Origin of the sequence: Agromyces italicus DSM 16388 (assembly GCF_000421545.1) — a bacterium.
Taxonomy (GTDB): domain Bacteria; phylum Actinomycetota; class Actinomycetes; order Actinomycetales; family Microbacteriaceae; genus Agromyces; species Agromyces italicus.
Genome location: NZ_ATXF01000004.1, coordinates 570716 through 628386, shown reverse-complemented (window position 1 = coordinate 628386; position 57671 = coordinate 570716). Strand labels below are relative to the sequence as shown.

Below are 57671 nucleotides of genomic sequence, written 5' to 3'. Positions count from 1 at the left end.
CTTGTCCTGCGCGACGGCGAGCGCGTCGGGGCCGGGATGCACCGCGATCCCGGCGTCGACCATCGCGCGCAACACGTCTTGCGGGACGTGCTCGTGGTCGAAGGTGACGACGTCGACCGTCTTCGCGAACGCGAGCACGGTCTCCGTGTCGGTGTAGTCGCCGACACGCTCCGCGGCGATCTCGGCCGCCATTCCGCTCTGCTCGGCGAGCACCCGGAGGTCGACCCCGAGTTCGATCGCCGCGGGCACCATCATCCGGGCCAGCTGTCCGCCGCCGATCACTCCGACCCGCACCCCGTGCACTCCATTCGCCGTCGTCATGCGCCTGAGCGACGCCCAGTCCAGTCTAGGCGGCGCGCAATAGGATGTGTCGGTGTCCACCGATGCACCCGTTCGCCTCACCGAGCTCGCCGCCCGCCTGTGGCACGGGCTCCTCGCGTATGCGGTGAAGTTCGGCGTCGTCGGCCTCATCGGCCTCGTCATCGACGTGGCGCTCTTCAACGCCCTCCGGCTCGGACTCGCGGGCGACGACACGTGGGCCCAGTCGGCGATCGGCGCGAAGACGATCTCGACGAGCGTCGCGATCGTGTTCAACTGGCTCGGCAACCGGTACTGGACCTTCCGGAAGCACCGGCGCCGGAACTACCTGCGCGAATTCGCCGAGTACGTGATCGTCTCGCTCGGCGGCATGGCGATCTCGCTCTTCTGTTTGTGGGTCAGCCATCACCTGCTCGGGTACACGAGCCTGCTCGCCGACAACATCGCGACGAACGTCGTCGGGCTGGCGCTCGGCACGGCGTTCCGCTTCCTGCTGTACCGGTACTGGGTGTTCGGGCATCACCGCTCCGACGGCCTCTCGACGCTCGCGCGCGTCGAAGAGGCCCAGCGCACGCTCTTCGAGGAGCCGGATGCCCCGGCGCCGGTCGGTGCCGTCGGCATCGGCCCCGAGACATCCGCTTCGCCGCCCGATGCGGTCACGCGCTCGCCCGAACCCGCCCAGTCGACGAAGCCGGGCCGCCGGTAGCGGTCAGACCGCGTCGAGCTCGAGCTCGCACCACGCAGACTGGAACCACGGCCCGCCGGTAGCGGTCAGACCGCGTCGAGCTCGAGCTCGCACCACGCAGACTGGAACCACGGCCCGCCGGTAGCGGTCAGACCGCGTCGAGCTCGAGCTCGCACCACGCAGACTGGAACCACGGCCCGCCGGCAGCGGTCAGACCGCGTCGAGCTCGAGCTCTGCCGGCTGGAACCACGGCGGATAGACCGCGACCTTCGCACGGACTCCGACCGCGCCGAGCGCGGCCCGCACCCGGTCGCGCACCTTGTCGTTGCCGACGGCGATGAGCGCGATGCGCTCGAGCGGCACCTCGCCGCGGGCGAGGAATTCGGCCGTACGCAGGCGCGCGGTCTCGTCGACGTGCACCAGGCGGCGCAGCAGCCGCTCGACGTCGGCCCATTCGATCGCGAGCTCGGCGCCGGGGAGCGCCGCGTCGGTGTCGCTGACGATGACGGCGCCGGGGTCGGTGAGCGCCCCGCGGGCGGCGGCGACCGATCCGACGAGGATGACGTGGTCGGCGGCAGGCCGGAGCACGGCGTCGTCGCGGAGGCGCGGGTCGGGGCTGGCGGTGCGCACGGCGTCCCACACGAGCGCGTCTGGCGTGAGGAGGAAGGGCACGTAGTCGGCGAGGGTCGCATCGACGCCGGGGACGGCCTGCTGCCTGCGGAAGGCGCGGACGGCGGGCGCCGCGACGTCGACGACGGGGTTCGCGCCGCCCGCGTCGGAGATGATCGCCCCGGCGCCGAGGATCCGCCCGAGGTTGTCGAGGTGCGTGACGTGATAGATGCGGAGGGCGCCGACTTCGATGGGGGGCGCCGTGAGCGGCCGTCCGGTGAGCGCGGGTGCGGCGCGGCCCGCACCCGACGAGGCCGTGCGGGCCGAGGCGGTCGCGGTGCGCGCGCTGCCGCGGGTCGAACCGCGAACCGGTGCCGTCGCCGTCGGCTTCTGCTCGGGCTCCTTCTGGGGGAAGCACGTGGCGCAGAAGCCGTCATCGAAACCGTGGATGCATTCGTCGCCCAAAGGGGAACCTCTCGTCGCGCGGCTCGCACTCGGGGGCGTACGAGAACCGACGGACAACTTTACGCGCTCCTGCGGTCTGCCGGTGCCGGATCGGGTTCGGCGCCGGTTCGGTCAGCGCCCGCCCCACGCGACCGTGTCGCCGTCGAGCATGGTCGCGGCGACGGGCCCGCGCATCGCAGCCCCCTGCACCGACTCCATGAGTTCGTGCAGGGCGCCCTGCACGAGTTGCGGCTTCGGCAGGTCGCGGAGCACGACGGGGCGCTCCTGTCCGACGTCGATGCGCACGTCCCCCGATCCGAACATGCTCTGCCCCGGCGTCTTGCGGACGCTCACCTCGCGGATCCGGGCGTGCGCGACCTCGTTGCGCACCCGGACGAAGACCCCACTGCGCATGATGATGCGCCTCGTCGTGATCGTCGTGCGGCCCGTGAGCCACGCCAGGTACGGCAGCAGGCACCCGACGACGACGATGAGGAGTGCGACCCCGAGCAGGGCGAGCAGCTGCCAGAGTTCACCGACGAAGCCCACCGCGTACCCGGCGCCCGCGGCGACCGCGACGAGCACGATCACGGGCAGGATGAGCACCCGCGCGTGGCGTCGCAGGCGCGCGACCACGCGCTCGGCCGGCGGGGCGGTCGGCGCGGCGGCAGACGCGTCGGCTCTCGTCATACGCCCATTAATACCGCAGGTGGGTCACGTCGCCCGCGGCGACAGACCAGGGTTCGCCGTTCTCCCGGTCGATGACCACGAGCCGGCCGTCGGCGTCGAGCCGTTCGGCGCGCCCGAGGAGTTCGCGGTCGCCGGGCAGCTCGACGCGCACCTCGCTGCCGAGGGTGCCGCAGAGCGCGGCGACCCGGCGGGCGACCCCGGATGCCACGGGGTCGGCGCCGGCGGCGCAGAACTCGTCGAACATCGCGAGGAAGCGGGCGAGGTAGTCGGCGAGCACCCGGTCGCCGTCGGGGCGCACTCCCGTGGCGAGCAGCAGCGAGGTCGAGGTGAGGGTCGGCAGGTCGTGCTCGTCGAGGGTGAGGTTGAGGCCGGCGCCCACGACGACCGCGCCCGGGCGATCGTCGCCCTGTGCCTGCAGCAACTCCGAGAGGATGCCGCAGATCTTGTAGCCCGAGACGAGCACGTCGTTCGGCCACTTCAACTCGACGTCGACGACGCCGCTGCGATCGTCGTCGTCGTGCTCGGGGTCGGCTGCCGCGCGGACCACGGCGGCCTCGTCGACCGCCCCTCGAACGGCCTCGGTCATCGCGGCGCCCGCGATGAGCGGGATCCATCCGTAGCCCGAGGCGGGGAACGCGAGGCCGCCGGGCAGCTCGGGCCGGAGCAGCACGGAGATCGCCAGGGTCTTGCCCGTGGGGGCGAGCCAGGCGCGGCCGAGCCGGCCTCGGCCCTTCGTCTGGTTGTCGGTCACGATCACCGCGCCGTGAGGCCAGTCCGCGGCATCCGCGCCGGTCGCCGCCTCGCGCAGCCCGTCGTTCGTCGACCCCGCCTCGGCGAGGAACTCGAAACGCGGCACCGCCGCGCGCGTTCGCTCCCATTCCATGCTGATCACCCTAGCCACGGACGGCTTTGTACGAAGTCCGGCAACTCGCGGAAGGATTTGTAGGATACCGTCAACGAAGTCGGCCGGATGCTCGCCGGTAGAGTGAACGACGTGACCGAAGCGACTGACGGCCCCGACCTCTCCACCACCGCCGGCAAGCTGGCCGACCTCAAGCTGCGCTACCACGAAGCGGTGACCGCGTCTGGCGAGGCGGCGATCGAGAAGCAGCACGCCAAGGGCAAGATGACCGCGCGCGAGCGCATCGCCGAGCTCCTCGACCCGGGCTCCTTCGTCGAGCTCGACGAGTTCGTGCGCCACCGCACCCACGCCTTCGGCATGGACGCGAAGCGCCCCTACGGCGACGCCGTCGTCACGGGCACCGGCACGATCCACGGCCGTCAGGTCGCCGTGTACTCGCAGGACTTCACGATCTTCGGGGGTTCGCTCGGCGAGGTCGCGGGCGAGAAGATCATCAAGGTGATGGAGCTCGCGCTGAAGACGGGCGTGCCCATCATCGGCATCCTCGACTCGGGCGGCGCCCGCATTCAAGAGGGGGTCGTCGCGCTCGGCAAGTACGGCGAGATCTTCCGCCGCAACACGCAGGCCTCCGGCGTCATCCCGCAGATCTCGATCATCTGCGGCCCGGCCGCGGGCGGCGCGGTCTACTCCCCCGCGCTCACCGACTTCGTGATCATGGTCGACAAGACGAGCCAGATGTTCGTGACCGGCCCCGACGTCATCAAGACGGTCACGGGCGAAGACGTCGGCATGGAGGAGCTCGGCGGCGCGCTCACCCACAACGCCGTCTCGGGCGTGGCGCACTATCTCGCGAGCGACGAAGCCGATGCACTCGACTACGCGCGCACCCTGGTCTCCTTCCTCCCCGACAACAACATGACGGATGCCCCGGTGTACGACGCCGAAGCCGAGCTCGAGATCACCGACGACGACCAGCGCCTGAACACGGTCATCCCCGACTCGCCGAACCAGCCGTACGACATGCACACCGTCATCGAGGGCATCGTCGACCACGGCGACTTCCTCGAGGTGCAGCCGCTCTACGCCCCGAACATCGTCGTCGGCTTCGCCCGCGTCGAAGGCCGCACCGTCGGCATCATCGCGAACCAGCCCTCGCAGATGGCCGGCACGCTGAACATCGCCGCCGGCGAGAAGGCGTCGCGCTTCGTGCGCTTCTGCGACGCGTTCTCCATCCCGATCATCACGCTCGTCGATGTGCCCGGCTATCTGCCGGGCACCGAGCAGGAGTGGACCGGCGTCATCCGCCGCGGCGCGAAGCTGCTCTACGCCTACGCCGAGGCCACCGTGCCGCTCGTCACGATCATCACGCGCAAGGCGTACGGCGGTGCATACATCGTCATGGGCTCGAAGCAGCTCGGCGCCGACATCAACCTCGCCTGGCCGACTGCTGAGATCGCCGTCATGGGCGGGCAGGGCGCGGTGAACATCCTCTACCGCGCCGAGATCAAGGCCGCCGAGCTCGCCGGTGAGGATGTCGCGGCGGTGCGCACGAAGCTCGCGAACGAGTACACCTACAACGTCGCGTCGCCGTTCCTCGCGGCCGAGCGAGGCGAGCTCGACGGCGTCATCGAGCCGGCCGCGACCCGCGTCGCCGTCGTCAAGGCTCTGCGTGCGCTCCGCACCAAGCGGGCGAGCCTGCCCGCCAAGAAGCACGGGAACATCCCGCTGTAGGGCGGCGACGATGGCTGCACACGACGAATCCGCCGCCCCCGCGACCGCCGAGGCCGCTGCCGGAGACCCCCGCGCGGCAGATCTGCGCATCCTCTCCCGATCGGTGAGCGACGAAGAGACCGCGGCGGTGACCGCCGTGCTCCTCGCCGCCGCCGATGCCGAGGCGCCCGAGACCGACGAGGTCGCTCCGGGCCGCAACGCGTGGGTGCGGAGCGGCGGCGCGATCCGCCGCCCCGTCGAGGTCGGTCCCGGCAGCTGGGTGCGCTCGCTCCGCTGAGGCGCGCTGCGCCGTTGTCCCCCGTTTCGCTGAGAACGAACATGCACGGTACGCACGTTCACGCCCCTCGACGGCGCGGTCGACGACCAGGGGGACTCGGTTGTCCCCCGAAATGCTGACTATGCGAACCCCGTTCGGACGAGCAGTATTGATCGTGCAGGCTCCACAGGAGTCGCCACTGTCATCGGTCGGGTAACCGGTGACTGTTGGGGGCGAGCCAGGGCGATATTCGGGTTGTCGCCGTGGCTCGGGCTTGAAGGGGGACCGGTCGGGGATCGGTCCCCCTTCCTCATGTCCCGAGGTCGCGCGTCCCGAGGTCGCGCGTCCCGAGGTCGCTCGTCCCGAAGTCGCTCGTCCCGAAGTCGCGTGGGATCTCGAGCCACAGCTCGACCTCGAGATCTTCGGTGTCGTCGGACGCCGCGCCCTCGTCGTCGCCCACGGCGTCAACGAGCCCGACGACGGTCACCGCCGTCGCCGATCCCTCGGCCGCCGTGCGAGCGATCAGCCGGTCTGCGGTCGAGGTCGCGATGGCCTCTGCGAGCCTGGAGAGCACGCGATCCCGGACGGCCTCGTCGAGGTCGTCGATCCCGCCCTCGTCGAGCAGTGTGACGATCACTCCTCGCTGGCGGGCTCGGTGCACCTCCGTGCGCACGACGTCGGTGAGCAGCATCCTCCCCCCGGATCTCGTCGCGGACCGTCGCCTCGAGCAGCCGGCATTCTGCACGCTGCGCCTCGTTCAGCCGGCCGTCGCGGTCGGCGATGCGGCGAAGCATCGGCGCGGCGACGCGGTCCGTCTGCGCGAGCCGCATCCGCCCTTCGAAGAGGTGGGCGTCCTGCGCGGCCTGCCATGCGGCGGCCTCGCGCTCGGCCTGGGCGTAGCGGCGCGTCTCGCGGCCGGCATTCGTCAGCGCGCTCGTGAGCATGTGGGCGATCGCGACCCAGACGAGGCTGCCGATGACCCCGAGCGAGCCGAGCGCGAGCGGTCCCGCCCAGAGCACCGTCTGGAGAGCGAGCGCGATCACGCCGGCCCAGGCCGCGATGAGCCGGCGACGGGCGGCGGCGATCGTCATCAGCGTTCCGACCGCCGCGACGTACCAGGTCGCGTAGCCGTTGTCGGCGTCGGGATCGAGCTGGCTCGTCACGAGGAGGGGCAGCACGATGCTCACGGCGAGGTCGAAGGCGGCGAGCCAGTCGGGCATCCGCACCCGGCGGGTCGGCCACAGACTCGCGACCGTCGCCGCCGAGTAGAGCACGAGTGCGACGACCGTCGGCCACGGCGAGTCAGGGGCCCCCAGCGAATAGATGCCGAGGACGACGTGGTAGGCGGAGAAGAGGGCGCCGAGCACGAGCAGCAACCAGCGCGGAATCGTGATCATGCGACGCCACCCGCCGCGGGTACTGCACCGTTGCCGCTTCCGGGCGCACCGAGGTCACCGCCGAGTGCACCAGCCGGCCACGCGAGCGTCACGGTCGTGCCGTGGCCGGGTCGCGACGCGATCTCCGAGCTGCCGCCCACGTTCGCGATCCGCTCCTCGATCGACACCCGGAGTCCCAGCCGCTCGCCCGGCACCCCGTCCGGCTCGAATCCGACCCCGTTGTCGGCGACCTCGATGACGCAGCCGCCCGCGCGCACACCCCTGACGCGGATCTCGCGCCGCGCGCGTCGCCCCGGCTCGTCGGCGTGCTGCACGCTGTTGACCATCGCCTGGACCGACGCCGTGTAGAGCGCGTCGATGACCTCGACCGGCAGCTCGACACCGCCGGCGTTCACGACGCGGACCGCGAAGTTCGTGTTGAACGTCGTCAGTGCCGCGCGGAGCCGTCGCACGAGCACCGGGAGCCCCACCCGCCCGAACGCGCGCGGGCCGCTCGCCCCGGCCTCATCGAGTCGGTTCAGCGCGTCCCTCGCCATCCTGGCGGCCAGCTGCTGCTCGCCCTCGCTGCTCGCCGACGCCGCCGAGAGCAGGGTCGTCAGCACGCTGTCGTGCACGAGCGCGTCGACCTTCACACGTTCGGTCTCGGTCGCATGCTGTCGCGCGACGAGATCGTACCGTTCGAGCGCCGCCTCCTGCGCCGTGTCGACGGCCGAGGCGGCCTCGCGCAGCATCGTGATGATCGCGAGCACGACGACTCCGAGCACCACCGCGTAGAGCGCGTCGAGCACCGCGAGCAGCGGAGGCGCCTGCCCGCCCGACGGGGAGAAGCGGATGACGCCGTAGATCGCCGGCACGATGAAGGTGTAGGCAGCCGCCCAGAGGGGAGGCAACGCCACGGCGGCGCAGGCCGTGGCCACCGTGCACAGGTAGTACAGCCAGGGCGCGGCACCGTCGAGCGCATCGGCGTCACTGACGATCAGCGGCCAGGCGACGAGCGCGGCGACGTAGAATCCGGCGAAGACGAGGCAGGCGGTGCGCACCGCCACCTTCGCGACCGTCGCAACCGCGAGCGCGGCGATCCCGCCGAACAGCCCAGCCATGAGCGCCGCGCCCGCACCGATGCCGAGCACGTCGGCCTGCTCGAGCGCGAGCGGCAGCGACTGCGCCCCGAAGACGAGCCCGACCGCGCCGACTGCGCGGGCGATGATCGTCTCGACCTGCGCGCGAGTGACCGCGGGTCTGCGCTGCGGGGGACGGGGCACCCGCCATTCAGCCGCGCCCATCACCGCTCTCGGCATCGAGGCCCGGGAGGATCCCGTCTTCGACGGCGCGGCGCAGCAGGTCGACCTTGGTCGGCGCCGGGCGGCCGATCTCGACGTACTTCGCCCGGATCCGGTCGAGATACTCGCGCGCCGTGGAATGGGCGATGCCCAGTTGCATCGCGACGGCCTTCAACGGCAGGCCCGAGGCGTAGAGGTGGAGGACGTCGCGCTCGCGCCGCCCGAGTTGCGCCTTCGCGAACTCGCGGTCGGCTTCGATCGCACTCGCCCACTCGACGTTCGTGAGCACCCCGCCGCCGGCGACGGTCGCGATCGCGCCGATCACCGCCGACATCGGCGATGCCTTCGGGATGACGCCCGCGGCGCCCGCGGCGAGCGACTCGCGCACGGCGGCGACACGGTCGGCGATGCTGTGCACGAGCACGGCGCTGCCGGTCGCGAGCACCCCCCGAACGTTCTCGGTCACGGAGGTGCCGTCGCCGAGCGAGAGGTCGAGCACCACGACGTCGCACCGCCGCGCTTCGATCACGGGCAGCAGTTCGGCGACGTCGGCCGTGTCGGCCATGACGTCGTAGCCTGCGGCCTCGCATGCCGCGCGCAGACCGATGCGCACCGCCTCGTGATCGTCGACGATCGCCACCGTCGCCGCGGGCTTCGTCGTCTGCGCTTCCTCGGCCACCGGCCCCCCTTCCCGTCGAGTCACACGATAGCGGTCAGACGCGCGACCGCCTCGACGTGATGGGTGTTCGGGAAGAGATCGAAGGCGCGGATCGCGTCGAGCCGGTACCCGTGCTCGGCGAAGATCCCGACGTCGCGGGCGAGCGCGACCGGGTCGCACGCGACGTAGACGAGCTGCCGCGGCGCGAGGGAGGCGAGCCGTTCGACGACCTGGCGCCCGGCGCCGGAGCGCGGCGGATCGAGCACGATGGTCGCGGCGCGCATCCGCTCGCGCTCGGACGGGCTCGCGGCCGCGGCGAGTTCATCCAGGTAGCGATCGACCCGGCCGGTGACGACGCGTGCGCCCACCCAGTCGGCGAGGTTCGCGCCCGCGTGCTCGGTGGCACGAGCATCCGACTCGACGGAGGTGATGCGCACCGCGTCGCCGAAGCGATCGCCGATCGCCGCGGCGAGGAGGCCCACCCCGCCGTAGAGGTCGTGGTTCGCGGCGCGCGGATCGAAGAGCTCATCGTCCACGAGGTCCTGCACTGCGACGCTCAGCGTCGCGGCCGCGCCCCGGTGCACCTGCCAGAAGCCGCCTCGGTCGAGCCTGAAGACCCGGTCGCCGACCTGCTCCTCGATGCGCTGGGTACGGCCGCCCCGCGTCGCCTCGCCGGTGTCGACGACGACCCAGGGGTTGCCGAGCGACGGGGCGACGAGGTCGACCGACAGCGCACCGGCGAAGCGCTCGTCGAGCGGCGCGAGCGGGGCGAGCTCTGGCACGGCGAGCGGCACGGATGCCACGGGGACGACCCGGTGGCTTCGTGCCGCGTACGGACCGACGCGGCCGTCGGCGTCGACCTGGAGGCGGAGCCGGGTACGCCACCCGGTGCCGAGCTCGGGGTCGGCGCCGGGCGCGAGCCCCGGATCGACCGCCTCGACCTCGACGCGGCGCGGAACGCCGCCGAAGCGCGCGAGTGCGTCGACGAGCACCTCGGCCTTCAGCGCGCGTTGGCGGGCCATCGCGATGTGACCGAACTCGGCGCCGCCGGCGCGGTGTTCGGGCGCCCGGTCGACCCCGGCCTCGGCCCAGGGGTGCTCGCGGCGGTCGGGCGAGGCGTCGAGCACCTCGAGTGTCTCGGCGCGCCAGAACCTCGCTTTGCCGGTGTCGGTGACGCGGGCGCGCACGCGCTCGCCCGGAATGGCATCGGCGACGAAGACGACCCGGCCCTCGTGGTGGGCGACGGCGACGCCGCCGTGGGCGATCCGCTCGACGTCGAGTTCGAGCACGGGGCCGTCGAGCCGCGGTTCGGCGGGAGCCGGGCGGGGCGGGCGGGATGCGGCGCCCTGCGCGCGCGCGGGACGACGGGCGCTGCTGCGACGTCGACGATCGGGATTCACCATGCTCCGAGCATTCCACAGCCGCCCTGAGTGCAGGCAGGATGGGGTGATGCGCCTCTACCTCGCTTCGACTTCGCCGGCACGGCTCCAGACCCTTCGCGCCGCGGGCATCGAACCGATCGCCGTCCCGCCCGGCGTCGACGAGCCGGCGGCCGTGGCCGCACGAGAAGCGGAGTCGGGCCCGCTCGAGGCCCGCGAGATGGTGCAGCTGCTCGCCCGGGCCAAGGCCGAGGCGCTCATCGGCGCCAGGCCGGGCGGCGACGAGATCGACGGCCTCATCCTCGGCGGCGACTCGGCGTTCCTCACGGGCGGCGCGATCCACGGCAAGCCGCACACGCCCGACGTGGCGAAGACGCGTTGGCTCGCGCAGAACGGCGGCCACGGCGACCTCTGGTCGGGGCACTGGCTGATCGATCACCGCGGCGGCGAGGTCCGTGGTGCCGTCGGCCGCGCCGACATGGCGACGGTGCGGTTCGCCGCCCTCGACGAGGCCGAGATCGACGCGTACATCGCCACCGGCGAACCGCTGCTCGTCGCGGGCGCGTTCACGGTCGACAGTCTGGGCGGCCCGTTCATCCGCCGCGTCGAAGGCGACCCCTCGACGGTCGTCGGGCTCTCGCTCTCCACCCTGCGCGACCTCGTGCGCGAGCTCGGCGTCGAGTGGACCTCGCTGTGGAACCGGGGCGGCGCCGCCGGGGGCTGACGCCGCGATTGTCGCCTGCCGCAAGAGACATCCATTCATTTTGTGGAGGTCACCCAAAGTCGGCGCCGCCCTGCGCAATAGGCTTGGGAACTATGCCGCGTATCACCAAGGTCCTCATCGCCAACCGTGGAGAGATCGCCGTCCGCGTGATCCGCGCCGCTCGCGACGCCGGCATCGGCTCGGTCGCCGTCTACGCCGACCAGGACCGCGACGCCCGCCACGTGAAGCTCGCCGACGAGGCGTACGCCCTCGAGGGCACCACGAGCGCCGAGACCTACCTCGTCATCGACAAGATCCTCTCGGTCGCCCGCCGCTCGGGCGCCGACGCCGTGCACCCCGGCTACGGCTTCCTCGCCGAGAACCCCGACTTCGCGCGCGCCGTCATCGGCGCCGGCCTCGTCTGGATCGGCCCCTCGCCCGAGGCGATCGAGCGTCTCGGCGACAAGGTCTCCGCCCGCCACGTGGCCGAGAAGGTCGGCGCCCCGCTCGCGCCCGGCACCCTGAACCCCGTCGCGGATGCCTCGGAGGTGCTCGAGTTCGTCGACGTCCACGGCCTGCCCGTGGCGATCAAGGCCGCCTTCGGCGGCGGCGGCCGCGGCCTCAAGGTCGCCCGCACCCGTGAAGAGGTGCCCGAGCTCTTCGAGTCGGCCACCCGCGAGGCGGTCGCCGCCTTCGGCCGGGGCGAGTGCTTCGTCGAGAAGTACCTCGACAAGCCCCGCCACGTCGAGACCCAGTGCCTCGCCGACCAGCACGGCAACGTCGTCGTGGTCTCGACGCGCGACTGCTCGCTGCAGCGCCGCCACCAGAAGCTCGTCGAGGAGGCGCCGGCGCCGTTCCTCAGCGAGGCGCAGCGGTCGGCCCTGTACGAGTCGTCGAAGGCGATCCTTCGCGAAGTGGGCTATGTCGGCGCCGGCACCTGCGAGTTCCTCATCGGCCAGGACGGCACGGTCTCGTTCCTCGAGGTGAACACCCGCCTCCAGGTCGAGCACCCGGTCTCCGAAGAGGTCACCGGCCTCGACCTCGTCCGAGAGCAGTTCCGGCTCGCCGAGGGCGGCGTGCTCGACTACGCCGACCCCGAGACGCAGGGGCACTCGATCGAGTTCCGCATCAACGGCGAAGACCCGGGCCGAGGCTTCCTCCCCGCGCCCGGTCCGATCCACCAGCTCCGCTTCCCGGGCGGCCCCGGGATCCGGGTCGACTCGGGCGTGACCAGCGGCGACGAGATCTCGGGCGCGTTCGACTCGCTGCTCGCGAAGCTCATCGTCACCGGAAAAGACCGTGCGGAGGCGCTCTCGCGCGCGCGTCGAGCCCTCGACGAGTTCGAGGTCGCGGGGCTGCCCACCGTGCTCCCCTTCCACCGTGACATCGTGAACAACCCGGCGTTCGCGCCCGAGGGCGATGCGCCGTTCTCGATCTACACGCGCTGGATCGAGACCGAGTACGACAACCGGCTGGAGCCGTGGTCGGGCGAGCTCGAGGAGTCCGCGGCCCCCGCGGCGCGCACCAGCGTCGTCGTCGAGGTCGCCGGTCGCCGCATCGAGGTCAGCCTTCCGAAGCGGCTCGCCGGCGGAGCATCCGCCGCGAAGCTCACGGCCGGCCCCGCGCCGCGCCGTCGCACCGGATCGCACGCCGTCGACACCGGTACCGGCGACGCCGTGAAGGCGCCGATGCAGGCGACCGTCGTGAAGGTCGCCGTCGCCGAGGGCGACAAGGTCGTCAAGGGCGATCTCGTGCTCGTGCTCGAGGCCATGAAGATGGAGCAGCCGATCGTCGCCCACAAGGACGGCGTGATCGGCGGCGTGAACGCCGAGGCCGGCGCGACCGTCTCGAGCGGGCACCTGCTGCTGTCGATCGCCGACGCGTAGCTCGCCCGCCATCGCCGCTGCCTCCTGATCGGCGACCGGCTGCTGTTCTCGCCGTCGTCATCGATCGTCTGCTCGGCCGAATCCGGCGCGACCGCACTGACGCTGCACGCGACGACGCGCCGTTCCCTTCGACGGAGCCGGGCGCTCCGAGCCGAGCCGTCAGCAGCTCGACCTCGCTGACGCGCCGCTCGAGGCCGAGCCGCACGCGGCGACACGCACCGCCGGTGCCGAACGGCGTCGCCGCGCTTGCGTCGCACTCGTCGAACCCGTTTCCGCGACGCCGTGAAGCCGCCGCTTGATCGCGAGTCCTCCAGCGGCCTCTCGCAGGTCCGTGGTGATGGGCATTCACGACGCACGATGCACGATGCACGACCGATGATTCGGCGTTCTCTCCTCGTCGTGGAGCGCGTTCGTACGGCACGCCCTCATCACCCGGGTTCCGCCGAATCTTCGCTCCGAGCGTCGTTGGGCGCAGCCGCCGCCAGCGCGCAGCATGCCCTCGATCGGCAGTGGCATTGATTTGCTCGGCGCATTCATGTGTGCAAGAGTGGTACCGGTACCAATTGGTACCGGTACCACTCTGCGGCGCGGCCGAGACGAGCCCGTTCGTCCGTGCGCGTCCCACCCGAAAGGACCCGAATGCTCGGCTTCGACCCGGATATCTACCAACGCGTCGTCGGCGGCGCCGGCGCGCTCCGTCCGCAGATCGAGCAGGTCGCCGATGCCGTCACCGCACGCGGCTACGACTCGCTCTACCTCATCGGCTCTGGCGGCTCGTACGCCGCGATGTGGCCCTACGAGCACCTCATCACCCGTGAGTCGACACTGCGCGTGACGTCGGTCATCGCCGCCGAGCTCGTGCTCACCGGCGACCCGCGCCTCACCGAGCGCTCGGTCGCCGTCTTCTCCTCGCTCTCTGGCACGACCGCCGAGACCATCACCGCGCTCGCCTACTGCCGCGAACGCGGGGTCACCACGATCGCCCTCACCGGGCACCCCGACAGCCCGATCGCGCACGCCGCCGACCACGTTCTCGTGAACTGGGCCGACGACGAGACGGCGGGAGAGTCGATCGACATCCAGCTGCTGCTGCTCGCGACCGCGCTGTTGAATCGCCGTGGAGAGTTCGACGCCTACGAGCGTCTGGCCGACGAGCTCGGCGACCTCACCGCGGCACTCACCGCGGTGCAGGAACAGGCCGATCCGATTGCTGCGGCGTTCGCTGAACGCCATGCCGAGACCGAGTATCACTTCCTCACCGGCGCAGGCAACCTCTGGGGCTTCACCTACAACTACTCGATGTGCATCCTCGAAGAGATGCAGTGGCTGCACACCACGCGAGTGCACGGCGCCGAGTTCTTCCACGGCTCGCTCGAGCTCATCGAGAAGGACACGAGCGTCATCGTCTTCGTGGGCGAAGACGAGACCCGCCCACTCATGGAGCGCGTCTGCCGCTTCACCGAGCGCTACAACGAGAACACCACGGTCATCGACACCGCGGACTATCCGGTCGCGGGAATCTCGCCCGAATTCCGCGGCCTCGTCGCGCCGATCGTCGTGGACGCCGTCACGATCCGTTTCAGCAAGCACCTCGAACGCGCACGCAACCACTCGCTCACCAAGCGTCGCTACTACCGCACGGTCGAGTACTGATGACCGGCCGCCCTGCACGCGTCGTCGGCTTCGGCGACAATGTCGTCGACCGCTTCACTGAACGCGGAGTGCTCTACCCCGGCGGCAACTGCGTGAACTTCGCGGTCTTCGCCGGGCGTCTGGGTGCGGAGTCCGCCTACCTCGGCGTGCTCGGCTCCGACGATGCAGCCAGGCACTTGCGCGCTTCGCTCACCGCTCTCGGCGTCTCGACCGAGCGTTGCGTCGAACGGGAGGGCGACACCGGCTGGTGCGACGTCACCGTCGTCGACGGTGACCGCGTGTTCGGCAATTGGGATGCGGGCGTGGTGCTCGAGCAGCCGTTCGAGCCGTCCGCCGACGATTACGCCTACCTCGCCGGCTTCGACCTCGTGCACATGAGCGCCTACGCCGGCCTCGAGCCGCATCTCGCCGAGCTGCGGACGCACGCGCGTCTGGTGTCGTTCGACCTCTCCGACGAGGCCGAGCAGCGCTCGGCCGAGTACCTCGACGGCGTCGCACCCTGGGTCGACCTTGCGGTGCTCTCGCTCGCCGATCTCGACTGGCCGGCCGCCGAGGCGCTCGCACGGGAGGTGCACGCCCGCGGCGCCGGACTGTGCCTCGTGACCCGCGGGCTCGAGGGCTCCGCAGTCTTCGACGGCGAACGGATGCACCGCGCCGACGCCGTGGAGATCGACGCCCACGACACCATGGGTGCGGGTGATGCCTTCATCACCGCCTTCACCCTCACCCTGCTCGAGCATGGCTGGTCGCGAGACACGGCCCTCCCCGCGCTCGTGATCGAAACCGCCCTGCGCCGCTCGGCCCGATTCGCCGCCGAGCAGTGCGCGGTGGACGGTGCCTTCGGCTACCCGAAAGAGATCCTGCAATGACGCAACCTGCTCCCTCCGAGTCCTCCGCCGACCAGCAGGAGACGACCGCGCCGGGGACGGTGTCCGGCGCCGTTCCCGGCACCGAGACGACGGCGTACGCCACCGCCGAGCGCGAGCACGAGACGAATCGCCGATTCGGGACGAAGCAACGCACCATCGCCGGCTACACCGGCGTGCTCGTGGTGTTCCTCGTGAGCCTGCTGTCCCCCTCGGGCGAAGGCGCCGACTACGGCTGGTGGAGCCTGCTGCCGGCCGCGACGCTGTTCGGCTTCATCCTCACCACGCATCGCGTGATCGAGGGCTTCATCTGGAGCGGTGCCCTCGCGATCTTCATGATCGCCCGCGGCGACCTCGCCACAGCGTGGATGGACGCCCTCTACGGCCAGCTCACAGACCCCGACAACATGGCACTGCTGGTGCTTCTCGTCGCGATCGGCGGCCTGCTCGGCGTTTTCGAGAAGATGGGACTCGCCGCCTCATTTGCGCGCGCCGCGTCGAAACTGGCCCGGGGGCCGCGCGCGGCGGGGCTCGTGACCTCGGTCTCGTCGCTCCTGCTCAGCAATGACAGCTACCTCTCAGCATCGGGCGTCGGCGTCAGCATGAGTCCGCTCAATCGCAGATACGGACTGCCGCGCACCTTCACCGCCGCAGTCATCCGATCGACCGGCGAGCCCGGCACCACGCTCAACCCGATCGGATCGACTTCGGCGCTCATCGCGGGCCTGCTCGTGGCCGCGGGCTACGGCGCCAGCGAGTTCGGTGTCTACCTCGAGGTGCTGCCGTTCCTCTTCTATTCCATGGCGGCGGTCATCATCGGCGTCCTGCTCTCGGCGCGTGTGATTCCCGTCTTCGGGCCACTGAAATCCGACTTCGCCGCAGTGACGGAGGCATCCGACGTCACCGACGACGGCGAAGAGCGGAAGCTGCCGAACTTCCTGAACTTCCTCGTGCCCGTCGCCGTCGTGATCGCGACCACGCTCATGTTCGGGCAGATTCAGCTCGGATTCATCCTCGCGATCATGATCACAGGGGTGCTGCTCGTCATCCAGCGGTTCACGACCATCGCCGACTACGTCGACGCGGTGATCGACGGCATGAAGGACATCTTCCCGCTGGTCATCTTGATGGCGCTCGCGTTCGTGCTCGTGCACGGCATCTCGACCCTCGGCTTCACCGAATTCGTCATCGAGGGCGTGTCAGGCGTGATCGCACCGCAATGGTTGCCGCTCGTGATCTTCGCGATCTTCGGCGCCACCGAGATGCTCGTCACCCTCAACTGGTCGCTGTACATCCTGCTCGTGCCCGTGCTCGTGCAGCTGTCGGCGCAGGTCGGTGCCAGCACACCCGCCACAGTCGCAGCGCTGCTCTCGGCCGGCACCTTCGGCATCGCCGCGGCGATCTCCTCGGACGTGGGTCTGCTCACCGCGAGCTCGACGCGCGTGCCTCTGTACCGCCACTGGATCACGAACCTGCCGTACCAGCTCGTCGCCGCGGGGATCGCGCTCGTCGGCTTCACCGTGGTGGGGCTCGTCGGGGTCACGGCTTGATCGCCGACCTCGTCGTCGTCGGCCGCAGCATCCACCCTGGGGCCGCCGCCGCCGGCCCCGGGTTCGTGGCTGTGGCCGGCAACCGCATCATCGCAGTCGACACCACGGATGCTTCGCCCGACGCGTTCATCGGCGCGCGCACCGACGTGGTCGATGCGCGCGCCGCGACCGTCGTCGCCGGCCTGCACGACAACCATGTGTTCTTCACCTCGCAGCTGCTCGAGCACGGCGGCCTCGACGTCGCGACATTGAGCGACGAAGAGGTCGGGGCCGCGGCCCGAACCGCGACGAGCGCGGGGCGGTCGCTCGCGGTACGCGGCGTCGATGCTGCGCGGGCCGTGACGCTCGTTGCGGCTGCCGAAGACGAGAACGTCTACTGCGACCTCGTTGCGATCGCTCACGAGCGCACTGCGATTGTCGCGACCCGGGCGGCGACTCAGCGGCTCGGAGAGCTCGATCCGGGTTCGAACGAGTCGCTGCACGCCCTGTACGCCCAGCTCGCCGACGACGAAGGGGCTGTGCAGGCCGCGTTCGCGGCAGCGGCCGAGCGGATGCACCGTGGTGGCGTCGTCTCGGTGAAGGACATCGCCTTCGACACTCATCTCGGCATGCTTCCCGCAATCGATCGGATGCTGACGAATGGAACGCTCGCGCTGCGGTACGCCTTCGCCTCGCAGGCGGTGGCAGCCGTGCCCGATCTCGACGCCGGGGCTGCCTGGGCAGGCCGCCCGGGCGCTCGGTTCCACGGCTACAAGCTCATGACCGACGGCTCCTTCGACGAGCTGACGGCCGAGCTGCTCCCGCCCGACGACCGCTGGCGCCGTGCGCAGCACGCCGAGGTCGACTACGAGGCGCTCGCGACACAGGCTCAGCGGGTGCTCGCCGCCGGGTTCCGCTTGGCCCTCAACGCCGACGGTGACGGAGCCGCACGCGCCTGCATCGAGGTCTTCGAGGACTTCGCCCAGCACGGGACGCTCCCAGCGGGCTGCTCGCTCTCCGACGCCAGCCTCGTCGACGCCATCGACGCCGGCCGACTCGGTCGACTCGGCATCGGTGTCGAGACGTATCCGCAGCTGCTGCGTTACCCGGGGTACGACCGAGCGCTGATGGAGGAACTGCTGGGGGCGCACCGCGGCGAACGACTCGGCAACTTCGCGGCGATGCTCGCCTCCGGAGTCGCGGTGACGGCGGGCACGGACTTCCCGCTGTTCAACCCGAGCCTGCCGGAGGCCATGCTGTCTGCGAGCGAACGCGTACTCGGCGACGGCGACGTGGCCGCACGCTGGGTGACGGGCAACGCCGTCTCGCGGGACGCCGTCGTCGCGATGTGGACGACCGTGGCGGCCAGGGCGATGGGACAGCCCGGGGAATGGGGCGTACTCGCGCCCGGTGCCGCGGCCGACCTCGTCGTCTACGACCGAGAGCTACTGCACGCGCGGCCCGAGGAACTGCTCGACGCAGTGCCCGCGCTGGTGTTGGCGGACGGCCGGGTCGTGCATGCCGCGTAAGTCGGCGCGCCCAGAGCGACGGCACCTGCGCCGCCCAGCGTCTGCACGATGCGGCCGTCTGCCCAATACACTGAATCGGTGACGACCGTGGACACCGCGAAGCCCACCCTCTCCGAGGTCGCCCGACGTGCCGGAGTCGGCCGGTCATCGGCGGCGCGCGTGCTCGGCAACTACGGCTCGGTGAGCGCGCACACCCGCGAACGGGTGCTCGCAGCGGCGCGCGAACTCGGCTACGAGACGAACGAGCTCGCCCGCAGTATGAGCACCGGCGTCACGATGACGCTCGGCGTGGTGGTCGCCGACATCGCCAACCCGTTCTTCGCCGGCGTCCTGCGAGGCATCGCCGACGCGGCCCGAGAGGCCGGTTACGGCACCGTCCTGGTCAACACCGACGAAGATGAGGCCCGTGAAGACGAGGCCGTGCGCCTGCTCATGGGCAAGCAGGTCGACGGCATCGTGATCGCGCCGGCGGGCGGCGCGGCCGCAGACCCCAACCCATTGCGCACGGCACAGCTGCGCGGGGTGCCGATTGTGCAGATCGACCGCACCCTCGCCGGCCTCGAGGCCGATGCCGTGGTCATGGACAACCGCCACGCGGCACGCGATGCGACCGAGCTCCTGATCGCGGCAGGGCACCGGCGGATCGCGCTCGTTTGGGGACCGGCACGGCTGGGCCGGCAGACGGTGACGCCGAGCTCCCTGGAGCGGTGGGCGACGACGACTGAGCTCACGAGCGTCGGCGAGCGCTTCCTCGGGTACCGTGCGGCGCTCGATGCAGCTGACCTCGAGCTCGACCCGGCGATCGTCATGACCGGCGAGCAGTCGATTGCGGGGGTGCGGGCGTTCGTGCGCACCGTGCTCGCGACGCCGCGCCCCCCGACCGCATTCATCGCGACCGAGCTCGACGCCGTCATCGGCGTGCTCGAGGAGGTTCACGCGGCGGGGTTGCGTGTGCCGGCTGACATGTCGATCGTCGGCTTCGACGACTCACCGTGGGCGAGCGTGTTCGATCCGCCGATCACCACCGTGCGGCAGCCGGTGCAGCGCCTCGGCGAGCACGCCGCCCGACGTCTCATCGAACGCATCTCCGGAGCCGGCGGCGAGCCCTTCGTCGACCACCTCGCCTCGGAGCTCATCGACCGCGGGTCGATCGCGGCCCCGCGAGGGTGAGATCGGCTTCGTCGGGCATTCGTTCGTGGCACAACCCCGCAGACGTGTCATGGGGTGCCCTGCGCGGTCGGAACCTCGACCTCGCTGACGCTTCCGGCCATCCGCGAGTGGCGGCGGCCGTAGAGGAGGTAGATGACGATGCCGATCGCGAGCCACACGAGGAACCGCACCCAGGTGAGCGTCGTCAGGTTGAACATCAGCCAGAGGCAGAGCGCGGCGGAGAGGATCGGCAGCACCGGGGAGAACGGCACCCGGAACCCGCGCGGCAGTTCGGGCCGGGTGCGCCGCATCACCACGATGCCGATCGACACGAGCACGAACGCCGAGAGCGTGCCAATGTTGATCATCTCCTCCAGCAGGCCGACGTCGGTGAACGCGGCGACGAACGCCACCACCGTGCCCGCGATGATCTGGACCCGGGCGGGAGTCTTCGTGCGCTCGGTCGTCTTCGACAGCCACCGCGGCAGGAGTCCGTCGCGACTCAGCGCGAACACGATGCGCGAGAGCCCGAGGAGGATGATCATGATCACCGTCGTGAGGCCGGCCAGGGCCCCGAGCGAGATCACGGCCGACGCCCAATCCTGCCCGACGAGACGGAACGCGGTCGCGAGCGACGGCGTCTCCTCCTCGGCGAGTTCGCGGTACGACACCATCCCGGTCATCACGATCGAGACGAGCACGTAGAGCAGCGTCACGATGCCGAGTCCGATGAAGATGCCGCGGGGCAGGGTGCGCTGCGGTGCTCGCACCTCCTCGGCGCTCGTCGCGACCACATCGAAGCCGATGAAGGCGAAGAACACGAGGGCGGCCGCCGAGAGCATGCCGAACACACCGTACTGCGCCGGTGCGGCACCGGTCGCCCAGGAGAACAGCGACTGCGTCCACACGTCGGTCGCGCCGCCCTCGGTCGGCACCGCCTCGGGGATGAAGGGGGTGAAATTCACGGCCTTCACGAAGACGAAGCCCACGACGATCACGAACAGCACGATCGCCACCTTGATGATCGTGAAGACCGCGCCGACGCGGGCGGTCAGCTTCGTGCCGGCGACGAGGAGCGCGGTGAACACCGCCACGATGAGGAACGCCGGCCAGCTCACCTCGAGCCCGCCGAGGTCGAAGGTCGACGGGAACGGCAGCCCGAAGGCGAGCAGCGCCTCACCGAGGTAGACGCCCCAGTACTTCGCGAGCACCGCCGCCGCGGTGAAGAGCTCGAGGATGAGGTCCCATCCGATGATCCAGGCGAGCAACTCCCCCATCGTCGCGTAGGTGAAGGTGTAGGCACTGCCCGCGACCGGCACGGTCGAGGCGAACTCGGCGTAGCACATGATGGCGAGCCCGCACGTGACGGCGGCGAGCACGAACGAGACGATGACGCTGGGACCGGCGAAGTTCGCCGCCGCCTGCGCCCCGACCGAGAAGATGCCGGCGCCCACGGCGACCGCGATGCCCATGAGGGCGAGATCCCAGGTGCCGAGCGAGCGCTTCAGGCTGCGCTCCTCGTCGTGGGAGTCGGCGATCGACGCCTCGACGGACTTCACTCGCAGCTTCATCGCCACCCCCGGTTGGGCGCCGCCCCCGCGGCGCCCGATCACCTCAGCGTACGACGTGCATGGCCCTCGCGGCATCGGTCAGCGAACCGCTGAGCGACGGGTACACGGGGAACGCCTCGGCGAACTGGTCGACGGTGAGCCGGTGCTCGACGGCGAGCGCGAGCGGGAAGATCAGCTCGGAGGCCTTCGGCGCGACGATGACGCCGCCGATGATCGAGCCCGAGCCGCTCGAGGCGAAGAGCTTCACGAAGCCCTCGCGGATGCCCATCATCTTCGCGCGCGGGTTCGACGAGAGCGGCAGCTTGTACACGACGCCGGGGACGACGCCCTCTTCGATCTCCTTCTGCGTCCACCCGACGGTCGCGATCTCGGGCTGCGTGAAGATGTTCGAGGTGATGTTGCGATTCTCGGGCGGGTTCACGATGTCGCCCATCGCGTGGAACACGGCCGTGCGCCCCTGCATCGAGGCGACCGAGGCGAGCGGCAGGAAGGTCGTGCAGTCGCCGGCCGCATAGATGTTCGGGATGGAGGTGCGTGCCACCCGGTTCACCCGGATGTGGCCCGACTCTGCCAACTGCACGCCGGCCTGCTCGAGGCCGAGGTCTCGGGTGTTCGGCACCGAGCCGACCGCCATCAGGCAGTGGGAGCCCCGCACCTCACGGCCGTCGCTGAGCGTCGCGACGACGGCGTCGCCGTCGCGCACGACCGATTCGGCGCGCGACTTGTTGAGCACCTTCATGCCGTTGCGCTTGAAGACCTTCTCGATCACGGATGCCGCGTCCGCGTCTTCGCCCGGAAGGACCTGATCGCGGCTCGAGATGAGGGTGACCTTGGCGCCGAGCGCCCGGTACGCCGAGGCGAACTCGGCACCGGTGACGCCCGAGCCCACGACGATGAGGTGCTCGGGAACCTGCTGAAGCGAATAGAGCTGGGTCCAGGTGAGGATGCGCTCGCCGTCGGGGACGGCGGTCGGCAGCACGCGGGGCGTCGCACCGACCGAGAGCACGAGCGTGTCGGCCTCGATGCGGTCGAAGTCGGTGCCGCCCTTCGACGTCGCGACGATGACGGCGTTCGGGCCGTCGAGTCGGCCCTCGCCGTGCACGAGGTGGACGCCGGCCTCGATGAGGTTCGAGCGCATGTCGTCCGACTGCTGCGCCGCGAGCCCGAGGAGCCGCTTGTTCACTGCGGCGAGGTTGATCGCGACGTTCGGCTTGACGGCCTTCTCCGAGTCGCCCTTGGCGTAGAACTGCACGCCGAGATCGGCGGCCTCCTTCACCGCGTTCGACGCCTCGGCGGTGGCGATGAGCGACTTCGAGGGAACCACATCGGTGAGCACCGCCGAGCCGCCGACGCCGGCACGTTCGACCAGCGTGACCTCGGCGCCGAGCTGGGCGGCGGCGAGGGCGGCCTCGTACCCGCCCGGACCTCCTCCGAGGACGGCGATCCGTTGCGTGCGCTCGAACTCGTAGGACATGCTCACATTCTGCCAGTTTCACGGGCACGGCCAGCACATGCGCAGCTTCGCGCCGAAGCATCCGACGCGTTCTAGAGTGGTGGGATGCACGATGCGAACCCGCTGGACGACCCCACTGCCGACCCGTTCGAGGTGGCCGCAGCCGCCGCCGCGAAGATCGCCGAACTCACGGGTGTGCAGCGCCACGACGTCGCGCTGACGCTCGGCAGCGGCTGGGGGCGTGCCGCTGAACTCATCGGCGAGACGACCCACACGCTCGCAGCGACCGAGGTGCCGGGCTTCTCGAAGCCCGCGCTCGAGGGGCATGCGGGCACCCTGCGCTCGGTGCTGCTGCCGAGCGGCAGGCGCGCACTCGTGATCGGCGCCCGCACCCATTACTACGAGGGCCACGGCGTGCGTCGGGTCGTGCACTCGGTGCGCACTGCGGCCGCCACCGGCGCGACGACGATGATCCTCACGAACGGCGCCGGCGGCATCAAAGAGCACTGGACGCCCGGCACCCCCGTGCTGATCAGCGACCACCTCAACCTCACGGCCGACTCCCCGCTCGAGGGCGCGACCTTCATCGACCTCACCGACCTGTACTCGCAGCGGTTGCGCGACCTCGCGCACTCGATCGCCCCCGGTCTCGACGAGGGCGTGTACTGCCAGTTCCGCGGCCCGCACTACGAGACCCCGGCCGAGGTGCAGATGGCGAAGACCATCGGCGGGCACATCGTCGGCATGTCGACCGCGCTCGAGGCGATCGCCGCCCGCCAGGCCGGCATGGAGGTGCTCGGCATGTCGCTCATCACGAACCTCGCCGCCGGCATCCAGCAGACGCCGCTGAGCCACGCCGAGGTGATCGAGGCCGGGCAGGCCGCCGAGCCCGTGATCAGCGCCCTGCTCGCGAAGATCGTCGCCGCGCTCTGAGCGCCGCCCGCAGGAAGGACCGACGCATGACGCACGAACCCGACGCCCGCGACGCAGAACGCGTCGCCGCCGCCTCGGCCTGGATCGCACAGGACCCCGACCCCGAGACCCGAGACGAGCTCGCCGCGATCATCGAGTCCGTGCGCGGCGGCGACGCCGCGGCATCCGCCGAACTCGCCGACCGCTTCGATGCGCGCCTCGAGTTCGGCACCGCGGGGCTCCGCGGCGAGATCGCCGCGGGCCCGAACCGCATGAACCGCGTGCTCGTCTCGCAAGCGGCCGCCGGGCTCGCCGCGTACCTGCTCGAGCACGCCGCGCCGGGCCGGGCCCCCTCGGTCGTCATCGGCTACGACGGGCGCAAGAACTCGGCCGTCTTCGCCCGTGACACCGCCGAGATCATGGCGGGGGCGGGGGTGCGCGCCATCCTGTTGCCACGCCTGCTGCCGACCCCGGTACTGGCCTTCGCCGTGCGCCATCTCGAGACCTCGGCGGGCGTCATGGTGACGGCCTCGCACAACCCGCCGAACGACAACGGCTACAAGGTGTACCTCGGCGGCGAGCACCACGGTTCGCAGATCGTCGCCCCATCCGACGCCGAGATCGCGGCGCACATCCTGCGCGTCGCGTCGACCGCGACCGTGCCCGAACTGCTGCGCGCCGGCTTCGAGACCGCCACCGAGGACGTCGTCGACGAGTACGTGCGCCGGACCGCCGCGAGCGCCGCCCCCGGCGCGCCCGCGTCGCAGCCGCGCGTCGTCTACACGGCGATGCACGGCGTCGGCTGGGAGACGGCGTCACGCGTGCTCGAGGCCGCCGGGTTCGACGCCCCCGCGCTCGTCGAGGCGCAGATCGCGCCCGACGCCGCGTTCCCGACGGTCTCCTTCCCGAACCCCGAGGAGCCCGGCGCGATGGACCTCTCGTTCGAGCTCGCGCGCGCCGTCGACGCCGAACTGGTCGTCGCGAACGACCCCGACGCCGACCGGCTCGCGGTCGCGATCCCCGACGCAGCCGCGCCCGACGGCGCAGGGTACCGCCGGCTGACCGGCAACGAGGTCGGCCTCACGCTCGGGTGGCTCGCAGCGCGCCGCGCTCCAGCGAGCGCACGCGGCGACGGCGGCCCGTCGGGCTCGCTCGCCTGCTCGATCGTCTCCTCCCCCGGCCTCGAGGCCGTCGCCCGCGCCTACGGGCTCGACTTCGAGGCGACGCTCACCGGCTTCAAGTGGATCTCACGGGCGCCCGGCCTCGTCTTCGGCTTCGAGGAGGCGCTCGGCTATCTCGTGAACCCCGAAGTCGTCCGCGACAAGGACGGCATCTCGGCGGCGGCCGCGTTCCTCTCGCTCGCGGCCGAGCTGAAGGCCGAGGGCAAGACGGTCGCCGATCACCTCGACGAGTTCGTCGAGCGATTCGGATGCCACGCCTCCGGCCAGATCTCGATCCGCGTCACCGAGCTCTCGCGCATCGGCGCGGTCATGGCGCGGCTGCGCGCCGAACCGCCGGCCTCGGTCGGTGGCATCCGCGTCGAGCGCATCGAGGACCTCGCCGACGGTTTCGGCTCGCTCCCCCCGTCGGATGTGCTGCGGATCGTGCTCGACGGCGGCGCTCGGGTGATGGTGCGCCCGAGCGGCACGGAGCCGAAACTCAAGGTCTACCTCGACGCCGTCTCGGAGGAGGGCACCGTCGCCGAGCGCCGTGCTGCGGCGACGGCGACGATCGCGACGCTCGAGGCCGGCATGCGCGAGCTGGTGGCCTGATCAGCTGTGCCGGCCAGTGGACATCCCCGCCGGCGGCCGTCCACCACGGGCTTCGAACCCCGACTCCGCGCCTGAACTCGTGAGCATCGGGGTTTCGTCGCGGATTCGTGGTTCACACCTGAACCGGGCGAGTGCGTCAGCCGAGCGAGCGCTCGAGGAGCCGCGAGATCTCGTCGACGTCGAAGTAGTTCGTCACCTCGACCACCTCGGCGAAGCTCCGCCCGACGGCCTGACGCACCGCCGGCGCGAGTTCGCTCGAGGTGAGGATCACCTGCGCGTCGGCCGCGGCGGCGGCGATGCCCGCGAGATCGCTCGCATCGACGTCGGCGGTGAGTTCGAGGCGTTCGAGGGCGCGCTCGGCATTGACCTTGAGAATTGCGGAGGTGCCGATGCCCACGCCGCAGACCGCGATGATCTTCATGCCGCACCCCCTCCCGCCACTGCGCCTCCACCGACGCCGATGCCGAGGAGCGCGCGAACCTCTGCGGCATCGCGCGCACGGGCGAGCCGATCGACCGCCCCGGCATCGTTGAAGACGTTCGCGAGGTTCGCGACCGAGGCCACGTGCTCCTCCGCGTTCTCGACCGCGAGGCCGACGACGACTCGCACCGGATCGTTGTGCGGGTGCCCGAATGCGACCGGCTCGGCGAGCGTCACGACCGCGAGCCCCTCGCGGCGCACGTCGCGCCCTGGCCGGGCGTGTGCGAGCGCGAGCCCGGGGGCGATGACGACGTAGGCGCCGAACTCCTCGATGACCGCGATCATGCGGTCGGCGTAGTCCGATCGGGTCGCGCCCGAGCGGGTGAGCGCGCGCCCGGTCTCACGCACGGCACTGCGCCAGTCGACGGCGTGCGCGCCGATGACGACGGCCTCGTCGGGAAGGGGTGGGAGGTTCATCTCGGGTCCGTTCGGGGGCGGCGGAGCGGACGGCGTGGGCGCGTGGCATCCGCCGTCGGCAGCGTCGTCAGGCGTCGTCGAAGCCGTCTTGAATGAGCTCGGCGAGCTCATCGCGGTCATCGAGGGGCAGGAAGGCCGCCGCCGCCGCATTGAGCTGGAACGTCTCGAGGTCGTCGAGGTCGTAGCCGAAGGCGTCGCTGAGGAGTGCGAGTTCGCGAGTCAGACTCGTGCCCGACTGGAGGCGATTGTCGGTGTTCACCGTCACCCGGAAGCCGAGTTGGTAGAGCAGATCGAAGGGATGGTCGACGAGCTCGTCGCCCCATGCGGCGATCGCACCGGTCTGGAGGTTCGACGACGGGCTCGTCTCGAGGGCGATCTCACGGTCGCGCACCCACTGGGCGACCGGGCCGAGCGAGACGTAGGTGTTCTCGTCGTCCTGGCGTTCGATGAGGAGGTCTTCCGCGATGCGGACGCCGTGACCGAGGCGGAGCGCGCGGCCGTCGAAGAGGGCGCTGCGGATCGACTCGAGGCCGTCGGCCTCCCCCGCATGCACCGTGACCGGCATGAACCGGCTCGCGAGGTAGTCGAAAGCGGTACGGTGCCGGCTCGCCGGGAAGCCGGCCTCGGCGCCCGCGATGTCGAAGCCGACGACGCCGCGATCACGGTGGCGCACGGCGAGTTCGGCGATCTCGAGCCCGCGGTCGGCGTGGCGCATCGCGGTGATCAGCTGCCCGGTACGGATGCCTCCGCCCTGATGACGCACGTCGTCGGAACCCTGTTCGAGGCCCTCCTGCACGGCCTCGACCGCCTCGTCGAGTGTGAGCCCGCGGGCGAGGTGCTGCTCGGGCGCCCAGCGGATCTCGCCGTAGATGACCCCGTCGGCGGCGAGGTCGTGCACGAACTCGCGCGCGACGCGCGAGAGCCCGGCCCGGGTCTGCATGACCGCAGTCGTGAGGTCGAAGGTCTTCAGATACTCGACGAGCGAACCCGAGTTGGACTGCTCGGTGAACCAGGCGGCGAGGCCGTCGGCGTCGGCGGCGGGAACCTCGAGCCCCTGCTCGTCGGCGAGCTCGATGAGGGTCTGCGGCCGCAGGCCGCCGTCGAGGTGGTCGTGCAGCGAGATCTTGGGCAGGGCCTGGATGTTCGTGCCGTCGCCCTCGAGCCGGTACTCCGTCGGAATCGTGTTCACGTGACCACGATAGCGGCGCGACCCCGACGAAGTCTCGGCAATCTCGAAGCAAGGAGCTCCGCGACCCGCCACACCGTTTCTCAGGAGGGTGCTACTCGGACCGCATGTTTCTCAGGAGATTTCCGCGCGTGCGGGGTGCGTGCGGTCCGAAATCTCCTGAGAAACGATCAACCGGGGAAGAGCGGGTCACCGATCAGCGGCCGATCCGGTCGGCGATGAGGGGGCCGCCGTTCTCGATCGCGTCGCCCGCGTCGCCGATGCGCCAGGCGCCCTCGACGGCGGCGAGGGCTCGTTCGAATCGTGCGGGCTCGTCGGCGTGCAGCGTGAAGAGCGGCCGGCCGGCGCGCACGGCGTCGCCGGGTTTCGCGTGCAGCTCGATGCCGGCGGCATGCTGCACCGGGTCCTGCTTGCGGGCGCGGCCCGCGCCGAGCCGCCACGCGGCGATGCCGAACGGCAGCGCCTGCTGCTCGACGAGCACGCCGTCGCGCTCGGCGGTCACGACGTGCTGCTCGCGGGCGACGGGCAGGGCTGCGTCGGGGTCGCCGCCCTGGGCGACGATCGAGCGCCGCCAGGTGTCCATCGCGCGCCCGTCGTCGAGCGCGGCCTCGACATCGACGTCGGGCCGCCCGGCCAGGGCGAGCATCTCACGGGCGAGTTCGACCGTGAGCTCGCGCACGTCGGCGGGGCCGCCGCCGGCGAGCACCTCGACCGATTCGCGCACCTCGTTGGCGTTGCCGATCGTGAGCCCGAGCGGCACGTTCATGTTCGTGATGAGGGCGCTCGTCGCGACCCCGGCGTCCTCGCCGAGCTCGACCATCGTACGGGCGAGTTCGCGCGAGCGCTCGATGTCTTGGAGGAACGCGCCCGAGCCGAACTTCACGTCGAGCACGAGCGCGCCCGTGCCCTCGGCGATCTTCTTCGACATGATCGACGACGCGATGAGCGGGATCGCCTCGACCGTGCCGGTGATGTCGCGGAGCGCGTAGAGCTTCTTGTCGGCCGGCGCGAGCCCGGCGCCCGCGGCGCAGATCACGCCGCCGACGTCGCGCAGCTGCGCGAACATCTCGTCGTTCGTGAGGTCGGCCCGCCACCCCGGGATCGACTCGAGCTTGTCGAGCGTGCCGCCCGTGTGGCCGAGCCCGCGCCCCGAGAGCTGCGGCACGGCGACGCCGAAGGTCGCGACGAGGGGCATCAGCGGCAGCGTGATCTTGTCGCCGACGCCGCCCGTGGAGTGCTTGTCGCTCGTGGGCTTCCCGAGCCCCGAGAAGTCCATGCGCTCGCCCGAGGCGATCATCGCCATCGTCAGGTCGCGGATCTCGCGGCGGGTCATGCCGTTGAGGAAGATCGCCATCGTCATGGCCGACATCTGCTCGTCGGCGACGTAGCCGCGCGTGTAGGCGTCGACGAGCCAAGCGATCTCGGGCGACGTGAGCTCGCGCCGGTCGCGCTTCGCGCGGATCAGGTCGACGGCGTCGAAGGGCTCGATGGCGGTGCTCATGCTTCTCCTCGGAATTCTGCGAGCTGGCGCGGGCCGAACGCGTCGGGCAGCACCTCGTCGATGGTCTTCAGTCCCGACACGGTGTCGAGCACCATGCTCTCGGCCGAGTGCTCGTACAGCAGTTGACGGCACCGCCCGCAGGGCATGAGCGTCGCCCCGTGCCCGTCGACGCAGGTGAACGCGACGAGCTTGCCGCCGCCCGACATGATGAGCGCCGACACGAGCGAGCACTCGGCGCAGAGCGTGACGCCGTACGAAGCGTTCTCGACGTTGCAGCCGCTCACGATGCGGCCGTCGTCGACGATCGCCGCCGCCCCCACCGGGAACTCGGAGTACGGCACGTACGCCTTCGCCATCGCTTCGCGGGCGCGCTCGCGCAGGCCCTGCCAATCGATCGCATCCGTCTCGGTCATGTTGCTCCCCCGTTGCAGATGAGGTGATGGATGCCTCGGGGCGGCCCCGAGGCATCCGCTCAGGACTTGATGTACGGTTTGCCCGCCGCGGCGGGGCCGCGGACCCTGCCCACGAAACCGGCCACCGCGAGGATCGTGATGAGGTACGGCAGCATCAGCATGAACTCGCTCGGCACGGGCGAACCGATGATCGACAGCGTCACCTGCAGGCTCGTCGCGAAGCCGAACAGCAGCGCCGCGAGCGTGGCCTTGATCGGGTCCCACTGGCCGAAGATCACGGCAGCAAGGGCGATGAAGCCCGCGCCCGCGGTCATCTCCTTGCTGAAGGCGATGCCCGAGCCGATGGTGAAGAACGCACCGCCGAGTCCGGCGATCGCGCCGGCGAGCGAGACGTTCCAGAATCGGGTGCCCGTGACGTTGATGCCGACCGTGTCTGCGGCCTGCGGGTGCTCGCCCACCGAGCGGAGGCGGAGGCCCCAGCGGGTGTGGAACAGGCCGACGTAGACGACCGCGACGGCGATGTACATGAGGTACACGAGGATCGTCTGGCGGAAGAACATCGGACCGATCAGCGGGATCTCGCTGAGGACGGGGATCGGCAGCCGTTCGAGGCGCGGCGGCGAGTTGAGCACGGCCGCGTTCGGCGCGAGCACCTGCGAGAACATGAAGCTCGTGAGGCCGAGCACGAGCACGTTCAGCACGACGCCGACGATGACCTGATCGACGAAGTACTTGATCGAGAACGCCGCGAGCACGAACGCGACGAGCACGCCCGAGATCGCGGCCGCGACCATGCCGAGCGCGGGACCCATGACAGCGTTGCCGACCGCGGACGCGACGACCGCCGAGGTGAAGGCGCCCGCGAGCAGCTGACCCTCGATCGCGATGTTGACGACGCCGACGCGCTCGGAGATGACGCCGCAGAGCGAACCGAAGATGAGCGGAACCGAGAGGCTCAGCGCGCTCGCGAGGAGCCCGGGCAGCGGGATGACCGGAGTGCGCGAACCCGCGGCCGCCCACGTGAGGAAGCCGATGAGGAAGATCACGGCGAACAGCGCGACGAGCCAAATGCCGACCTTGCGCTTCGCCCGCACGAGGAGGGCGGAAACGACGGTGATCGCCGCCATGAGCACGATGCAGACCCACGAGGTGACCTCGCTCGAGAGCGTGACGTCGGGCAGCTGGAGGAGGTCGTTGCCCTGCGAGAGCCGGAACGTCGCCTCGCCATGGCTTCCGGCTGCGGCAAAGAGCACGGCGGCGAGCACGGTGAAGATCGCGAACGCGATCGGCGCCTTCCAGCTGACGACGACCGTCTTGTCGAGCGAGGCCGTCAGGGGCACGGCGGGGTCGGTGGTCACGGTGCTCACTTCGCCTCCATCTCCTTCGTCACGATGGGTCTCTGCCGTTTCGGAGTCGATCCGGGAGCGGGCAGTCGGAAGATCGCGCGCACGAGCGGCGGTGCCGCGATGAACAACACGATGAGCGACTGCACGACGAGCACGATGTCGATCGGCACGCCCTCGGCGGCCTGCATCGAGAAGCCGCCCGCTTTGAACGCACCGAACAGGATGCCGGCCGCGAGGATGCCCCACGGCGTCGAGCGGCCGAGGAGCGCGACGGTGATCGCGTCGAAGCCGATGCCGGCGTCGATGCCGCTGGAGAAACCGGTGGTCACGGTGCCGAGCACCTGGCTGACACCGGCGAGACCGACGAGCGCACCCGAGATGAGCATCGCGTAGACGTACATCGACTTCACGTTGATGCCGGCGACGCGGGCCGCGTTCGGGTTCTCGCCGACCGCGCGGAACTTGAAGCCGAGGCTCGAGCGGTTGAGGATCCACCAGACGAGCACGGTCGCGCCGATCGCGAGGATGAAGCCGAAGTGCAGATTGAACTGCGGCCCCAGCAGCTCGGGCAGGATCGCGTTCTCCTTCATCGCCGGCGTCTTCGGGTTGTTGGAGCCCGGGGCCTGAAGGAGGCCAGGCGTGCGCAGCATCCACTGCACGAGGTAGAGCGCGACATAGTTGAGCATGATCGTCACGATCACCTCGTGCGCGCCGGTTCGCGCCTTCAGGAGGCCGGCGATGCCGGCCCAGAGCGCCGCACCGATCATGCCGGCGAGCACGGCGACGATCATGTGGATGCCCCAGGGCAGGTCGAACCCGAAGCCGACCCAGCCGGCGGCCGACGCCGCGATGAGCATCTGGCCTCGACCGCCGATGTTGAACATGCCGACGCGGAATGCGAGGCCCACGCCCAGACCCGCCGCGATGAGGGGGGTGGCGAAGGTGAGGGTCTCGGTGAGCGGCCTGATGCCGGCGATGAAGTCGGGCCGTCGGAAGTTGTAGATCGAACCCTGGAAGAACGCGACGTACGCGCCCGAGACCGACTCCCAGACGGCGACGAAGGTGTCGCCGGGTCGGGCGAAGAAGTAGACCGCGGCCTCTTGGACCCGCTCGTCGGTGAAGGCGATCATGACCGCGCCGACGATCAGGGCGAGCACGACGGCGAGCACGGAGATGATGGCGTTGCCGGTGACGATCTCGCGGAACGCGGTCGCCCATCGCGACGGGGGCTCGACGTCGGCCGGTGCGGGCTTCGCGGACCCCGCGGGCGGCGGCGCGGTGTCGGTCGCGGTCACGGTCGCCTTCGGCGCGGAGGCCGCTGCGGGCTCCGCCCCGCCGACGGTCGACTCGACGGGCTCCGCACCCGGCTCGGGCTGGGCGGGCGGCTGGGGGTCGCTCATGCGGCGGCTCCTTCTGCGGGGACCTCGCCGGCCATCATCAGGCCGAGGACGTCGCGGGGGGTGTCGCCGGGCACGATGCCGACGATGCGGCCCCGGTACATGACCATGATCCGGTCGGCGAGTGCGGTGACCTCGTCGAGCTCGGTCGAGACGACGACGACGGGGACGCCAGCGTCGCGCGCCGCCACGATGCGCTTGTGGATGAACTCGATCGACCCGACGTCGACGCCGCGCGTCGGCTGCGCCGCGACCAGGAGGCGGAGCTCGCGGCTGAGCTCGCGAGCGAGCACGACCTTCTGCTGGTTGCCGCCCGAGAGCCGGCCGACCTTCGTGTCGATGCCCGGGGTGCGGACGTCGAACTCCGCGACCTTCTCGGTCGCGAACTGCTCGAGCACGCCGCGCTGCACGTTGGCCGCCTTGACGAACGGGGCGCCGTTCGAACGGTCGAGCATGAGGTTCTCGGCGATCGAGAACTCGCCCACCAGGCCGTCTTCGTTGCGGTCTTCGGGCACGAAGCCGACGCCCGAGTCGAGGATCTTGCGGACGCTCGCGCCCGAGAGCACCTCGCCGTCGAGCGAGATCGAGCCCTGCACGCGCGGCTGCAGGCCGACGAGCGCTTCGGTGAGCTCGGTCTGCCCATTGCCCTGGACGCCGGCGACGGCGAGGATCTCACCGCGACGGACCTCGAAGCTGACGTCGTTCACGACCAGCTGGCCGATGTGGTCGATGACCGAGAGGCCCTCGACGACGAGCGCCGGCTCGCCGAGCTTCGGCGGGTCCTTCTGGACGGTGAGTTCGACGGCGCGACCCACCATGAGCGAGGCGAGCTCGACGTTCGAGGCGGTGGGCGAGGCCTCGCCGACGACCTTGCCGAGGCGGACGACCGTGATGCGGTCGGCGACCTCGCGGACCTCGCGGAGCTTGTGGGTGATGAACACGATCGCGGTGCCCGACTCGCGGAGCTGGCGCATGATCGCCATCAGCTCGTCGGTCTCCTGCGGTGTCAGCACGGCGGTCGGCTCGTCGAAGACGAGCACCTTCGCGTCGCGCGAGAGCGCCTTGATGATCTCGACGCGCTGCTGCACGCCGACGGGCAGGTCGTCGACGAGCGCGTCGGGGTCGACGTCGAACCCGAATCGGTCGGAGATCTCGCGCACCTTCGCGCGAGCCGCCTGCAGGTCGAGGAATCCGCCCGCTTTGGTCGACTCGTGGCCGAGCATGACGTTCTCCGCGACGGTGAAGACGGGGATGAGCATGAAGTGCTGGTGCACCATGCCGATACCGGCCTTCATCGCGTCGCCGGGTCCGGCGAAGTGCTGGACGACGTCGTCGAGGAGGATCTCGCCCTCGTCGGCCTGGTACAGGCCGTAGAGCACGTTCATGAGCGTCGACTTGCCTGCACCGTTCTCGCCGAGGAGGCAATGGATCTCTCCGGCCTCCACGGTGAGGTCGATGTGGTCGTTGGCGACCAAGCTGCCGAATCGCTTCGTGATGCCGCGAAGTTCGAGCTTCATGACCCCGATCCTAGTGATCTGTCCGCATCCGTTGGAGATGCTGCGCGAATGTTGAGGTGCATCGGAGCGTGCTGCTCAGATGCGGCCGAACCTGCTCGGCTGGAAACGAGCCGGGGAGGCCGGCAATGCCGACCTCCCCGACTTCGTGATTGCGGATCGCTTATCCGGCGAGGTAGGACTCGACGGTGATGTCGCCCGCGATGATCGCTTCCTGCAGCTCGGTGACCTTGTCGGCGAGCTCGGCCGGGACCTTGCTCTCCCAGTCGTGGAACGGCGCCAGGCCGACGCCCTCGTTCTCGAGCGTGCCGACGAACGGGGTCGGGTCGAACTCGCCGTTGCCCGCCTCGATGATCGCGTCGTAGACGCCGACGTCGATGCCCTTGCGGATCGAGGTGAGGAGGAGGTCGCTGACCGTCGGGTCGGTCTCGTACACGTCGGCGTCGACGCCGATCAGGGCGATCTCGCGGCCCGAGTCGCGGATCGCCGCGGCTCCGGGCTGGTAGATCGGGCCGCCGACGGGCAGGAGCACGTCGACGTTCTGGTCGATGAGGCCCTGCGCGGCCTGCTTGGCCTTGTCATCGGGGGCGAAGCCGCCGGTGAACGAGCCGTCCTGCTTGGCGCGGTCCCAGCCGAGGACCTTGACGGCGGTGCCGTTCTCCTCGTTGTAGTGGTCGACGCCCTGGGCGAAACCGTCCATGAAGATCGTGACGGTCGGGATGTTGATGCCGCCGTAGGTGCCGACGACGCCCGTCTCGCTCATGCCCGCGGCGAGGTAGCCGGCGAGGTATGCCGCCTGCGCGGTGTCGAAGATGATGGGCTTGATGTTCTCGGCGTCGGTGGTGCCGTCGAAGTCGGTGTCGACCGTGTCGTCGATCGAGATGTACTCGAGGTCGGGGTTCGCGGTGGCCGACTCGAGGGCGGCCGGAGCGAGCAGGAAGCCGACCGTGACGATCGTGTTGCAACCCTGGTCGACGAGGCCCTGCAGGTTCGAGGCGTAGTCGGTCTCAGCGGCCGACTCGACCTCGGTGTACTCGACGCCGAGCTCGTCGGCGGCCTTCACGAGGCCCTCGAAGCCGAGCTGGTTGAACGACTTGTCGTCGAAGCCGCCCTCGTCGGACACCATGCAGGGCAGGTAGTCGAGCGCCTCGCCGCCGCCCTCGTTCGACTCCTCGGGAGCCGATGCGCATCCGGCGAGCAGTGCAGCCGCACCGAACATCGCGAGGCCGCCGAGAGCGGCCTTCTTGGTCGTGACCTTCACAGTGTCCTCCAAAGACTGCGCCCCGACCTTCGCGAGGCTCGTGCAGAAACGTTACCCAATGTTGCGCAAGACGCCATCGACTGCGATCACGATCGGCGTCAATGGTTATCTAGACGCAATCTTCTGCTCATATGAGCAGCGCCCGGGATCCCCCGAACGGGGCCGATCCGGCGCTACGGTGCGCTCGGCGACCCGATGACGAGCTCGCCCGAGATGATCGCCTGCCGAAGGCCGTCGAGCTCGGCGTCGAGTTCGGGCGTGACGAGGGAGGCGAGGTCGTGGTACGGCGCGATCTCGACCCCGCCGTTCTCGAGCGTGCCGATGAACGGTTCGTTCGTGAACTCGCCGGCCTCGACGGCGCCCACGATCTCGAGCATCGCGTCCTGCGTGCGCTTCAGCACGCTCGTGAGGATCACGGGCCGGAACTCCGCCGAGAGTGTCTCGTAGCCGTCGCTGTCGACCCAGATGATCGAGACGCCGCGTTCGACCGCCGCCGCCGCCGCGCCCTCGCCCACCTGGCCCGCGACCGGCAGGATCACGTCGGCACCCTGGTCGATGAAACCCTCGGTCATGACCTTGCCCTTGTTGACGTCCTCGAAGTCGCCCGTGAACGAACCGTCCTGCTTCTCCTTGCTCCACCCGAGGGCCCGCACCTCGGTGCCGTGGGCCTCGTTGTACTTCGCGACGCCGTCGACGAAGCCGTCCATGAACAGGGTGACCGGCGGCTGGTTGCCGCCGCCGAACGTCGCGACGACCCCGGTCTTCGAGACCCCCGCCGCGAGATAGCCCGCGAGGAACGAGGCCTGCGCCGTGTCGAACACGACGGGCTTCACGTTGTCGGCCGCGACGCTCTCGTCGACGATCGCGAACGCCACGTCGGGGTTCGCCCCGGCCTCCTCGAGCGTCGCCTCCGCGAGCTCCCAGCCGACCGTCACCACGAGACCGCAGCCCGACCCGACCGCCTGCGCCACGTTCGGGGCGAGGTCGGTCTCACCGGTCGAGACGAGCGCCTCGGCCGCGATGCCGTACTCCTCCTCGGCCTGCTGCAGGCCCTCCCAGGTCGACTGGTTGAAGGAGCGGTCCTCGAGGCCGCCCGAGTTCGTGACCATGCGCACGCAACCCTCACCGCCTGCGTCGGAGCCGCCGCCCTCGGGGGCGGAGGCGCACGAGACGAGTGCGAGGGATGCCGCGGCGACCGCGGCGACGAAGAGACTGCGCGTTGCCCGGGGCATCCTGAACCTGCCTTCTCGTGCCTAGAGCACGTCGCTCGAACCGCCGAGCCGCAGGGCGTCGACGACCGCCTTCACCCGCTGCGCATGCTCGCTCGTGGTGACGAGGAGCGCATCGGGCGTGTCGACCACGACGATATCGTGCACGCCGATCAGGCTGATGACCCGCTTCGAGCGGCTCACCACGATGCCGCTCGATGCGTCGGCGAGCACGCGGGCGTGCTCGCCGAGGATGGCGAGCTCCCCTGAGCGCCCCGCCGTGTTGAGCTTCGCGAGCGAAGCGAAGTCGCCGACGTCGTCCCACTGGAAGTGGCCGCGGATCACGGCGAGTCGGCCGGCGGCCGCCGCGGGCTCGGCGACCGAGTAGTCGATCGCGATCTTCTCGAGGCGGGGCCACACGCGGTCGACCGCAGGGCCCCGGGTGGCGGGGTCGTCCCACGCCTCGGCGAGCTCGAGAAGGCCGGCGTGCAGTTCGGGCTTGTTGCGGGCGATCTCGGCGAGCAACTGGTCGGCGCGGGCGATGAACATGCCCGCGTTCCACAGGTGACGGCCGCCCGCGAGGTAGCGCTTCGCCGTGGCGAGGTCGGGTTTCTCGACGAAGCTCGAGACGAGCTCGCTGTGCGCGGCGCCGGGGAGTTCGAGGGGCTCGCCGCACTCGATGTAGCCGAATCCGACGGCGGGCTCGGTCGGGGTGATGCCGATCGTGGCGATGTAACCCGCGCGCGCCGCCGCGACCGCCTCGGTGACGGCGCTCTGGAAGAGCGCATCGCCGGAGATCACGTGGTCGGCCGCGAAGGAGCCGATGACGACCCCCGGTTCGCGGCGCTCGAGGATGGCCGCGGCGAGGCCGACCGCCGCCGTCGAGTCGCGCGGCTCGGACTCCAGCACGATGTTCTCGTCGGCGAGGCCGGGCAGCTGGAGCTCGACCGCTGAGCGGTGCGCACGACCGGTCACCACCATGATGCGCTGCTCGCCCGAGAGCGGGGCGAGACGATCCCACGTGTCTTTGAGGAGGGTCTGGCCGGAGCCGGTGAGATCGTGCAGGAACTTGGGGGCGTCGGCGCGAGAGAGCGGCCAGAGACGCGAGCCCACCCCACCGGCGGGGATGATGCTGTAGAAGCCATCGAGTGCTGCGGAGGTCATCCGATCAGGATAGTCGGCGCCCCTCGGGCCCGGCCGGTCTTCGCCGTCGCGGCGAGTCGATTAGGCACACCTCACCTGCACGTCGAGCAGGCCGGGTCTAGACTCGGATCGGGCCGTCGCGCCCGTGCGCCCGCATGCTCGGGCCAGATTCACACAGCCAGGGAGGGTTGTTCATGCCAGAGACCTCGGCAGGAACCCTGACCACACCCGAGAAGCCGGCGAAGCAGAAGCCGGGCGGCACGCTCTATCGCGGCCACGAGGGTATGTGGTCATGGGTGCTGCACCGCATCACGGGTGTCGCGATTTTCTTCTTCCTTCTCGTGCACATCCTCGACACGGCACTCGTGCGGGTGAGCCCCGAGGCGTACAACGCGGTGATCGGCGCCTATCAGACCCCGATCATGGGCCTCGGCGAGGTCGCCCTCGTCGGCGCGATCGTGTTCCACGCGTTCAACGGGCTGCGCATCATCCTCGTCGACTTCTGGGCCTGGGCCACGCGTCACCAGAAGGTGCTCTTCTGGGTCGTCATCGCCCTCTGGGTCGTCACGATGCTCGCGTTCACCCCGCGCCACCTCATCAACGTCTTCAGCCACTAGGGGGCGCGACATGACTGCAACCATCGAAGCGCCCCGCACTCCGGCGCGCCCCGCCCGCAAGGGCGGCGCGAACCTCGAGAAGTGGGGCTGGATCTACATGCGCGCCTCCGGCGTCGTGCTGCTCGTGCTGATCTTCGGCCACCTCTTCATGAACCTCATGGTCGGCGACGGCATCCAGGCCATCGACTTCGGCTTCGTGGGCGGCAAGTGGGCCGACGGGTTCTGGCAGTGGTGGGACGTCCTGATGCTCTGGCTCGCCCTCATCCACGGTGCCAACGGCATGCGCACCCTCGTGAACGACTACACGAACCCCGGTACCGTGCAGAACGTGCTCAAGGGCGCCCTGTTCGCCGCCGCGGCCGTGCTGATCATCCTCGGCACCCTCGTCGTCTTCACCTTCGAGCCGTGCCCCGCCGGCGCCCCGGCCGACCTGCTCCCCTCGTTCTGCGCCGCATAGGAGATTCGTGAACACCCAGACCTCCGACGCCGAGACCAAGATCGTCGACGGCGTCCACTACCACCAGTTCGACATCGTCATCGTGGGCGCCGGCGGCGCCGGCATGCGTGCGGCCATCGAGGCCGGGCCCGGTGCGAAGACCGCCGTCATCTCGAAGCTCTACCCCACCCGCTCGCACACGGGAGCGGCGCAGGGCGGCATGGCCGCAGCGCTCGCGAACGTCGAAGAGGACTCATGGGAGTGGCACACCTTCGACACCGTCAAGGGCGGCGACTACCTCGTCGACCAGGACGCGGCCGAGATCCTCGCGAAAGAGGCGATCGACGCGGTCATCGACCTCGAGAACATGGGCCTGCCGTTCAACCGCACGCCCGAGGGCAAGATCGACCAGCGCCGCTTCGGCGGGCACACCCGCGACCACGGCAAGGCGCCCGTGCGCCGGGCGTGCTACGCCGCCGACCGCACCGGGCACATGATCCTCCAGACGCTGTTCCAGAACTGCGTCAGGCTCGGCATCAACTTCTTCAACGAGTACTACGTGCTCGACCTCGTGATGACCGAGGTCGACGGGGTCGAGCAGCCCTCGGGCGTCGTCGCATACGACCTCGCGACGGGTGAGCTGCACGTCTTCCAGGCGAAGGCCGTGATCTTCGCGACCGGCGGCTTCGGCAAGATCTACAAGACGACCTCGAACGCCCACACCCTCACGGGCGACGGCGTCGGCATCGTCTGGCGCAAGGGCCTCCCCCTCGAGGACATGGAGTTCTTCCAGTTCCACCCGACCGGGCTCGCGGGCCTCGGCATCCTGCTCACCGAGGGCGCCCGCGGTGAGGGCGCGATCCTCCGCAACGCCTCGGGCGAGCGCTTCATGGAGCGCTACGCCCCGACCATCAAAGACCTGGCGCCCCGCGACATCGTCGCCCGCTGCATGGTGCAGGAGGTGGCCGAGGGCCGTGGCGCCGGCCCCCACAAGGACTACGTGCTCCTCGACTGCACCCACCTCGGCGCCGAGGTGCTCGAGACCAAGCTCCCCGACATCACCGAGTTCGCGCGCACCTACCTCGGTGTCGACCCGGTCTACGAGCCGGTGCCCGTGATGCCGACCGCGCACTACGCGATGGGCGGCATCCCGACGAACGTCGCCGCCGAGGTGCTGCGCGACAACACCACCGTCGTGCCGGGCCTCTACGCCGCGGGCGAGTGCGCGTGCGTCTCGGTGCACGGCTCGAACCGTCTCGGCACCAACTCGCTGCTCGACATCAACGTCTTCGGCAAGCGAGCCGGCCGCAACGCGGTCGAGTACGTCAACTCCGGTGTCGACTTCACCCCGCTGCCCGAAGACCCGGCACGCGGCATCCGCGAACTGCTCGCGCAGCTGCGCGACTCGAACGGCACCGAGCGAATCGCCGCGATCCGCAAGGAGCTGCAGGACGAGATGGACAAGGGCGCGCAGGTGTTCCGCACCGACGAGTCGCTCGCCCACGTCACGAATGTCATCGCGGGCCTCCGCGAGCGGTACAAGAACATCGCCGTGCAAGACAAGGGCAAGCGGTTCAACACCGACCTGCTCGAGGCCGTCGAGCTCGGGTTCCTGCTCGATCTCGCGGAGGTCGTTGTCTTCTCGGCCCGCAACCGCAAGGAGAGCCGCGGCGGCCACATGCGCGACGACTTCCCGAACCGCGACGACGAGAACTACATGCAGCACACCATGGCGTACCTGTCGGGCGACGCGCACTCGGCCGACGCGGCCGACCACATCCGGCTCGACTGGAAGCCGGTCACCGTCACGCGCTACCAGCCGATGGAAAGGAAGTACTGATCGTGAGCACCGCGACGCTCGAACAGCCGCCCGCCGCCGAGGCGCCGATCCAGTCGTTCACCGTCACCTTCCTGATCCGTCGCTTCGACCCCGACGTCGACACCGAGCCGCGCTGGCAGGACTTCGACGTCGAGATGTACGCGACCGACCGCGTGCTCGACGCGCTGCACAAGATCAAGTGGGAACAAGACGGATCGCTGACCTTCCGCCGCTCGTGCGCGCACGGCATCTGCGGCTCGGACGCGATGCGCATCAACGGCCGCAACCGACTCGCGTGCAAGACCCTGATCAAAGATCTCGACATCTCGAAGCCGATCTACGTCGAAGCGATCAAGGGCCTTCCCCTCGAGAAGGACCTCATCGTCGACATGGAGCCGTTCTTCGCGAGCTACCGCGAGGTGCAGCCGTTCCTCGTCGCGAACTCCACGCCCGAGCCCGGCAAGGAGCGCGTCCAGTCGGTCGCGAACCGCGCGATCTTCGACGACACCACGAAGTGCATCCTCTGCGCCGCGTGCACCTCGTCGTGCCCCGTGTTCTGGACTGACGGCCAGTACTTCGGCCCGGCCGCGATCGTGAACGCGCACCGCTTCATCTTCGACTCGCGCGATGACAACGCGCAGACCCGCCTCGACATCCTCAACGACAAAGAGGGCGTGTGGCGCTGCCGCACGACCTTCAACTGCACCGAGGCGTGCCCCCGCGGCATCGAGGTCACGAAGGCGATCGCCGAGGTCAAGCAGGCGATCATGCGCGGCAAGCCGTAGGCTCACCCGGCGCACGAACGAGGTTCACCCGTGCGGGGGTGTATTTCCGCAAGCCGGGGGCCGGATGTCGCCGCGAGATTGCGGAAATGCACCCCCTGAGCGAGGTTGCGGTGCGCGTGCTGCGTGCGTGCGTGCAAGCGCGCACGAGCACACGAACACACGAGAGGCCGGTGCGTTCGACGCACCGGCCCTCGCTTTCGCAGCTCCTACTCGGCGTGCTGTTCACCCGGGCGGCGGCGACGGACGATCGTCACCGACACCAGCAGCGCACCGATCAACAGGAGCCCGGCAGCGCCCCAGAGGAAGGGCGCACCTGCGAAGCCGGTCGAGGCGATGCCCGGAGCCGGCGGCTTCACGACCTCGACCGTGACCGTCGAGTCATCGCACAGGACGGGCAGCTCGGGATCGATGGCCGAAGCAGGCGCCACCGCTCCCGGCTCGGCCTGGGGCTCGACGGGCGCATCGTCGGGGTCGTTCCAGCAGACCTCGCCGGTGTTCTCGACGCGGTCGACCTTCGACGCCGGGTCGAGCACGACCGAGAGCACCACGTCGGGCGCGTCGGGCACGGTGCCCCCGATCATCCCGTTGAGCACGCAGTGGAGCAGCCCGCCGTAGCCGTCGGAGTCGGCACCGGTGACCTCGCAGTCGTCCCAGCGCGGGAACGCGGGCGCCTCATCCGTCGTGATGCCGGTGACCTTGAGGTCGGCCGGGATCTCGTCGAAGAGCTCCATGTTCGCGATCGCGCCGAGGCCCGAGTTCGAAACCGACAGCGTGTACTCGAAGGCATCGCCCGGCTTCGCCTGCTCGACGCTCGCCGTCTTCACGATGTCGACGGCCGGATCGCGGACGACCTCGCACGCCGGGGTCGCCTGCGGATACACCGCGAGCACGGACTCGCTCGGGTTGACCGAGAAGGTGATCGTCATCGGGTTCACCTGGTCGGCGAACGCGTAGCTCTCGAGCTTCGAGTCCTTCACCATGTTCTCCCAGATGTCGACGATGCCGTTCTCGCCGACGACGTCGCCCTCCTGGATGAGTCGCCAACCGGGCCATCCGATCGAGATACCGTCGTCGTTCAGGACGCCGTAGGGCCAGAGAGTGCGCCCGTCGCGCTCGTCCCACGGGATCTCCATGACGATCGGCTCCGCGTCGGGGTAGACCGAGGCATCCGGCGTCCACGTGACCGTGATCGGTCCCGGTGCGACCGAGCCGGTCGTCTGCACGTTGTGGTACAGATACGGCACGTCGTTCACGCACTGCACGTAGGCGTTCGCCTGCATGGCCTTCGTCGGAACGTCCGCCGTGTCGCAGTCGTTCGTGGGATCGACGTCGAACTCCGAGACATCGACGCACGCGGTGTTCTCGATGTCCTCGGCGGGCACGAGCGGCGGCACCTCTGCGGGGTTCTCGGGCAGCTGGGGGCCGACCACGGGATCCTTCAGCGTCACGGGGATCGTGATCTCCACGATCGGTCCCGGTCCGAACGCCGCGTCGGTCGTCCAGGTCAGCTCGTTGCCGTTCTGGATGAACGTCCACGAGCCGATCGGGTCGAGCGTGATGTCGGCCGGTTCGAACTCGAGCGAATCGGGCAGCGTGTCGGTGACGACGACGCCGTCGACCGGGGTCGGACCGTTGTTCGTCACCGTGAGCACCCAGTCGAAGGTGTTGTCGTCGGTGCCGGCTTCGACCGCCTCGATTCCGTCGGGAAGGACGGCGGACTTCACGATGCCGACATCGACGACGGGGATGTCGGTGCAGCCCTCGAGCGGGGTCGTGACCGTGCCGTTCACCATCTCGGCGGTGTTGAGGAACCCGCCTCCGGTCTCGGTCGCCTCGCACGTCGCGAGATCGATCGTCTCGATCGAGGCGACGTTCGCGAGGACGGTGATCGTCCAGACGTGGGTGTCGCCCGCAGCGATCGGATGCGCCGTGGCGAGCGTCGTGGCATCCGAACCGTTCCAGCCGGCGACCGGGTCGCCATCGGGATCCGTGGCCTCGGCCGACTCGATCGTCACTCCGTCGGGGAATGCGAGCGTGTCGCTGAGGTCGTAGACCAGATCGTGGTCGCCGACGGTGTCGACGGTGATCTCATAGACGACCTCGAAGTCGCCGCCGCCGAGGTCGGTCGCGGGCTGTGCGACCTTCGCCGCGGTCGTGCGCCCGGGCTCCTCGCATGCTTCGGCGTCGGTCGGGAGCCCGGCGACGGTGAGCGTCGCGGAGTTCGCGAATCCACCCTGCTCGCCAGGCACGCAACCCGTCGAGCCGTCGCCCTCGTCTTCGCTGTCGGTGGTTGCGTCGTCCCAGACCGCGTCACCGGTCACCGCGGCCTGCACCGTCACGAAGTACTCGTGGCTGTCACCGGCGGTCAGCACGACGTCGTTCGCGAGCTCCTCGACCGGTTCGGTCGCCGGATCCTCCCACTCGCCCGAGGCCGAACCGGGGCCCTCCCACGATGCCTCGTCGATCTCGATGCCCGCGCCGAAGCCGGCGAGGGTGTCGACCAGGTCGTAGGTGACAGGCGAGACGACGCTCTCGTTCGTCACGGTGAGGGTGTAGTCGATCGTCCAGGTGCCGTCGTCCTCCTGCACGACCCCGGCGACCTCCTTCTCGAACCCGTACTCGGCGGGCTCCGCCGTGTTGACGATCGTGCAGGTCACGTCGTCACCCGGCTCGAGGTTCGCGGTGGCGCCGGTGAGCACTCCGGGCACGTCGCAGCTCCAGTCGCCGGCTTCGAACTCGTCGGCGCCCTCGAAGTCGCTCGCCAACTCGGCGAGCACGTAGTCGGTGTTCGACTCGACCGCGCCGGTCGCGGTGCCTGCGCCGGTGACGATCGCCTCTTCGCCCTCTTCGGTCGCCGAGACCGTCCAGAGGCTCGGCGGGAAGTCCGCCTCGACGGAGTCGGGGGCGACCTCCTTCACGAGAGTCAGGGTCGGTGCGATGTCGGTGTTCTCGATCTCGCACTCGACGGTGGCGCCGAGTTCGTGCACGGTCAGGGTGGCGTTGGTCGAGCCGTCGACCGCGACGAGCGTGAACGCGTCGGCGCCCTGCTCGGACTCGCAGCTCCAGGTCACGGCGACCTCGTACTCGACGCCGTTCTCCCAGATCGTCGACACCTCGTTGAGCAGGTAACCGACCTCGAGCTCGACCGGGCCGCTCGCGACACCGTCGCCCTGGAACGTGTCGGTGTCGTCACCGAGGTTCGTGCCCGAGAGCGTCCAGTCGGATGCCACGGCGTCGCCGCCGTGCGCGTTCGTCACGAGCTTCTCGAGGGTGACCGTCTGCTCGCACTCGACCTCGTTCGTCACGAGGAAGGTGTTCACCGCAGCGGCGAGGGTGTGGTCGCCGGTGCCGTTCGAATCGGCATCGACGATCCGGCAGCCCTCGGGAACGACGACGTCGCTTTCGCCCACCGCGACCTCGTCGCCGATCGCGTAGGGCCCGCTCTCGGCGCCCCACTCGACCTCGGCGCCGTCGAGCACGCCCTGCGCGGTGAAGCCGTCGGGCAGTTCGTCGCTGTCCCAGGCGATCGGGTCGCCGCCGTCGATCACCCACGCCTTGTCGACGATGACGACGACCGGAACGTCGACGCAGTCGTCGTCGGACCAGGTGCCGCCGGAGGTGACGGTCGCCTCGTTGAGGAGACCTGCGCCGCCATCACCGTCGCAGAGGAGCGCCGGCGCCTCGGCGTCGGGCGCGACCGTGAACGAGACGACGATCTCGAAGGTGTGCGTCGCGTCGCCGGCGAGCGGCTGGTCGGCGACGATCTCGTCGGTCGACGGGCTCGCACCGTTCCAGTCGGGGTTCACCGTGACCTCCGCACTGGTGACCTCTCGGTCGGTGATCGTGACGCCGCCAGCGAAGTCGGGGGTGTCGGCGAGATCGTAGATCAGCTCCTGCGTCGGGCTCTGGTTCGTCACCGTGATCGTGTAGCCGACCTCCCAGTTGTCGTCGACCTTCACGGCCTCGGTGCCGACGGCGGACTTCGTGATCTCGGGCCGGGCCGGCAGGCCGCAGCCGTCATCGGACTGCTCGACTCCGTCGCTCGAGAGCGTCGCCGTGTTGAGGAAGCCGACGTCGGGCTCCTCCCCGCTCGGGTCGCAGGTGTTCGTCGTCGGATCCGCGAACGCCGCCGCATCGACCGTCGCGGTGACCGTGACGGTGTAGCTGTGCACCTCGTCGATCCCGATCACCGTCGGGGTGCCGACGATCGTCTCGGTCGGGTTCGCCTCGGGGTCGGACCAGTCGCCGTCGACGCCCTCGCCCGACCACTCGGCCGTGAGGATGTCGACCGAGGGACCGAAGTGCAGCGTGTCCTCCAGGGTGTAGGTCGAGACGAAGTCTGCGTTGCCGGTGACCGTCACCTCGTACTCGATCGTCCAGACGCCGTCGCCACCCTGCTCGACGGTCGGGTCGTCCTTCACGATGGAGGGTCGTCCGCCTTCCTCGACGGGAGTGCAGTCATCCGAGGTGTCGACGATCTCGCCGCTCGTGAGCTCGGCTTCGTTGAAGAAGCCGACGCCCGACTGCCCGTCGACGCAGAGTCGCTGATTCTCGGGCAGACCCGAGGGAACCGTCGCGTTGAGGGTGATGCGGTACACGTGCGTCGCGCCGACGGCGATGGGCTCGTCGGCGACGACCGGGATGCTCGCCGGGACCGGCGAGACGTCGGTCGCGATCGGCCCCGCCACCGGCGAGACCTCCTCGACCGTGTACGAGTTCAGGGCCACCGGGGCCGGGAAGCCCGGAACGTCGTCGAGCGTGTAGTGGCCCGCCTTCGCTCCGGGGGTCGTGTTCGTGACCGTCAGCAGGTAGCTGACGTCCCACGTGGCATCCGGCTGCTGCGACGCGGTGGCGGCGCTCTTCACGATCTCGGGCACGCTGGGGCTGTCGCAGGCGGTGGCCGTCTCGGTGTTCCCACCGACCGTGAGCACGGCCGCGTTGTTGAAGGCGCCGTCGCTCGCGTCTTGCGGGCACGCGGTCTGTGCGGGTGTGAGCGTCGGCCCGTCGAGGGCGATGCCGCTGACGGTGATCATCCAGACGTCGGAGGCTCCGCCGGCGAGGTACGCGTCGGAGACGAGCACTCCGGCACCGGCCCATCCGGCTGCCGCCGGCGCGCCGTCACGGGTGACCGTGTAGCTCGCACCGCTGCGGTCGACGCCCGCACCGAAGTGCAGCTCATCGTCGAGCGAGTACATGCCGCCGACGGCTCCGGGGTTGTCGACGTCGATGCGGTACTGGATCGTCCAGAGTCCGTCGGAGTTCTGGCTGACCGAGCCCGGCACGACGGACTTCTGGTGCACGATGACCGGCGGTTCGATCGTGACACAGCCCGTGGCGGCACTCTCCTGGTTGCCGGAGACGACGTAGGCGGTGTTGTTCAGGCCGCCGTCGGACGGGCAACGGTAGGCACCGTCGTCGGCGCCGAGCTTCACCGTCACCGAGATCACGTAGACGTGCTGGTCGACGCCGGCCAGGGCGACGTCGTCGGCGAGCAGCGTATCGGGCGAGTGGCCGGTCCAGCTCGCCTCGGGCGTGACGCCGGCCGGAGCCGAGGTCACGGTCGCGTCGCCGATCTGCTCGGCCGAGGCCGGCAGTTCGAGTTCGTCGACGAGGTCGTACACGATGCCGGTCGTCGCCGACGGGTTCGTCACGGTGATCGTGTACGGCAGCGTCCAGGTGCCGTCGCCGTTGTCGACGGCCGTGCCGCCGAGCTTCGCGATCGACGGCTTCACCGGCAGTTCGCAGTCGGATGCCTCGAAGGAGGCCTGTCCGACGAACATCGTCGCCGTGTTGAGGAAGCCGACGGTGCCGGGCTCGGGGTCGGGTGCGGTGCACTCCACGATCGTCGAGCCGTCGAAGTCGGCTCCCGCGTCGACGGTCGCGTCGACCGTGACGCGCCACGTGTGCGACGTGCCGGCCGCCAGCTGCGGCTCGTCATCGAACGGCTGCACGGCGTCGAAGCCGACGGTCCAGTTCTCGACCGAACCGACGGGCAGGGGCAGCACGCGCTGGTAGCTCGCGCTGTTCACCGTCACCTCTGAGCCGAACTCGAGCTGGTCGGAGAGGATGTAGTCGAGCGGCTGGAAGGCGCTCGGGTTCGTCACCACGATGTCGTAGACGATCATCCACGAGCCGTCCGCGTTCGGGGTCGGCACCGCCGCCGTCTTCGTGATCGACGGGGTGAACGGCTTCAGGGTGTTGGTGACGGTGCACTCGACCTCGTCGCCCGCGCCGAGCGCCGCGACGTTCGGTCCGGGCGCACCGGCGCCGCCGTTGAGCGAGCAGAGCCAGGCGCCCGCCGCGAACTGTTCGGCGTTCGGCAGCTCGGTCGTCTCGGCGAGGGTGAACGCCACGCCCGCGGGCACGTCGACGGCGCCGGTGGTGCCGTCGCCGCTCGCGACCACGGTGTCGTCGTCGTCACGGGTGGCGCTGAGCGTCCACTCGGAGGCCGGCGCGACGTCGTCGGTCACGATCTTGGTGAGCTTCAGGGTCGGGGCGATCGGGTCGTTGTACACGACGCAGGTGCCGTGGCCGAGCGCGGGGAGCGTGATCTGGTCGGTCTCGACGAACTGGCCGTTCGGTGTCGTGCGGCACATGATCGACGACAGCTCCCAGCCGTCGGGGCCGCCCGTCTCGGAGATCGTGTAGCCCTTCCCGGGGCGGAGGTACACGGTCTCGCCCGTGCTCGCCGTCTCGGGGTCGAGGCCGTCGATCGCGGGTGCGTTCGGCGTCGCGACGAGGGTCCAGTCGGCCGGGTCCGCGTCGATGTCGAGATCGTTCTCGACGTTCTTGATGAGGGTGAGTGACGCGGTCTGGTTCACCGCGGTGCAGCGCACGTGGAAGCCGAGGGGGACGGTCACACCGCCGTTGATGCCGTCGGCGAAGCCGGGGATCACATTTCCCTCGTCATCGGTCTGCACGCAGTTCCAGCTGCCTTCCGACGGCGGCACCGGGATGCCTCCGGGCAGGATGGTCTGCACGTAGCGCGGGTCGCCCTTCTCGGTGAGCGGGTAACGGACGGTCGGCGTCACGGGCGCGCTCACTCCGCTCGTGCCGTTCGGGCCGGCGAGTGCGCCGCCCGGTGCCACGGCGTCGAGCGTCCACGCGCTCGCCAGTGCGTCGCCGTTCGCCACGCTCTTGACGAGCGTGAGCTCTGCGGTGCAGTCGATGACGTTCGTGATGGTGTAGCTGTTGCTGCCGGGTTCGAGCGTGGGCGAATACGGCAGCTCGGCGTCGACGGGGTCGCCGTTCGCGAGTGTGACCGTGCTGCTCTCGACCGTGCAGAGGTCGCGGTTGCCGACTCCGGTCGTCTCGGAGATCTCGACCTGCTCGCCCGAGGTGAAGCCCGTCTGCACGACACCGAAGGGCGCGTTCTCACCGTCGAGCTTCAGCTGGGCGGTGAGTCCCGCGGGCTGGTTGCCGTTGGTGAACGTCTGTCCGTTCACGATCCAGGTCTTGTCGACGCGGATGTCGGCCTTGGGCTCGGGCGGACGGTTCCAGACCGTACAGGTGACGGCGACCGTCGGATCGACGTCGATCGTGAAGCCCGCGGCGCCGTCGTTCGTGACCGTCACCGCGTCGCCCGACTCGACCTCGGTGCAGACGGCGTTCTTGCCGCCCGTCGTCACGAGCGAGTACCCGGTCTGCTGCGTCTCGGTGACGGTCACCGACCCGGTGGTCGACGCGTTGTCGAACTCGAGCGGGAAGTTCACCGCTCCGGTCCCGCCCTGCGTGAGGCCCGACTGCGTCGCCGGGGTGATGCCGGGGTCGTTCGAGTCGGCGGTGAACTCCCAGCCGGCGGTGGGCGTGGCCCCGGTCTTGTCTTCGCCGGTCGTGCCCTCGTCGACGACCTGCTTGACCACGGAGACGGATCCCACGCAGTCACCGAGGGCGAGCTCGCGGAGCGCATCGCCCGCTGCGGCGTAGTCCTCGGTCTGGTAGTAGTCGGAGTCGACGTCGGGACCCGAGATCGAGATGAGGTTGTCGGGCGCACCGTCGATGCCCGCGCCGACGCCGACCGCGACCATGCGGATGCCGAGCGCCTTCACCGCGTTCGCCGAGAACACGCCGTTCTCCACTTCGCGGAAGCGGGTGCGGTTGCCCGGGCCCTCGTCATTCGAGTAGACCGTTGGGTTGCCGTCGGTGAGGATCACCGCGAGGTCGTAGTCGATGCCGCTCGCCGCGACCTGGCTGATGCCGCGGTCCCAGTTCGTGGCCTCCACCGGAGTGTCGAAGTCGTCGATGTGCTCCTTGACGACATCGGCCCCCGCCTGAGTCGAGACCGGCGTCATCGGCAGATTGCCCCCGGCGGTCGCCGGCGCCACGTTGTTGAAGGTGTAGATGCCGATCTGCGAGGGCGTGCCGGTGAGCGCACTGACGAAGCCCTTCGCCGCATTCTTCAGCTGGGTCTCGTACGGTGCCACCGAACCCGAGAGGTCGATGATGAGCGCGACGTCGATGCCGCACTGCTGCGGCGCGTCGGGGTTGATCCGCGAGTTCTGCCAGATGCCGCCCGAAGCCTGGTTGTTGTCGTTGCCCGAGGCGATCATGAAGTCGGTCGTCGAGCCGGCGTCGTCGCCGCTGCCGATCTCGGAAGTGCGGAAGCGGTAGGCCTGCGAGGCGGGGCTGGTGCCGATCGCGAGCGTGTCGTTCGAGAACCATCCGGCCGGCACGTCGTTCGGGGCCGCACGCTGCGCGACCCAGTAGCGGCTGCCGTCGGGCGTCGGGATCGTGAAGGTGCAGACGCCGCTCGCGTTCGAGACGCAGATCGACCACGGCTGGCCGATGAGGGCGCCGGGGGTGCCGCCGTCGTCGGCGCGCAGCTCGAGCTGCACCCCGGCGAGACCCGAGACGCTCGCGATGCCGGTGCGGTCGCCGCCCACCTGGACGGTGATCGTGGCGGGCTCGACGAGGGTCTGCGTGAAGGTGCAGTCGGCGCTCTCGCCGCTGTCGTTGTTGAAGGTGACGGTTCGGTTCGCCTCGTTCCACGAGGGGTCGCCTCCGCTGGAGTCATTCACGTCGCAGTCGAACGACGTCGCGTAGCCCGGAATCGCTCCGTCGGCGTACAGGGTGTAGGTCGAATTGCGCGGGACGTCGCGTTCCTGGTTGTCCGCGAAGTTGTAGTTGTCGTTGTTCGACGAACGGATCGCGTGCAGCGTCCAGTCGGAAGTGGTCGCCGAGCCGCCGACGACGTTGATGCGCATCGTGAGTTCGGAACAGTTGTTCGTACAGTCCGCAGTGTCGGCCGGGAACGCCGCCATCGGCGTGATCGCCGCCGGGGCCTTCTGCGTCGCCGGCGGGTCGGTGCCTGTCTCTGCGGGCGGCTCCTCGCTCGACGGTCCTTCGGTCGGCGCCTCGACGGCCGGTGCTTCGCTCGCGACCGGGGGCTCGCTCGTGACCGGCGTCTCGGCGGGCGGCTGGTCGCTCGGGGCCGGCTCGTCGCTCGGCGTCGGCGCCTCGCTCGAGGCCGGTTCGCCGGAGGCGGTCTTCGCCGCCTCGTCTCCGGTCGTGCTCTCCGCCGACGCGGCGGATGGAGCATCCACGCCGTCGCCCGCGGCCGCGAAGGCCATCGTGGGCAGCCCGATCGCGAGCATCGCGCCGGCGGTGATCGCGGCGATCGTCGCGCGGAGCGAGCGGCTTCGGCGCGCTTCGCGGCGACGTCGATCACGACGCCCATCGGGCTTGCTGTCGGAGCGGAACGGGTCGAACAAGCTGTCCATGGTGGCCGAGCCTTCGTGATCGGGTGGAGCACACGGGTGCACAGATCGCGCAGTTGCGCCGAGTCAACCAGAGGTTTCGGGGTACACGACAGGGTCACGGTGGCACCAAAACGGGGGGCAAAGCGCCACGCGATACGCGGTTGACCGGGTGTTTCTCAGAAATGTCACCCGAAAGCGGGGTACCCGACGCTCATGCGACTTCCCCTATTCGGGGGACACGACATGACATGACGAACGGGGGCCGGACCTCGAGGTCCGACCCCCGTACGGGAATGACGTCAGTGCGCGCTCACCGACTCACACGGCGTGCTCGCCCTGTCGGCGACGACGGATCACGATGCCGGCCGCGACCAGCAGTCCGCCGAGGAGCACGAGACCGACGGCCCCCCAGATGAACGGCCCACCGTCGAAGCCGGTGACGGCCACGGGCTGCGGAATCCGCACGGTCACCGTCGAGTCGTCGCAGACGACCTCGGGATCCTCTGAGGTGTCGGCGGCGTTCTGCCAGCACACCTCGCCCGTGTTCTCGACGCTCGTCGCCGTCGTGCCGGGGTCGACGTGCACGTCGAGCACGATGGGCGGAGCTTCGGGGTAATCCGGTCCGAGCACTCCGAGCAGCTCGCAGTGCAGCAGTCCGCCGTACCCGTCGGCGTCCTCACCGGTCACCTCGCACGCCTCCCAGCGGGGGAACGCGGGCGAAGCTGCCGTCGTGATGTCGTCGACCCGGAGGTGCGACGGGATCTCGTCGAAGACCTCGACCATGTCGGCTGATCCGATGCCGGTCGCCGTGACCTCGAGCGTGTAGTCGAAGTTCGTGCCCGGCTTCGCCTCCTCGACGCTCGCCGTCTTCACGATGTCGACGGCGGGCTCACGGTCGAGTTCGCAGGCGGGCAGCGCCTGCGGGTAGACCGCGAGCACCGACTGCGACGGGTTCACCGAGAACGTGATCGTCGCCGGGTTCTCCATGTCGCGCCACGGGTAGGTCGGCACCGTCTCGTCGAGGATCAGGGTGCCGAACCTGGTGCCCGGCGTGGGCGGGTTCGTCAAGTCCTCCTCGGTGATCGGACGCCAGCCGGGGAACTCGAACGGCACGCCGTTCTCGTCGACCGCGGCGCCCGGCCAGAGCAGCCGGCCTTCGCGATCCTCCCACGGGATGGTCTGCACCTTGGTCAGCGTGCCGTCGGCGCTCGTCCAGGTGACGGTGATGTCACCGGGCTCGACGTTCTCGCTGGCCGCGACGTCGAAGTACAGCCACGGGACATCCGCGATGCAGCGCACGTACGCGGCCGGGTCGATCGCCTTGCGGGGAACCTCGACCTCGTCGCAGTTGTTCGCCTCGATGAGGTCGCCGAGCACGCCCTCACCAGAGGTGATCGCGACGCAGGCCTCGTTCGGCACGTCACCGAGTTCGATCTCGGGGGTCGGGGGCACCGGGTCGTCGGGGCCGACGATGTCGGTCTCGACGGGCTCGGGCTCGGGCAGCCGCACCGGGATCGTGATGGTGGTCACATCCCCCGGCTCGAACGGACCGACGCCATGGGCGGCGAAGTCGTTGTCGCCGACCGTCGGCTGCTCGGTCCAGGTGCCCGCGCCCTCGAAGGTCGCCGCGCCGGTGACCTCGAGCTCGGGGTCGACCAGGTCGGTCACGTCGAGCTCCTCGACGTCGATGCTCGAGTGGTTCGTGACCGTCAGCACGTAGCTGAACTCGTCGCCGCCCTCGATCGCGTCGTCGGGCAGCCCGCTGAGGTCGTAGTCCTTCTCGATGCCGACGTCGACCAGCTCGCCCCGGTTGGTGAGGTCGCAGCTCGTGAGCTCGCCGATCTTGACGAGCGCCGTGTCATCCCCCTCGCCCTCGTTGTCGCAGATCCAGCCCTGGGACTCGAAGTAGTCGAGCAACGGGTGCGTGGATGCCTCCTCGGTCGGCGCCTCGGAGAGACCGTAGTCGCCCGTGGGAACGGTGAACACGGAGCCGAGGTGCCCGAGTACGGCCACACTCTCGACGGCGCCGTCGGCGGTGAGCAGCCAGTCCATCGGTGCGAGGTGCTCGAAGGTCTCGGGGTCGAGCCCGAGATCCTCGGGCGTGATGCCCTCGAACGCCGAGAGATCGACGTGCTTCTCGAGCGTGAGCCGGCCGACCGGGATCGTGTCGCAATCCTCGACCTCGGTCACGATCGTGCCGTTGTCGAGCACGGCCGCGTTGAAGAAGCCTCGGCCGCTGGTGGTCGCCTCGCACGTGACGTGGTCGATCTCGGTGATCTCGTCGACATCGGCCACCACCACGATCGTGTACGTGTGGACCGCCGACTTCAGGATCGCGGCGTCGTCGGCGAGCGTCGTCTCCGTGTCGCCGTTCCAACCCGAGGTGTCGAAGCCCGCGTCGTTCGTCGCCTCGGCCGAGACGATCTCCACGCCAGCGGGGAACCCGAGGTCGTCTTCGAGGTCGTAGTACTGATCCTGCGTGTCGCTCTCGTTGGTGACGACGACCTCGTACGTGACCGTCCAGTCGCCGTCATCGCCGCGCACCGGGATGCCGATGAGTTCCTTCGTCACGGTCGTGCGGCCCGGCTCGTCGCAGTCGGTCGCCGGCTGCGGTTCGCCGTCGCCGACGATCAGGAAGGCCGTGTTGCGGAAGCCGCCCAGCGTGGTCTCGCCCTCCTGGCACTGATCCTGCGAGGTCTCGTAGACTTCGGCGCCCGCGGTCGCGTTGATCGTGATCACGTAGGTATCGGTGTCGGATGCCGGCACCGACGCGTCATCGGCGAGCACGTAGTTCGAGGCGTTCGGATCCCAGTCGGCCGCTTCGTCGCTCGGCCCCTCGGCCGAGGCCTCGTTGATCACGATGCCGACCCCGAAGTACGGCTGGTCGTCGAGGTCGTAGACGAGCGGGGCGACCGGGCTCTGGTTCGTCACCTTCACCTCGTAGACGAGGTCCCAGGTGCCGTCGGTCGCCTGCGTGATCGAGGTGAGCTCCTTCGTGATGACGCCGGTGGGCGGCACCACGTCGTTGGTCACGTCGCAGCTGAGCGTGGCGCCCGGCGTCGCGACGAACTGGTTGCCGACGGTCTGCGGGTCGGAATCGGTGCACGTCACCGTGCCGCCCGACCAGCCCGGCGGGAGCGCGCCCTCGGTCACGGTGTAGACCGTGCCGATCTCGAGGTTCGTCCACGTGACGCTGTCGGTCACGTTGCCGACGCCCGAGACGGTCTGCTGGCCCAGCGGGTCGGTGACCGGCTCGACGCCGTCGGCCGGCGAGATCGTGAGCGGGAACGACCAGGCGAACCCGTCGGGAACCCCGGTCACGTGCTTGGTCACGGTGACCTCGCCGGGCACCGCCTCGTTCGTGATCGTGCAGCTGATCGACAGGCCGGGCGTCACCTCGAACTGGAAGCCGGCGAGCGCGTCGTCCGCGTCCTCGAGGCTTCCGCCGTTGCAGACGAAGTCGCCCTCGTTCCAGCCACCCTCGTCGCCCTCGGTGAGGGTGTAGGTCTCGCCGACCACGAGGTCGGTCCAGCTCACGCTCGAGTCGTCTTCGGTGACGTGCTGCGTTGCCGGCTGTGCGCCGACTGCGGGAGAGATCGCGATCTCGAAGTCGAAGGGGTAGCCCTGCGGCACTCCCTCGACGATCTTCCGGATCGTGACGTCGCCGGTATCGGGCGTGTTGACGTAGGTGCACGTGACCACTTCGCCCGCCGCGAGCTCGATCGTCGCGAGCGGGCCCACGACCGTGACCCCCTCGGAGCCGCTGCACTGGAGGCTCTGCAGCGTCCAGTTCGCCTCGCCGAGCTCCTCGACCGTGTAGCTGCCCGGTTCGATGAGGCCCGACTCCCACGGGGTCGCGTCTCCGGTGAGCGCGAACGGCGTCGTGGTGCCCCCGTCGCCGTATTCGAAGTCGAACGACTGGTCGCTGTCGAAGGTCACGTTCTTGTCGACGATGATCTTGCCGAGCTCGGTGTTCGAGTAGGTGCACGTGATCGTCTCACCTGGGTCGAGGTCGATCAGCCCTTTGAGCGGGTTCTGCGCGTCGACCGATGATCCGTCGTCGGCTCCGCCCGTCCTGGTCTCGACGCAGCCGATCAGCTCACCCACGTGGGCGCTGGTCAGCAACTCCGTGACGCTGTAGCTCCCGGCCACGACGTTTCCGTACGTGTTCGTGCCGGTGCCGTTCTCGGTTTCGATGCCGAACGAGCCGATCGAAGGATTGCCCGCCCACGGCCAGTTCCCCGTGAACTGGAAGGTCCCGTCGGCACCGTCGATGTTCTTGACGATGATGATCGTTCCCTTGGCCGTGTTGGTGATGTCGCATTCGAACACGTCGCCGGGCAGCACGGTGAAGCCCGACTCGTCGACGGCCTCCGCGGTGTCGTCACCGGCGTGGGTGACCTCGCAGACGAGGTCGCCCGTGACCCAACCCGCACCCGGATCCGCTTCGGCCAGCGAGTAGGTGGTGCCCGGAACGAGGTCGGTGAACGTCGTGTCACCGACGCCGCCGCCGGCGGGCGTCGTGATGATCTGCTCGACCGGATCGCCGGCCGGGTCGAGCGGGGTGAGCACGAAGGTGAAGCTGCCCGCCGCGCCGACCGAGGTCTTGGTGACCTTCGCGCTCGCGGGCTCGGCCTCGTTCTCGACCGAGCACTCGAGCGAGAACCCGGGCGTCACGACGAACTGATCGCCGGGCTGCTGGTCATTCGAGTCGGGACCGCACTCCACGACGCCGCCGGTCCAACCGGCGGGCAAGGTCTCGGTGACGGTGTATTCCTCACCGACGACGAGGTTCGTCCAGGTGACGGTATCGGTGGTGTTGCCGACGCCCGAGACGGTCTGCGTCGCACTCGGCAGCACTCCGTCGGCCGGGTCGATCGTCAGATCGAACTCCCAGGCCGTGTCGTCCGCGACGCCGCTGACCGTCTTCTCGACCGTCACCTCGCCGGGCTCGGCCTCGTTCGTCACCTCGCACTCGAGCGAGAGGCCCGGGGTGACGGTGAACTGGAAGCCCGGGTCATCCGATTCGTCTGCGATGCCGGTGCAGGTGATGGCACCCTCATCCCAGCCCTCGAGGCCGCCCTCGGTCAGGGTGTACTGGGTGCCGACGTCGAGGTTCGTCCACTCGACGATCGGGTCGTCGTCGGTCGCGTCGATCGTGCCCTGCTGCCCTGCGGGCACCGGGCTGATCGAGATCGGGAACGACCAGTCGAAGCCGTCGGGTACTCCGTCGACCTTCTTCTCGACGGTCACCTCGCCCTTCGTGGCCGTGTTGAGCACGGTGCACTCGACGGTCTCACCCGGCGAGAGCGTGATGCCGATCGGCGAGTCGGTCGTGGGCGTCTCGCCCGAGCAGGTCATGCTCGTGACATCCCAGCCGTCCTCGGCGAGTTCGGCGAGGGTGTACGCGCCCGGCTTGACGTTGTCGAACGCCTTCGACTGGCCGTCCTTGAGCACGAAGCCGCTCTGCCCCGTGAGGGTGAAGTCGAACTCCTGCGCGGAGCCGTCGGGGTTCGTCTGCTTCGTGACGATGATGTTGCCGCGCTGCGTGTTCGTGTAGGTGCAGGTGACGAGCTCACCCGGCTGCACGGTGATCGTCACCTTGCCGTCGACGAGTGAGGTGACCGAATCACCCGTGACGTCCTCGACGCATGAGAGGCCCGTGAGGTCGTAGAACGGGGCCGGGGTCGACTCGGTCACGGTGTAGGCGCCGGGAGTGACGCTGTCGAAGAGCTTCGTCGCGGTGCCGCCGACCGTGGTCAGGTCGAAGTTCGAGAGGTCGGCGCCGGTCGTCGTGAACGCGAAGGTGCCGTTGGCGCCGGCGACGTTCTTGATGATCTTGATCTGGCCGTCCTGCCGGTTCGTGAAGGTGCAGTCGACGACCATCCCGGCGACGGTGAGCACCGAGGCGGTCGCGGTCGCGACATCCGTCTGCGCATTGCCGGGCGGGGCGCACGAGACGCCCGTCAGGTTCCACTCGGGCGTGCCCGGCTCGGCGATCTCCGTGATGTCGACGACCGTGCCAGGGGTGTACCAGAACACCTGCGAGCTCTGCCCGCCGGGAACCTGCACGTCGCCCTGCTGCCCGCTGACGGTGAAGTCGAACGTCGCGGGGTCGCCCTGGGCGACCTTCGTGATCTTCACACCCGAGCTCTCGTTCGTGATCGTGCAGGTGGTGGTCGCGCCGACGTAGAGGTTGAACGTCCCGTCGGTCGTCGTCTCGGTTTCACCCGAGGTCGGGTTGTCGACGGTGCAGGAGTAACCCTTCAGCGCCCACGGTGCCGGCGGCGCCGACTCGGCGATCTGGTAGTCGTCGCCGGCGAACACGTTCTTCCACTCGTGAACGTCTGCGATGCCGATGTCGGCGCCGAGCCCGTTCGGCCCGGCGACGGTGTCGGTCGGGCCGACCAGGGTGCCGTCGTGAACCGGGCCGCCACCCGTCCGCGTCACCGAGTAGTCGAACGTCGCGTCGGGTGCGCCGTCGGTGCCGAGCTTCTTCACGACGAGGTTTCCGCAGTTCGAGAGAGTGATCGGGTCGTTGGCGATGAGACGGTCCTGCAGGGTCGCGGTGTCGCTGTTGCCGGTACGCGTGATGAAGCCCGACACGAGGAAGGTCTCGCATGTGCCGTCGGACGGCAGGAGTCCGGACGCGGTCAGGTCGATCGCCATCTCACCGAAGGTGTCGTTCTCGCCCGCGACCGAGCCGGTCTCGGTGTTCGGACCGACGGCGGCCTGGAAGACGATCGGGTTGCCGATCGGCTCCCAACTGTTGCCGACCCACGAGAGCACCCGCACGACGGTGTTCGGGTTGCCGGAGGGGTCGTAGTTGAACTCGATGAGGTAGTCGTCGTCGCGGGTGGAGCCATCGGGACCTTCGAAGACCGAGTACGAGGTCATGTCGCCGTTGCCCGAGTATCGGGTCCAGTAGTGGTAGAAGATGATGTGGTCGTCGCCGTCGACGTTCACGACCTCGTACGCGGATCCGCCCGAACATGCGTCGCCCTTCGCGTTCGCCGCCCCGTCGATGAGGTCGTCCCACGGATCGTCGTTGATCTTGGCGCCGCCCGGGAAGACACTCAGAACCTCGTCGTCCACTCCACAGGTGCCGCCGAGGGCCG

40 protein-coding genes (2 of these 40 running past the window's edge) are annotated in these 57671 nt (G+C 69.8%); 16 read left to right on the top strand and 24 right to left on the bottom strand.

The features are described 5' to 3' along the window. On the bottom strand, positions 1 to 321 hold the beginning of the coding sequence (locus H516_RS0103285) for a 5-(carboxyamino)imidazole ribonucleotide synthase (protein ID WP_022888296.1). The gene continues 837 nt to the left of window position 1, outside the view; the window shows 321 of its 1158 coding nt (coding positions 1-321); its start codon is at positions 319 to 321; its stop codon lies beyond the left edge, outside the window. A 52-nt stretch (positions 322 to 373) separates the two neighbouring features. Here H516_RS0103285 and H516_RS0103280 point away from each other — a divergent pair, with 52 nt between their 5' ends. Then, positions 374 to 1024 (top strand): GtrA family protein, encoded by a 651-nt coding sequence (locus H516_RS0103280; RefSeq protein WP_245561698.1) that lies wholly within the window; start codon positions 374 to 376, stop codon positions 1022 to 1024. 189 nt (positions 1025 to 1213) lie between these two features. On the opposite strand, the gene H516_RS0103275 is transcribed toward H516_RS0103280, so the two are convergent. The 3 genes from H516_RS0103275 to H516_RS0103265 all read right to left on the bottom strand — a co-directional run bounded on the left by H516_RS0103275 (position 1214) and on the right by H516_RS0103265 (position 3629). Continuing rightward, on the bottom strand, positions 1214 to 2077 hold the full coding sequence (locus H516_RS0103275) for a DarT ssDNA thymidine ADP-ribosyltransferase family protein (RefSeq protein ID WP_022888294.1): 864 nt from the start codon (positions 2075 to 2077) through the stop codon (positions 1214 to 1216). Positions 2078 to 2188: 111 nt separating this feature from the next. Beyond that, positions 2189 to 2746, bottom strand: a complete 558-nt coding sequence (locus H516_RS18020; protein ID WP_022888293.1) for a PH domain-containing protein — start codon at positions 2744 to 2746, stop codon at positions 2189 to 2191. A gap of 7 nt (positions 2747 to 2753) precedes the next feature. Then, a complete protein-coding gene (locus tag H516_RS0103265) occupies positions 2754 to 3629 on the bottom strand; it encodes a biotin--[acetyl-CoA-carboxylase] ligase (RefSeq protein WP_022888292.1) in 876 nt (291 codons plus the stop codon). Between the two features lie 87 nt (positions 3630 to 3716). On the opposite strand from H516_RS0103265, the gene H516_RS0103260 reads away from it, so the two are divergent. Both H516_RS0103260 and H516_RS18015 read left to right on the top strand, forming a co-directional pair. Beyond that, on the top strand, positions 3717 to 5339 hold the full coding sequence (locus tag H516_RS0103260) for an acyl-CoA carboxylase subunit beta (protein WP_051138664.1): 1623 nt from the start codon (positions 3717 to 3719) through the stop codon (positions 5337 to 5339). A gap of 10 nt (positions 5340 to 5349) precedes the next feature. Further along, positions 5350 to 5616 (top strand): acyl-CoA carboxylase epsilon subunit, encoded by a 267-nt coding sequence (locus H516_RS18015; RefSeq protein ID WP_022888290.1) that lies wholly within the window; start codon positions 5350 to 5352, stop codon positions 5614 to 5616. Positions 5617 to 5905: 289 nt separating this feature from the next. Here H516_RS18015 and H516_RS22630 read toward each other — a convergent pair whose 3' ends face one another. The 5 genes from H516_RS22630 to H516_RS0103235 are packed head-to-tail and all read right to left on the bottom strand — an operon-like array spanning position 5906 to position 10333. Beyond that, positions 5906 to 6082, bottom strand: a complete 177-nt coding sequence (locus tag H516_RS22630; RefSeq protein WP_245561697.1) for a hypothetical protein — start codon at positions 6080 to 6082, stop codon at positions 5906 to 5908. Beyond that, positions 6060 to 6992, bottom strand: coding sequence for a hypothetical protein (locus H516_RS20860; RefSeq protein ID WP_245561696.1), 933 nt, complete (start codon positions 6990 to 6992; stop codon positions 6060 to 6062). The genes H516_RS22630 and H516_RS20860 overlap by 23 nt, the downstream gene beginning before the upstream one ends. Further along, positions 6989 to 8254, bottom strand: coding sequence for a sensor histidine kinase (locus H516_RS18005; RefSeq protein WP_157432125.1), 1266 nt, complete (start codon positions 8252 to 8254; stop codon positions 6989 to 6991). Before H516_RS18005 ends, H516_RS20860 begins: the two co-directional genes overlap by 4 nt. A gap of 7 nt (positions 8255 to 8261) precedes the next feature. Further along, positions 8262 to 8951, bottom strand: a complete 690-nt coding sequence (locus H516_RS0103240) for a response regulator transcription factor (RefSeq protein WP_022888288.1) — start codon at positions 8949 to 8951, stop codon at positions 8262 to 8264. Positions 8952 to 8971: 20 nt separating this feature from the next. Then, positions 8972 to 10333, bottom strand: a complete 1362-nt coding sequence (locus tag H516_RS0103235) for a class I SAM-dependent RNA methyltransferase (protein ID WP_157432123.1) — start codon at positions 10331 to 10333, stop codon at positions 8972 to 8974. Positions 10334 to 10379: 46 nt separating this feature from the next. Between H516_RS0103235 and H516_RS0103230 the strand changes: the two genes are divergently transcribed. The 7 genes from H516_RS0103230 (at position 10380) to H516_RS0103200 (ending at position 19645) form a co-directional block, all read left to right on the top strand. Then, the gene (locus H516_RS0103230) at positions 10380 to 11033 is read left to right on the top strand and encodes a Maf family protein (RefSeq protein ID WP_022888286.1); all 654 of its coding nucleotides are present in this window, start codon (positions 10380 to 10382) and stop codon (positions 11031 to 11033) included. Between the two features lie 92 nt (positions 11034 to 11125). Further along, a complete protein-coding gene (locus H516_RS0103225) occupies positions 11126 to 12898 on the top strand; it encodes an acetyl/propionyl/methylcrotonyl-CoA carboxylase subunit alpha (RefSeq protein WP_022888285.1) in 1773 nt (590 codons plus the stop codon). A 639-nt stretch (positions 12899 to 13537) separates the two neighbouring features. Continuing rightward, positions 13538 to 14551, top strand: a complete 1014-nt coding sequence (locus H516_RS0103220) for an SIS domain-containing protein (RefSeq protein WP_022888284.1) — start codon at positions 13538 to 13540, stop codon at positions 14549 to 14551. Further along, positions 14551 to 15420, top strand: coding sequence for a PfkB family carbohydrate kinase (locus H516_RS0103215; protein ID WP_022888283.1), 870 nt, complete (start codon positions 14551 to 14553; stop codon positions 15418 to 15420). The genes H516_RS0103220 and H516_RS0103215 overlap by 1 nt, the downstream gene beginning before the upstream one ends. Further along, positions 15417 to 16967 (top strand): Na+/H+ antiporter NhaC family protein, encoded by a 1551-nt coding sequence (locus tag H516_RS0103210; protein ID WP_022888282.1) that lies wholly within the window; start codon positions 15417 to 15419, stop codon positions 16965 to 16967. The genes H516_RS0103215 and H516_RS0103210 overlap by 4 nt, the downstream gene beginning before the upstream one ends. Then, the gene (locus H516_RS0103205) at positions 16964 to 18475 is read left to right on the top strand and encodes an amidohydrolase family protein (RefSeq protein ID WP_022888281.1); all 1512 of its coding nucleotides are present in this window, start codon (positions 16964 to 16966) and stop codon (positions 18473 to 18475) included. Before H516_RS0103210 ends, H516_RS0103205 begins: the two co-directional genes overlap by 4 nt. Positions 18476 to 18553: 78 nt before the next feature. Continuing rightward, positions 18554 to 19645, top strand: a complete 1092-nt coding sequence (locus tag H516_RS0103200) for a LacI family DNA-binding transcriptional regulator (RefSeq protein ID WP_022888280.1) — start codon at positions 18554 to 18556, stop codon at positions 19643 to 19645. Between the two features lie 47 nt (positions 19646 to 19692). Here the strand turns inward: H516_RS0103200 and H516_RS18000 are convergent, their stop codons facing one another. Next, a complete protein-coding gene (locus H516_RS18000) occupies positions 19693 to 21195 on the bottom strand; it encodes an APC family permease (protein ID WP_051138692.1) in 1503 nt (500 codons plus the stop codon). A 43-nt stretch (positions 21196 to 21238) separates the two neighbouring features. Further along, entirely contained in the window at positions 21239 to 22669 is a 1431-nt protein-coding gene (locus H516_RS0103190) for an NAD(P)H-quinone dehydrogenase (RefSeq protein WP_022888278.1), read from the bottom strand. 84 nt (positions 22670 to 22753) lie between these two features. Here H516_RS0103190 and H516_RS0103185 point away from each other — a divergent pair, with 84 nt between their 5' ends. Then, positions 22754 to 23581 (top strand): purine-nucleoside phosphorylase, encoded by an 828-nt coding sequence (locus H516_RS0103185; RefSeq protein ID WP_022888277.1) that lies wholly within the window; start codon positions 22754 to 22756, stop codon positions 23579 to 23581. A 26-nt stretch (positions 23582 to 23607) separates the two neighbouring features. Further along, positions 23608 to 25332: a phospho-sugar mutase gene (locus H516_RS0103180; protein WP_022888276.1), complete on the top strand. Its 1725-nt coding sequence runs from the start codon at positions 23608 to 23610 to the stop codon at positions 25330 to 25332. Between the two features lie 136 nt (positions 25333 to 25468). Here H516_RS0103180 and H516_RS0103175 read toward each other — a convergent pair whose 3' ends face one another. The 11 genes from H516_RS0103175 to H516_RS0103125 all read right to left on the bottom strand — a co-directional run bounded on the left by H516_RS0103175 (position 25469) and on the right by H516_RS0103125 (position 37219). Beyond that, positions 25469 to 25753 (bottom strand): PTS sugar transporter subunit IIB, encoded by a 285-nt coding sequence (locus tag H516_RS0103175; protein ID WP_026378358.1) that lies wholly within the window; start codon positions 25751 to 25753, stop codon positions 25469 to 25471. Continuing rightward, a complete protein-coding gene (locus H516_RS17995; RefSeq protein WP_051138662.1) occupies positions 25750 to 26229 on the bottom strand; it encodes a PTS sugar transporter subunit IIA in 480 nt (159 codons plus the stop codon). Before H516_RS17995 ends, H516_RS0103175 begins: the two co-directional genes overlap by 4 nt. A gap of 67 nt (positions 26230 to 26296) precedes the next feature. Continuing rightward, the gene (locus H516_RS0103165) at positions 26297 to 27418 is read right to left on the bottom strand and encodes an adenosine deaminase (RefSeq protein ID WP_022888275.1); all 1122 of its coding nucleotides are present in this window, start codon (positions 27416 to 27418) and stop codon (positions 26297 to 26299) included. Positions 27419 to 27611: 193 nt separating this feature from the next. Next, on the bottom strand, positions 27612 to 28916 hold the full coding sequence (locus H516_RS0103160) for a thymidine phosphorylase (protein WP_022888274.1): 1305 nt from the start codon (positions 28914 to 28916) through the stop codon (positions 27612 to 27614). Continuing rightward, on the bottom strand, positions 28913 to 29329 hold the full coding sequence (locus H516_RS0103155; RefSeq protein WP_022888273.1) for a cytidine deaminase: 417 nt from the start codon (positions 29327 to 29329) through the stop codon (positions 28913 to 28915). The genes H516_RS0103160 and H516_RS0103155 overlap by 4 nt, the downstream gene beginning before the upstream one ends. A gap of 59 nt (positions 29330 to 29388) precedes the next feature. Continuing rightward, positions 29389 to 30687 carry an ABC transporter permease gene (locus tag H516_RS22495; RefSeq protein WP_026378356.1) on the bottom strand — a complete coding sequence of 433 codons (1299 nt, stop codon included), beginning with the start codon at positions 30685 to 30687 and terminating at the stop codon, positions 29389 to 29391. 5 nt (positions 30688 to 30692) lie between these two features. Then, positions 30693 to 32075, bottom strand: coding sequence for an ABC transporter permease subunit (locus H516_RS22490; RefSeq protein WP_022888271.1), 1383 nt, complete (start codon positions 32073 to 32075; stop codon positions 30693 to 30695). Next, a complete protein-coding gene (locus H516_RS0103140; protein WP_022888270.1) occupies positions 32072 to 33589 on the bottom strand; it encodes an ABC transporter ATP-binding protein in 1518 nt (505 codons plus the stop codon). Before H516_RS0103140 ends, H516_RS22490 begins: the two co-directional genes overlap by 4 nt. A gap of 160 nt (positions 33590 to 33749) precedes the next feature. Continuing rightward, positions 33750 to 34847 carry a BMP family lipoprotein gene (locus H516_RS0103135; RefSeq protein WP_022888269.1) on the bottom strand — a complete coding sequence of 366 codons (1098 nt, stop codon included), beginning with the start codon at positions 34845 to 34847 and terminating at the stop codon, positions 33750 to 33752. A 173-nt stretch (positions 34848 to 35020) separates the two neighbouring features. Beyond that, the gene (locus H516_RS0103130; RefSeq protein ID WP_022888268.1) at positions 35021 to 36079 is read right to left on the bottom strand and encodes a BMP family lipoprotein; all 1059 of its coding nucleotides are present in this window, start codon (positions 36077 to 36079) and stop codon (positions 35021 to 35023) included. 21 nt (positions 36080 to 36100) lie between these two features. After that, positions 36101 to 37219 (bottom strand): mannose-1-phosphate guanylyltransferase, encoded by a 1119-nt coding sequence (locus H516_RS0103125; RefSeq protein ID WP_022888267.1) that lies wholly within the window; start codon positions 37217 to 37219, stop codon positions 36101 to 36103. A 173-nt stretch (positions 37220 to 37392) separates the two neighbouring features. Here H516_RS0103125 and sdhC point away from each other — a divergent pair, with 173 nt between their 5' ends. The 4 genes from sdhC to H516_RS0103105 are packed head-to-tail and all read left to right on the top strand — an operon-like array spanning position 37393 to position 40855. Next, entirely contained in the window at positions 37393 to 37815 is a 423-nt protein-coding gene (sdhC, locus tag H516_RS0103120; RefSeq protein ID WP_022888266.1) for a succinate dehydrogenase, cytochrome b556 subunit, read from the top strand. A 10-nt stretch (positions 37816 to 37825) separates the two neighbouring features. After that, on the top strand, positions 37826 to 38272 hold the full coding sequence (locus H516_RS0103115) for a succinate dehydrogenase hydrophobic membrane anchor subunit (protein WP_022888265.1): 447 nt from the start codon (positions 37826 to 37828) through the stop codon (positions 38270 to 38272). Positions 38273 to 38279: 7 nt separating this feature from the next. Beyond that, positions 38280 to 40091: a succinate dehydrogenase flavoprotein subunit gene (gene sdhA, locus H516_RS0103110; protein WP_022888264.1), complete on the top strand. Its 1812-nt coding sequence runs from the start codon at positions 38280 to 38282 to the stop codon at positions 40089 to 40091. A gap of 2 nt (positions 40092 to 40093) precedes the next feature. After that, a complete protein-coding gene (locus H516_RS0103105; RefSeq protein ID WP_022888263.1) occupies positions 40094 to 40855 on the top strand; it encodes a succinate dehydrogenase iron-sulfur subunit in 762 nt (253 codons plus the stop codon). 206 nt (positions 40856 to 41061) lie between these two features. Here the strand turns inward: H516_RS0103105 and H516_RS17985 are convergent, their stop codons facing one another. Beyond that, positions 41062 to 50574: a DUF11 domain-containing protein gene (locus tag H516_RS17985; RefSeq protein WP_022888262.1), complete on the bottom strand. Its 9513-nt coding sequence runs from the start codon at positions 50572 to 50574 to the stop codon at positions 41062 to 41064. A 297-nt stretch (positions 50575 to 50871) separates the two neighbouring features. Then, positions 50872 to 57671 carry the 3' portion of a prealbumin-like fold domain-containing protein gene (locus tag H516_RS0103095; RefSeq protein ID WP_157432122.1) on the bottom strand. It continues 352 nt past the right edge of the window, so 6800 of the gene's 7152 nt are visible here — the last part of the coding sequence; its start codon lies off the right edge, out of view — the gene reads right to left on this strand; the stop codon is at positions 50872 to 50874.

Bases quoted from the DNA above. Each gene is read 5' to 3' on its own strand.
- H516_RS18020 (WP_022888293.1), bottom strand. From the start codon at position 2,746: ATGACGAGAGCCGACGCGTCTGCCGCCGCGCCGACCGCCCCGCCGGCC.
- H516_RS0103265 (WP_022888292.1), bottom strand. From the start codon at position 3,629: ATGGAATGGGAGCGAACGCGCGCGGCGGTGCCGCGTTTCGAGTTCCTC.
- H516_RS0103260 (WP_051138664.1), top strand. From the start codon at position 3,717: ATGCTCGCCGGTAGAGTGAACGACGTGACCGAAGCGACTGACGGCCCC.
- H516_RS18015 (WP_022888290.1), top strand. From the start codon at position 5,350: ATGGCTGCACACGACGAATCCGCCGCCCCCGCGACCGCCGAGGCCGCT.
- H516_RS20860 (WP_245561696.1), bottom strand. From the start codon at position 6,992: ATGATCACGATTCCGCGCTGGTTGCTGCTCGTGCTCGGCGCCCTCTTC.
- H516_RS0103235 (WP_157432123.1), bottom strand. From the start codon at position 10,333: ATGGTGAATCCCGATCGTCGACGTCGCAGCAGCGCCCGTCGTCCCGCG.
- H516_RS0103230 (WP_022888286.1), top strand. From the start codon at position 10,380: ATGCGCCTCTACCTCGCTTCGACTTCGCCGGCACGGCTCCAGACCCTT.
- H516_RS0103225 (WP_022888285.1), top strand. From the start codon at position 11,126: ATGCCGCGTATCACCAAGGTCCTCATCGCCAACCGTGGAGAGATCGCC.
- H516_RS0103220 (WP_022888284.1), top strand. From the start codon at position 13,538: ATGCTCGGCTTCGACCCGGATATCTACCAACGCGTCGTCGGCGGCGCC.
- H516_RS0103215 (WP_022888283.1), top strand. From the start codon at position 14,551: ATGACCGGCCGCCCTGCACGCGTCGTCGGCTTCGGCGACAATGTCGTC.
- H516_RS0103210 (WP_022888282.1), top strand. From the start codon at position 15,417: ATGACGCAACCTGCTCCCTCCGAGTCCTCCGCCGACCAGCAGGAGACG.
- H516_RS18000 (WP_051138692.1), bottom strand. From the start codon at position 21,195: ATGAAGCTGCGAGTGAAGTCCGTCGAGGCGTCGATCGCCGACTCCCAC.
- H516_RS0103190 (WP_022888278.1), bottom strand. From the start codon at position 22,669: ATGTCCTACGAGTTCGAGCGCACGCAACGGATCGCCGTCCTCGGAGGA.
- H516_RS0103185 (WP_022888277.1), top strand. From the start codon at position 22,754: ATGCACGATGCGAACCCGCTGGACGACCCCACTGCCGACCCGTTCGAG.
- H516_RS0103180 (WP_022888276.1), top strand. From the start codon at position 23,608: ATGACGCACGAACCCGACGCCCGCGACGCAGAACGCGTCGCCGCCGCC.
- H516_RS0103175 (WP_026378358.1), bottom strand. From the start codon at position 25,753: ATGAAGATCATCGCGGTCTGCGGCGTGGGCATCGGCACCTCCGCAATT.
- H516_RS17995 (WP_051138662.1), bottom strand. From the start codon at position 26,229: ATGAACCTCCCACCCCTTCCCGACGAGGCCGTCGTCATCGGCGCGCAC.
- H516_RS0103160 (WP_022888274.1), bottom strand. From the start codon at position 28,916: ATGAGCACCGCCATCGAGCCCTTCGACGCCGTCGACCTGATCCGCGCG.
- H516_RS0103155 (WP_022888273.1), bottom strand. From the start codon at position 29,329: ATGACCGAGACGGATGCGATCGATTGGCAGGGCCTGCGCGAGCGCGCC.
- H516_RS22490 (WP_022888271.1), bottom strand. From the start codon at position 32,075: ATGAGCGACCCCCAGCCGCCCGCCCAGCCCGAGCCGGGTGCGGAGCCC.
- H516_RS0103140 (WP_022888270.1), bottom strand. From the start codon at position 33,589: ATGAAGCTCGAACTTCGCGGCATCACGAAGCGATTCGGCAGCTTGGTC.
- H516_RS0103130 (WP_022888268.1), bottom strand. From the start codon at position 36,079: ATGCCCCGGGCAACGCGCAGTCTCTTCGTCGCCGCGGTCGCCGCGGCA.
- H516_RS0103125 (WP_022888267.1), bottom strand. From the start codon at position 37,219: ATGACCTCCGCAGCACTCGATGGCTTCTACAGCATCATCCCCGCCGGT.
- sdhC (WP_022888266.1), top strand. From the start codon at position 37,393: ATGCCAGAGACCTCGGCAGGAACCCTGACCACACCCGAGAAGCCGGCG.
- H516_RS0103115 (WP_022888265.1), top strand. From the start codon at position 37,826: ATGACTGCAACCATCGAAGCGCCCCGCACTCCGGCGCGCCCCGCCCGC.
- H516_RS17985 (WP_022888262.1), bottom strand. From the start codon at position 50,574: ATGGACAGCTTGTTCGACCCGTTCCGCTCCGACAGCAAGCCCGATGGG.